Origin of the sequence: Geobacillus sp. LYN3, from assembly GCF_003064505.1 — a bacterium.
Lineage (GTDB): Bacteria > Bacillota > Bacilli > Bacillales > Anoxybacillaceae > Parageobacillus_B > Parageobacillus_B toebii.
Window position 1 is genome coordinate 48,538 of sequence record NZ_QCWL01000001.1, and the last position, 42,509, is coordinate 91,046.

At 42.1% G+C, this 42,509-nt stretch carries 45 protein-coding genes, 1 tRNA gene, 1 other RNA gene, 1 pseudogene and 1 riboswitch; of the genes and pseudogenes, 9 read left to right on the forward strand and 39 right to left on the reverse strand.

Annotated elements, in window-relative coordinates:
- Positions 1-170 precede the first annotated feature (170 nt).
- Positions 171-274, reverse strand: a riboswitch (SAM riboswitch).
- A gap of 92 nt (positions 275-366) precedes the next feature.
- The 9 genes and pseudogenes from DCC82_RS00280 to DCC82_RS00320 form a co-directional block, all read right to left on the reverse strand.
- Entirely contained in the window at positions 367-714 is a 348-nt protein-coding gene (locus tag DCC82_RS00280; protein WP_171698814.1) for an SCP2 sterol-binding domain-containing protein, read from the reverse strand.
- A gap of 222 nt (positions 715-936) precedes the next feature.
- Positions 937-1,248 carry a thioredoxin family protein gene (locus tag DCC82_RS00285; RefSeq protein ID WP_015864998.1) on the reverse strand — a complete coding sequence of 104 codons (312 nt, stop codon included), beginning with the start codon at positions 1,246-1,248 and terminating at the stop codon, positions 937-939.
- An 8-nt stretch (positions 1,249-1,256) separates the two neighbouring features.
- The gene (locus DCC82_RS00290) at positions 1,257-1,607 is read right to left on the reverse strand and encodes a toprim domain-containing protein (protein WP_062678344.1); all 351 of its coding nucleotides are present in this window, start codon (positions 1,605-1,607) and stop codon (positions 1,257-1,259) included.
- Between the two features lie 26 nt (positions 1,608-1,633).
- Positions 1,634-1,834, reverse strand: a pseudogene (locus DCC82_RS00295) (hypothetical protein); the annotation flags it as partial.
- A 158-nt stretch (positions 1,835-1,992) separates the two neighbouring features.
- The gene (gene gcvH, locus DCC82_RS00300) at positions 1,993-2,376 is read right to left on the reverse strand and encodes a glycine cleavage system protein GcvH (protein WP_015865000.1); all 384 of its coding nucleotides are present in this window, start codon (positions 2,374-2,376) and stop codon (positions 1,993-1,995) included.
- Between the two features lie 73 nt (positions 2,377-2,449).
- Positions 2,450-2,812 (reverse strand): arsenate reductase family protein, encoded by a 363-nt coding sequence (locus tag DCC82_RS00305; RefSeq protein ID WP_062678345.1) that lies wholly within the window; start codon positions 2,810-2,812, stop codon positions 2,450-2,452.
- A gap of 56 nt (positions 2,813-2,868) precedes the next feature.
- Positions 2,869-4,653, reverse strand: coding sequence for an acyl-CoA dehydrogenase family protein (locus DCC82_RS00310; RefSeq protein ID WP_097353809.1), 1,785 nt, complete (start codon positions 4,651-4,653; stop codon positions 2,869-2,871).
- A 54-nt stretch (positions 4,654-4,707) separates the two neighbouring features.
- The gene (locus DCC82_RS00315) at positions 4,708-5,880 is read right to left on the reverse strand and encodes an acetyl-CoA C-acetyltransferase (protein ID WP_015865003.1); all 1,173 of its coding nucleotides are present in this window, start codon (positions 5,878-5,880) and stop codon (positions 4,708-4,710) included.
- Between the two features lie 28 nt (positions 5,881-5,908).
- Positions 5,909-8,293 carry a 3-hydroxyacyl-CoA dehydrogenase/enoyl-CoA hydratase family protein gene (locus DCC82_RS00320; protein ID WP_062755791.1) on the reverse strand — a complete coding sequence of 795 codons (2,385 nt, stop codon included), beginning with the start codon at positions 8,291-8,293 and terminating at the stop codon, positions 5,909-5,911.
- Positions 8,294-8,477: 184 nt separating this feature from the next.
- Between DCC82_RS00320 and DCC82_RS00325 the strand changes: the two genes are divergently transcribed.
- A complete protein-coding gene (locus tag DCC82_RS00325) occupies positions 8,478-8,627 on the forward strand; it encodes a YuzL family protein (protein WP_015865005.1) in 150 nt (49 codons plus the stop codon).
- A gap of 183 nt (positions 8,628-8,810) precedes the next feature.
- On the opposite strand, the gene DCC82_RS00330 is transcribed toward DCC82_RS00325, so the two are convergent.
- Positions 8,811-9,728 (reverse strand): proline dehydrogenase family protein, encoded by a 918-nt coding sequence (locus tag DCC82_RS00330; protein ID WP_015865006.1) that lies wholly within the window; start codon positions 9,726-9,728, stop codon positions 8,811-8,813.
- 161 nt (positions 9,729-9,889) lie between these two features.
- Between DCC82_RS00330 and DCC82_RS00335 the strand changes: the two genes are divergently transcribed.
- A complete protein-coding gene (locus DCC82_RS00335; RefSeq protein ID WP_015865007.1) occupies positions 9,890-10,153 on the forward strand; it encodes a hypothetical protein in 264 nt (87 codons plus the stop codon).
- Positions 10,154-10,171: 18 nt separating this feature from the next.
- Positions 10,172-10,504: a spore coat protein gene (locus DCC82_RS00340; RefSeq protein WP_015865008.1), complete on the forward strand. Its 333-nt coding sequence runs from the start codon at positions 10,172-10,174 to the stop codon at positions 10,502-10,504.
- 78 nt (positions 10,505-10,582) lie between these two features.
- Here the strand turns inward: DCC82_RS00340 and DCC82_RS18500 are convergent, their stop codons facing one another.
- From DCC82_RS18500 to DCC82_RS00365, 6 genes are all read right to left on the reverse strand, one after another.
- Positions 10,583-10,672, reverse strand: a complete 90-nt coding sequence (locus DCC82_RS18500) for a DUF2573 family protein (RefSeq protein ID WP_108430412.1) — start codon at positions 10,670-10,672, stop codon at positions 10,583-10,585.
- 45 nt (positions 10,673-10,717) lie between these two features.
- Positions 10,718-10,870, reverse strand: coding sequence for a hypothetical protein (locus DCC82_RS17540; RefSeq protein ID WP_162839691.1), 153 nt, complete (start codon positions 10,868-10,870; stop codon positions 10,718-10,720).
- A gap of 165 nt (positions 10,871-11,035) precedes the next feature.
- On the reverse strand, positions 11,036-11,245 hold the full coding sequence (locus DCC82_RS00350) for a hypothetical protein (protein ID WP_097353810.1): 210 nt from the start codon (positions 11,243-11,245) through the stop codon (positions 11,036-11,038).
- 133 nt (positions 11,246-11,378) lie between these two features.
- A complete protein-coding gene (bioA, locus tag DCC82_RS00355; RefSeq protein WP_062678350.1) occupies positions 11,379-12,746 on the reverse strand; it encodes an adenosylmethionine--8-amino-7-oxononanoate transaminase in 1,368 nt (455 codons plus the stop codon).
- Positions 12,736-13,455, reverse strand: coding sequence for a dethiobiotin synthase (gene bioD / locus DCC82_RS00360; protein WP_097353811.1), 720 nt, complete (start codon positions 13,453-13,455; stop codon positions 12,736-12,738). The genes bioA and bioD overlap by 11 nt, the downstream gene beginning before the upstream one ends.
- Positions 13,455-14,018, reverse strand: coding sequence for a biotin transporter BioY (locus tag DCC82_RS00365; protein ID WP_097353812.1), 564 nt, complete (start codon positions 14,016-14,018; stop codon positions 13,455-13,457). The genes bioD and DCC82_RS00365 overlap by 1 nt, the downstream gene beginning before the upstream one ends.
- Before the next feature lie 559 nt (positions 14,019-14,577).
- Here DCC82_RS00365 and DCC82_RS00370 point away from each other — a divergent pair.
- Positions 14,578-15,144 carry an FAD-dependent oxidoreductase gene (locus DCC82_RS00370; protein WP_108430193.1) on the forward strand — a complete coding sequence of 189 codons (567 nt, stop codon included), beginning with the start codon at positions 14,578-14,580 and terminating at the stop codon, positions 15,142-15,144.
- Positions 15,145-15,655: 511 nt separating this feature from the next.
- Positions 15,656-17,122, forward strand: a complete 1,467-nt coding sequence (gene katA / locus DCC82_RS00375) for a catalase KatA (RefSeq protein ID WP_097353813.1) — start codon at positions 15,656-15,658, stop codon at positions 17,120-17,122.
- Here the strand turns inward: katA and DCC82_RS17335 are convergent.
- Together DCC82_RS17335 and DCC82_RS00380 are read right to left on the reverse strand one after the other, a co-directional pair.
- Positions 17,109-17,315, reverse strand: a complete 207-nt coding sequence (locus DCC82_RS17335; RefSeq protein WP_097353814.1) for a hypothetical protein — start codon at positions 17,313-17,315, stop codon at positions 17,109-17,111. The two genes, katA and DCC82_RS17335, sit on opposite strands and share 14 nt — an antisense overlap.
- Before the next feature lie 100 nt (positions 17,316-17,415).
- Positions 17,416-18,645: a LuxR C-terminal-related transcriptional regulator gene (locus tag DCC82_RS00380; protein ID WP_233252881.1), complete on the reverse strand. Its 1,230-nt coding sequence runs from the start codon at positions 18,643-18,645 to the stop codon at positions 17,416-17,418.
- 262 nt (positions 18,646-18,907) lie between these two features.
- Here DCC82_RS00380 and DCC82_RS00385 point away from each other — a divergent pair, with 262 nt between their 5' ends.
- The 3 genes from DCC82_RS00385 to DCC82_RS00395 all read left to right on the forward strand — a co-directional run bounded on the left by DCC82_RS00385 (position 18,908) and on the right by DCC82_RS00395 (position 20,618).
- Entirely contained in the window at positions 18,908-19,498 is a 591-nt protein-coding gene (locus DCC82_RS00385; RefSeq protein WP_097353816.1) for a DUF6230 family protein, read from the forward strand.
- A gap of 23 nt (positions 19,499-19,521) precedes the next feature.
- A complete protein-coding gene (locus tag DCC82_RS00390; protein WP_097353817.1) occupies positions 19,522-19,950 on the forward strand; it encodes a DUF6114 domain-containing protein in 429 nt (142 codons plus the stop codon).
- 116 nt (positions 19,951-20,066) lie between these two features.
- Complete coding sequence (locus DCC82_RS00395) at positions 20,067-20,618, forward strand: hypothetical protein (protein ID WP_133066509.1); 552 nt, start codon at positions 20,067-20,069, stop codon at positions 20,616-20,618.
- Positions 20,619-20,814: 196 nt separating this feature from the next.
- Here the strand turns inward: DCC82_RS00395 and DCC82_RS00400 are convergent, their stop codons facing one another.
- The 16 genes from DCC82_RS00400 to DCC82_RS00475 all read right to left on the reverse strand — a co-directional run bounded on the left by DCC82_RS00400 (position 20,815) and on the right by DCC82_RS00475 (position 36,842).
- Positions 20,815-21,672 carry a diguanylate cyclase domain-containing protein gene (locus tag DCC82_RS00400; RefSeq protein ID WP_233252882.1) on the reverse strand — a complete coding sequence of 286 codons (858 nt, stop codon included), beginning with the start codon at positions 21,670-21,672 and terminating at the stop codon, positions 20,815-20,817.
- Between the two features lie 209 nt (positions 21,673-21,881).
- Positions 21,882-22,754, reverse strand: coding sequence for an IS982-like element ISGth1 family transposase (locus DCC82_RS00405; RefSeq protein ID WP_097353819.1), 873 nt, complete (start codon positions 22,752-22,754; stop codon positions 21,882-21,884).
- 430 nt (positions 22,755-23,184) lie between these two features.
- Positions 23,185-23,539, reverse strand: a transfer-messenger RNA (tmRNA) gene (gene ssrA / locus DCC82_RS00410).
- Between the two features lie 174 nt (positions 23,540-23,713).
- Positions 23,714-24,181 carry an SsrA-binding protein SmpB gene (smpB, locus tag DCC82_RS00415; RefSeq protein WP_062678964.1) on the reverse strand — a complete coding sequence of 156 codons (468 nt, stop codon included), beginning with the start codon at positions 24,179-24,181 and terminating at the stop codon, positions 23,714-23,716.
- 87 nt (positions 24,182-24,268) lie between these two features.
- Positions 24,269-26,557, reverse strand: a complete 2,289-nt coding sequence (rnr, locus tag DCC82_RS00420; RefSeq protein WP_108430194.1) for a ribonuclease R — start codon at positions 26,555-26,557, stop codon at positions 24,269-24,271.
- 21 nt (positions 26,558-26,578) lie between these two features.
- Positions 26,579-27,319 (reverse strand): alpha/beta hydrolase, encoded by a 741-nt coding sequence (locus DCC82_RS00425; protein ID WP_015865017.1) that lies wholly within the window; start codon positions 27,317-27,319, stop codon positions 26,579-26,581.
- A gap of 82 nt (positions 27,320-27,401) precedes the next feature.
- A complete protein-coding gene (secG, locus tag DCC82_RS00430) occupies positions 27,402-27,635 on the reverse strand; it encodes a preprotein translocase subunit SecG (protein WP_015865018.1) in 234 nt (77 codons plus the stop codon).
- Between the two features lie 193 nt (positions 27,636-27,828).
- A complete protein-coding gene (gene eno / locus DCC82_RS00435; RefSeq protein WP_108430195.1) occupies positions 27,829-29,121 on the reverse strand; it encodes a phosphopyruvate hydratase in 1,293 nt (430 codons plus the stop codon).
- Positions 29,122-29,140: 19 nt separating this feature from the next.
- Positions 29,141-30,679, reverse strand: coding sequence for a 2,3-bisphosphoglycerate-independent phosphoglycerate mutase (gpmI, locus tag DCC82_RS00440; RefSeq protein ID WP_108430196.1), 1,539 nt, complete (start codon positions 30,677-30,679; stop codon positions 29,141-29,143).
- The gene (gene tpiA, locus DCC82_RS00445; RefSeq protein WP_015865021.1) at positions 30,672-31,433 is read right to left on the reverse strand and encodes a triose-phosphate isomerase; all 762 of its coding nucleotides are present in this window, start codon (positions 31,431-31,433) and stop codon (positions 30,672-30,674) included. The genes gpmI and tpiA overlap by 8 nt, the downstream gene beginning before the upstream one ends.
- Before the next feature lie 37 nt (positions 31,434-31,470).
- On the reverse strand, positions 31,471-32,655 hold the full coding sequence (locus DCC82_RS00450) for a phosphoglycerate kinase (RefSeq protein WP_062755709.1): 1,185 nt from the start codon (positions 32,653-32,655) through the stop codon (positions 31,471-31,473).
- Between the two features lie 125 nt (positions 32,656-32,780).
- On the reverse strand, positions 32,781-33,788 hold the full coding sequence (gene gap, locus DCC82_RS00455) for a type I glyceraldehyde-3-phosphate dehydrogenase (protein ID WP_097353828.1): 1,008 nt from the start codon (positions 33,786-33,788) through the stop codon (positions 32,781-32,783).
- A gap of 45 nt (positions 33,789-33,833) precedes the next feature.
- The gene (locus DCC82_RS00460; protein ID WP_108430197.1) at positions 33,834-34,853 is read right to left on the reverse strand and encodes a sugar-binding transcriptional regulator; all 1,020 of its coding nucleotides are present in this window, start codon (positions 34,851-34,853) and stop codon (positions 33,834-33,836) included.
- Positions 34,854-34,975: 122 nt separating this feature from the next.
- The gene (locus DCC82_RS00465) at positions 34,976-35,221 is read right to left on the reverse strand and encodes a glutaredoxin family protein (RefSeq protein WP_108430198.1); all 246 of its coding nucleotides are present in this window, start codon (positions 35,219-35,221) and stop codon (positions 34,976-34,978) included.
- Between the two features lie 6 nt (positions 35,222-35,227).
- Positions 35,228-36,541 carry an RNA polymerase factor sigma-54 gene (gene rpoN, locus DCC82_RS00470; protein ID WP_081189304.1) on the reverse strand — a complete coding sequence of 438 codons (1,314 nt, stop codon included), beginning with the start codon at positions 36,539-36,541 and terminating at the stop codon, positions 35,228-35,230.
- A 229-nt stretch (positions 36,542-36,770) separates the two neighbouring features.
- Positions 36,771-36,842: transfer RNA gene (locus tag DCC82_RS00475), tRNA-Arg, on the reverse strand.
- 236 nt (positions 36,843-37,078) lie between these two features.
- Between DCC82_RS00475 and clpP the strand changes: the two genes are divergently transcribed.
- On the forward strand, positions 37,079-37,669 hold the full coding sequence (gene clpP / locus DCC82_RS00480) for an ATP-dependent Clp endopeptidase proteolytic subunit ClpP (RefSeq protein ID WP_015865027.1): 591 nt from the start codon (positions 37,079-37,081) through the stop codon (positions 37,667-37,669).
- A 48-nt stretch (positions 37,670-37,717) separates the two neighbouring features.
- On the opposite strand, the gene DCC82_RS00485 is transcribed toward clpP, so the two are convergent.
- The 5 genes from DCC82_RS00485 to DCC82_RS00505 are packed head-to-tail and all read right to left on the reverse strand — an operon-like array spanning position 37,718 to position 41,327.
- Complete coding sequence (locus tag DCC82_RS00485; RefSeq protein ID WP_015865028.1) at positions 37,718-37,975, reverse strand: HPr family phosphocarrier protein; 258 nt, start codon at positions 37,973-37,975, stop codon at positions 37,718-37,720.
- Between the two features lie 17 nt (positions 37,976-37,992).
- Positions 37,993-38,955, reverse strand: a complete 963-nt coding sequence (gene whiA / locus DCC82_RS00490) for a DNA-binding protein WhiA (RefSeq protein WP_015865029.1) — start codon at positions 38,953-38,955, stop codon at positions 37,993-37,995.
- A gap of 33 nt (positions 38,956-38,988) precedes the next feature.
- Positions 38,989-39,960 carry a gluconeogenesis factor YvcK family protein gene (locus DCC82_RS00495; protein WP_015865030.1) on the reverse strand — a complete coding sequence of 324 codons (972 nt, stop codon included), beginning with the start codon at positions 39,958-39,960 and terminating at the stop codon, positions 38,989-38,991.
- A complete protein-coding gene (rapZ, locus tag DCC82_RS00500; protein WP_081189303.1) occupies positions 39,957-40,850 on the reverse strand; it encodes an RNase adapter RapZ in 894 nt (297 codons plus the stop codon). Before rapZ ends, DCC82_RS00495 begins: the two co-directional genes overlap by 4 nt.
- Positions 40,851-40,868: 18 nt before the next feature.
- Positions 40,869-41,327, reverse strand: a complete 459-nt coding sequence (locus tag DCC82_RS00505; RefSeq protein WP_108430199.1) for an 8-oxo-dGTP diphosphatase — start codon at positions 41,325-41,327, stop codon at positions 40,869-40,871.
- Between the last annotated feature and the right edge of the window lie 1,182 nt (positions 41,328-42,509).

Sequence of the window (42,509 nt, forward strand, 5' to 3'; positions counted from 1 at the left end):
CCCATCTAACTATATTATACTATATTTTACTGAATCTATCCTATTTTCAGCAAAATATAGTTAAGGCGATTCCTCTCCCACTTACTCCGCTTCGCTTCGTTGAAGTGGGAGTCTTCTCGCCTAATTAAGATAAAACCCCTCTTCTTCTAAGAAGAGAGGGGGATGCACTCTTCTTATCTCTCAGAGCAATTCGCTCTGCTGGAATTAGCATCATGTTGAAACAACCGGTTGCCGGGCTTCATTGGGCCAGTCCCTCCACCTCTCTTGATAAGAATGATATATACCATTTTTTCTGAATAATACTATTATTCCTCCTAATTGTCAATTCATTTTTTTATAAAAATTAAAAATAAAGAAATATGGTATTTAGCAAACATAGCGATACGGTTTTGACAAATGTAACAGAGACTCCAGAAGCAACATATGACGGAAACTTCCAGAAATGTGCACTTCTCGAAGCCGAATTTGTTGTTGTAATTTTAACCTTCCATTTATCAATGATTCCAGTGCCTCTTTCGATCCTCGAATGGTCACTAGCCGACGTTCATCTATCTTTTCCTTTTGACCGATTTTATATTTAGAAATCGCAACAACCGCTGTTTCTGTTTCACATTCAAACTGAACGTATAACTCTTCTTCTGGTAAAATCGGTGATAAATGATTTAATTTTTGAATTCGTTCTGTAAGCTGTCCTACTAATTCACACATATCCATTTTATACCCGCCTCCCCCATTATCCTGTCACTTCATTCATTTCCATAAAAAAAAGGAGAATCCTTTATAAAAATCTCGACAAATCGTCTGGAAAATAGGCAATATTCTCATCATTTCCCAAGAAATATGTCAAACGAAGTCAAATCACCGTTTATTTTAGTTCTTGCGCTGTCACCTTTAAGGGGAGGAGAGAATGAACCACATCTGTTCATTTTTCTAATTCTAAGGCAACATTTCCTTTATTGTTTCGTATAAATACGGTACAGAATGAAACGCGTATAATTTTTTTACAATATTGCCGCGATCAAATAAAAGAAGGCATGGAACGCTTTCAATTTTCCATGCAACCGCACGCTCTGGCATATAATTAATATCGGTCTTGTAAAATGGAATATGCGGAAATAGTTCCTCGACAACCTGGAGCATCCGCTCCGCAAGCTGGCAAGTGCCGCACATCGGTGTATATACATAAAGACAAGCCATATCTTTTTTATGAATAATGTCATCTATTTCTGGTAACTCTACTTTTTTCATTGCTGCTTTCACCTTTTTAATAAATAATCGTAATGGACATCAAAGTTCGCGCGTAATAATACTTGGGCAATATGCCAATTCGGCGCTGCAGCCACTTCACGGTACATTCGGTCAATATATATATGTTCCGCTTCAGGAAATTCACGGCGAAACTGTTTTCGTAATTTTTCCCCCGCTTCATCGGCATCCACTAATATATACACTTCTTTATAATAGAGCTCCTCAATCAGTTCTTCCAGTCTGGCATCACTAATCGTCCCGTTTGTACAAATAATTTCAACCGGTTCATTAATAATGTTTTCAATTTTTTGTTTGTCGGAACGCCCTTCCACAATAATCACTTTTTCGATTTCTATCATTATTATCACCTGATTAGTTGAAAATGTCATTCATTTATTATATGGAAAAACAATACGATGGTTTCCACATGGATAAGGAAAGGAAACGAGACTATAGTCGTTTTTGCAAAATAAAGAAGAAAAGCAACGGCATAGCACCGTTGCTTTCGACCCCAACCAGCCTCACCGTCGCAATCGACATACTGTTGATCTGGTCCAACGGTGACGGTTATTTGCTTATCAATTCGTCTATTTTGTTGCTAACTTGCGACAGAGAAACATGACCTTCATATAAATCATGTTCTATATCCTTTGTTTCCGCTGCCATACGGGCACCCTTTGTAAACCTCTTTATGTATAGGATGCCCATCGTTCGCGTGATCAACCGTGGTGATTGGGTGTATTATTATCCTTCTTTTACCATTTCTTCATATTGCTCTGCTGTTAATAAATTGTCGATCTCGCTCATATCATAAGGCTCGACAACAATCATCCATGCTTTTTCATACGGTGATTCATTCACATATTCTGGATTATCATTTAATTCTTCATTCACTTCTACTACTTTACCGCTAATTGGCGCATAAAGTTCGGAAACAGTTTTCACTGATTCGACGCTGCCGAATGGCTCGTTTGCTGTAATTTCCGCACCTACTTCTGGCAGTTCAACGAAAACGATGTCACCTAACTCCGATTGTGCAAAATCAGTAATACCGATGCGTACTTTATCTCCCTCGACACGCACCCACTCATGTTCTTCAGAATAGCGTAATTCCTTTGGTGTATTCATAATCGCACCCCTTCATAATAGATTATATTCTTTTTAATAATAACCGATTTTGCCAAAAAACTCACTGAACTCGTTACATTTGTTTAAAGAATTTTTCGTATTGCTCTTCGTTAAATCCAACGATGACATGATTTCCATCTGTTAAAATCGGGCGCTTGATCAACATGCCATCGGAAGCAAGAAGCTCAAGAAGCTCCTCTTCCGAAGCAGTATTCACTTTATCTTTTAGCCCTAACTCGCGATATTTCATACCACTTGTGTTAAAAAACTTTTTCAGTGGAAGCCCGCTCTTGCGATAAAGTTCTGTCAATTCCTCTTTTTTCGGCGGGTTTTCGACAATATGTACTTCCTGTACCGTGATACCATGCTCATCGAGCCATTTTTTCGCTTTTCGGCATGTACCGCACTTTGGATACCAATAAAAGGTTAACGACATATTGCACCATCCTTTGCAAATAAAAGTACCAGGATAAAACCTGGTACTTTCCATTATTACACAATATAACGTTCTGCTTCAATGAGCGCCGCTGCCGCTTCACGTTTTTTCGCGATGATATTGATTGGAGTATAGCGCGTCAATTTGCGCAAAGCGGCCAACATCATGCGCAACATATCGCCTTGCTCTACTGCGATAATGGTTTCTTTCGCGTGCGCCTCGATTTCGTTGAACGCTTCCTGGCAGAAAATTTGCGTATAAAGAAGTTTTTGTTTGTTTTTCTCTACTCCGGTGTTTTTAATTGCTTTTTCTGTACGAAGCAGAGCAGATTCCATCGCATAAATATTCGCAACAATATCAGCAATGTTTACTAAAATTTCCTGTTCATTTTCCAATTTCGGACCAAATTTTTGTGCTGCTAATCCCGCCGTCATTAATGCGATTTTTTTCGCGTTGCGTACTAAATATTTTTCTTGTTCAAGTACGCCGTCACCAACTTCTTCCGGCATAAGCATCATTAATTCTTCTTGAAGCTGTTGCGCTTTTTGAAGAAGTGGCAGTTCGCCTTTCATTGCTTTTTTCAAATACATTCCAGGAACTAATAGACGGTTAATTTCATTCGTTCCTTCAAAAATACGGTTAATCCGAGAGTCACGGTAAGCCCGCTCAATTTCGTATTCTTGCATAAATCCATAACCACCGTGAATTTGTACACCTTCGTCAACAATATAATCTAATGTTTCTGTTGCGAAGAATTTGTTTAGCGAACATTCGATGGCATATTCAGCAATCGATTTCGCAATTTCTTTTCCGTCTTTTGCTTTTTCCTCATCAAGAAGACTCATCCGTTCGTCAAATAAACCGACCGTACGATAGACGGAACTTTCTGTTGCGTACAACCGGGATGCCATTGTCGCAAATTTTTCTTGTGTTAATGTAAACTTAGAAATCGGTTGTTTAAATTGTTGACGTTGGTTCGCATATTGAAGCGTAATTTCCAGCGCCCGTTTTGCACCGCCAACCGCACCGACTCCTAGCTTATAACGGCCGATGTTTAAGATGTTGAACGCTATAACATGGCCTTTTCCAACTTCCCCAAGCAAGTTTTCTTTCGGAACAGGCACGTCTTGTAAAATTAATGTACGTGTTGAAGAACTTTTAATTCCCATTTTCTTTTCTTCCGGTCCAGTAGAAACACCAGGGAAGTCACGCTCGACAATGAATGCGGAGAAATGTTCGCCGTCTACTTTTGCGTATACGACAAATACATCCGCAAATCCAGCGTTCGTAATCCATTGTTTTTCACCGTTTAAAATATAATGTGTACCTTCCGCATTTAATCTTGCTGTTGTTTTTGCACCTAATGCGTCTGAACCAGAACCAGGCTCTGTTAACGCATATGCAGCAATTTTTTCACCAGTCGCTAATGCCGGCAAGTATTTTCTTTTTTGTTCTTCTGTTCCGAATAAGACGATAGGAAGCGAGCCGATTCCAACGTGCGCGCCATGAGAAATGGAAAATCCGCCAGCACGCGCCATTTTCTCTGCGATCAGTGCAGAGCTGATTTTATCAAGCCCTAAGCCGCCGTATTCTTCCGGAATATCCGCGCTAAGCAGTCCGAGTTCCCCTGCTTTTCTCAACAATTTCACAGAACGGTCAAATTCATGATTTTCCAAATGCTCCAATTGCGGAAGCACTTCGTTTACGACATAATCTTCCGTTGTTTTTGCAATCATTTTATGTTCGTCGGTAAAATCCTCCGGTGTAAACACACGTTCACAAGGAATGTCTTCAATAAGAAAGCTTCCGCCTTTAATCGCATTTTCTAATGCTTTCGCCATTCGTAACTCCTCCCCTTGATTTTGTATATAATCGGGCGGAAATGATACCGCCCATTAAATTAATTCAAATACTCCTGCTGCGCCCATACCGCCGCCGATACACATCGTGACAATTCCGAACTGCACATTGCGACGGCGCATTTCATAAAGCAGCGACAGCGTCAATTTTGCACCTGTACAACCAAGCGGATGGCCAAGCGCAATCGCTCCTCCGTTTACATTCACTTTTTCCTCATCTAGTCCAAGCTCGCGAATCACTTGGATCGATTGAGACGCAAACGCTTCATTTAGTTCGATTAATCCAATATCGGAAAGTTCTAACCCCGCAAGTTTTAGCGCTTTCGGAACCGCAGCAACCGGACCGATTCCCATCACTTCCGGCGGCACACCGGCAACAGCGAACGAACGGAATTTTCCAAGCGGTTTTAACCCTAGAGATTCTGCTTTTTCACGGTCCATTACCATTACCGCAGCAGCCCCATCGCTCATTTGTGAAGCGTTCCCAGCTGTTACCGTTCCGTTGACTGAAAATGCCGGACGAAGTTTTGCTAAAGTTTCCATATTCGTATCTGGGCGTACCCCTTCGTCCTCTTCGAAAAGTATTGTTTTCTCGACTAGTTTATTATTTTCTACTTTTCGAACGGTTACTTCTACCGGGACAATTTCATCCTTAAATTTGCCTTCCCGAATCGCTTTTGCGGCACGCTGATGGCTTCGTACAGCAAACGCGTCTTGGTCTTCACGGCTTACCCCATACTTCATCGCCACTTGTTCGGCTGTATGTCCCATTGACATATAATACTCTGGAGCTTCTTCTGCCAGTTTCGCATTTGGACGGATCACATGCCCCATCATTGGGACAAGGCTCATCGATTCCACACCGCCAGCAATGACCGTATCCGAATGGCCAAGCATGATTCGCTCCGCAGCGTAAGCAATCGCTTGCAAACCGGACGAGCAATAACGATTAATCGTAATGGCAGGAACCGTGTATGGAAGCCCTGCAAGCGCCCCGATGTTTCTCGCAATGTTTAATCCTTGCTCCGCTTCCGGCATCGCACACCCAATAATAAGGTCATCGATATTTCCTTCATAATTCCCCGCGCGTTTCAACGTTTCCTTTACAACGAGCGCGCCTAAATCATCTGGACGTACATGGGCGAGCGTCCCTTTTTTCGCCTTTCCGACCGGCGTGCGCGCCCCAGCTACAATCACCGCTTCTCTCACAATCTTCCCCCCTGTTTTTTCATATACGCTAGTTGCGCAACGGCTTTCCTTTAACAAGCATATGTTGCATTCTTGCTTGCGATTTCGGTTCGCCAACTAGGCTTAAAAATGCTTCGCGTTCTAAATCAAGCAAATACTGTTCATCCACTTCCGTACCGTATGGAACTTTTCCGCCGGCGATGACATACGCAAGTTTTTTCGCGATTTTTAAATCATGTTCACTAATGTATCCAGAATGATACATCGACTGCGCTCCAAGCAGCATTGCCGCATAACCTGTTTCACCAACCACAGGTACTTTTTTGCGAACCGGCGGGCGATAACCTTGATCGTAAAGAGAAATCACCGCTTGTTTCGCGTCATGAAGCAAATGATCACTATTCATCGTAATGCCATCTTGTTTACTTAAGAAGTTCCATTCGCACGCTTCCGCTGCTGAACTTGATACTTTTGCCATTGCGATCGTTTCAAACACTTTATTCGCCACTTGTTGCAAATCGACATTAACTCCGTTTGGCAGACTGTTTAAATATTTAATATAAAGTTCTTTATTTCCGCCGCCGCCAGGAATGAGGCCGACACCAACTTCCACAAGCCCCATATACGTTTCCGCCGCGGCTTGAATGCGTGATGATGGCAAACAAATTTCCGTTCCGCCACCGAGTGTCATCGCAAACGGTGCAACGACCACTGGTTTCGGGCTATACTTAATATTCATCATCGCTTGCTGGAATTGGCGAACAGCAATCTCAATTTCAAAATAGTTGTCATCTTGTGCTTCCATTAAAATCATCGCAAGATTTGCGCCGACACAGAAGTTTTTCCCTTGGTTTCCGATGACAAGCCCCTTATAGTTTCGTTCTACTTCTTCAAGGGCATAGTTAATCATTTGAACAATATCCGTGCCGATCGCGTTATTTGGCGAGTGAAACTCTAACAACGCTACATCATCGCCAAGGTCAATTAAACTTGCGCCGCTATTTTTCTTAATAACGTCTTTTTGCTCTTTCAAGCGCTTAATATGAATGACTTTCGGGTTTTCTTTAATCGGTTTGTATTCTCCGTGGTCGTAATAGAATGCTTGCCCTTTTTCCGATTTATAGAAAGAGGTGAATCCATCCGCAAGCATATCCGTTACCCACGAAGGAATTTCAAATCCTTCTGCTTGCATTTTACGAACAGATTGCTCAACACCGATTGCGTCCCACATTTCAAACGGACCGAGCTCCCAGCCAAATCCCCATTTCATCGCACGGTCGATAGCGACAATGTCATCAGCAATTTCACCGAGCAATTTCGCAGAATAGAGAAGAACTGGGGCAGTAATGTTCCAAAGGAATGTTCCTGCACGGTCATCCGCATATACAAGCGCTTTCAACTTATTGGCAAGCCCTTTTGCTTGTTTGCTCATTTCTACTGCCGGGGTTGTTAACTTTTTACGCGGCTCATATTCCAACGTTTCATAATTAAGCTCTAAAATATCTTTTCCTTGCTTCAAGAAGAAGCCTTGCCCCGATTTGCTGCCGAGCCAGCCTTTTTCGAGCATTGCTTTCATAAAGTCCGGAACGCGGAATGCCTCTTTTTCTTCTCCTTCTACTTTTTCAAATACATTGTTGGCAACGTGAATAAATGTGTCTAATCCAACTACATCAAGCGTACGGAATGTCGCGCTTTTCGGACGGCCAATCAGCGGCCCGGTAATCGAATCTACTTCTCCGACGCTGTATCCGCCTTTCATCATTTCTCTTACAGTGACTAAAAGTCCGTACGTGCCGATTCGGTTCGCAATGAAGTTTGGCGTATCTTTTGCCATCACAACGCCTTTGCCAAGAACCTCTTCTCCAAATGTTTTCATATATGAAACCACTTCTTGGGCTGTATCTTTTGTCGGGATGATTTCAAGCAGCTTTAAGTAGCGCGGTGGATTGAAGAAATGCGTTCCTAAAAAATGTCTTTTAAAGTCCTCAGAACGACCTTCTGCCATTGCTTCGATGGAAATGCCCGAAGTGTTTGAGCTGACGATCGTTCCCGGTTTTCTTACCTCATCTACCCTTGCAAATACACTTTTCTTAATTTCTAAATTTTCCACGACCACTTCAATAATCCAGTCCACTTCAGCAAGACGATGAAAATCATCTTCAAAGTTTCCTACTTCAATAAGGGCAAGATTGGACTTTGACATAAGCGGCGCTGGCTTTTGTTTCAATAACTTTTGCAACGCTTGATTGACAAGGCGGTTGCGCACTTCTTTATGTTCAAGTGTTAGCCCTTTTGCTTCCTCTTCCTTCGTCAGCTCACGCGGGACGATATCAAGAAGCAACGTCGGTATCCCCACGTTCGCTAAATGCGCCGCAATTCCCGAACCCATCACACCAGATCCGAGCACAGCAGCCCTTTGAATGCGTTTCACCATTCCTTTTCCCCCTCACACGTTGAATGAATAATCATTCATTTTATGCTGAAAAAAATATGCCATTAAAATTGTTGCTATATTAAATATAAAATATGTTAATAATTTTCGCAATATATAAACTTAACAAATTTTGTATTCATAAGAAATTATTTTTTGGTGACGATAATAAAAGGGGGTGAGACTGATGGCAAAACTGAAAAAGAACCCTTCGGAAAGAGCAGTCAGCGCAGCAAGCGTAAAGGGTAACGCTGGTCCAACTGTGGAAACGGACGGCGGAGGAAAAAAGACGAGCCAAAACCAGCAATATAAGCGGCATAATATGCAAGGAGAGTAATTCACTCATAAGTAATATATGATGCAAAATCAAAAATATAAAAGCGATCCGCGTTACTTTCCAAAAGAAAAACGCATCACGGACAAAAACGAGTCTGCGATGCGTTTTCCATTTAGGGTTAAAAAGTTTGCCAGATGACTCTTGCCGACGTGCGGATGACCGATCTTCTCAACGATTTTACCATTATTTACGAAAAATTCCTTTAAGAACGAATGCGACGTTTGCAGGACGTTCCGCAAGGCGGCGCATAAAGTAACCGTACCAGTCCGTTCCGTATGGAACATAAACGCGCATCGTATATCCTTCACGCGCAAGCTGTTCTTGCCGCTCTGGACGAATTCCGTATAACATTTGGAATTCGAACTGGCTATTAGGAATGTTATATTCTTTGACAAGCTGCTTCGTATATTCAATGATGGCGTCGTCATGGGTCGCTACCGCTGTATAGTTTCCATTTAATAAATGCATCTTAATGATTTTTTTAAAGTTTTCATCGACATCTTTTTTATCTGGAAACGCCACTTCCGGTGATTCCTTATATGCCCCTTTGACAAGGCGCAAATTTGGGTGGTAATCTTTTAAATCTTCGATATCGGATACCGTACGGTACAAATACGCTTGCAATACCGTTCCGACATTATCATATTCTTTTTTCAACTGTTTAAAAATATCGAGCGTTTTTTGACAGCGAGAATAATCTTCCATATCAATCGTGACAAAAACGCCGTGCTGTTTCGCTGTATCTAAAATACGCCGCATATTGCGCATCACAAGCTCGTCTGAAATATCAAGCCCCATCGATGTCATTTTTAACGACAATTGTGAATTAAGCTTTTCTCTTCCAATCGCTTCAATCGCCTCGATGCAATGGTTCGCCATCTCGTTCGCTTCTTTTTCATTGTCCACGAATTCTCCTAAATAATCGACCGTAACAGCCAACCCTTTTTTATTTAATTGTTTAATCACTTCGACAGCCTGTGCGATCGTTTCCCCTGCAACAAATCGGGAGGCCCCAAAGCGCAATCCATATTTTTTCGCCAATTTAGTTAATGTCTTATTTTTCGATAAAAACAAAAAAAAGTCGCGCATCAATTGCTCCATCGTTGTACCTCCTTATTCCGCAAACGCATTCGTATTTTTATTGTAGCATGTTTTATTATTATTGAATATCTTTTTTCGACAAAATTCTTCCCTGTGTATAGTTTCCCACAAAATGAACAATCTACAACTGAAACATTCAACTTTGGAAAGGAGCATGATGTATGCAACAACAAATGAACATGCAACAACAAACGGTCATGCCGCAGCCGCCGCAAATGGTTTCAACGAAAGATGCGCTTTATTTTACAGACATGCTGTCTTGGAATTTGCTTGCCATGAAAAAAGCGCACTTTTTTGCATCGCAATGCCAAGATAAAGAAGTGGCACAAGCGCTTGAAAAAGCTGGTCAAATGCATCAACGCCACTATCAAAAAATTTTAAGCCACCTACAAAATCCAAGCCAGCCTAAAATGACAATGCAATAACAATCGGGAGGAATGATCATGAACCAAAACCAAATTCAAAATCCAGAAACGCAAATACCAAAAACACCGCAAATGAATGATCGCGACTTTCTTAACGATATGTTAACAACAGAAAAATATATGACTTCCTCATATAACGTCTTTTTGCATGAAGCAAGCCATCAACAATTATATCAAGATATGATGAATATTTTTACGGAGACACAAAACTGCCAACGTGAGTTATATAACTTAATGTTCAAAAAAGGCTGGTACAAGCTTGAAGCAGCTGACCAGCAAAAATTGCAACAATCGTATCAGCAATTCCAAGGATACACAAATCAATTCCCATATCAAAATACAGTTCAGTAATACTAAACCTTCAGGCAGCGAAAAAGCCATGATTGCACACATCATGGCTTTTTCGCATTCGCTCGCTTCTTCATTCCATTATTTGATTTCCGCAACCAACTGCTTCATTTGCTCCTTCGCCTCCAGATAAAGCTCACTCCAATGTTTGGCGAGACTAGGTGCTGATATGTTTCCCGTTACAAAGCGCCCCGCGTATTGCGAGGACGCTCTTTCTCAATACCAGAATCCACTATACGGATAATAAGGAGGGTATGGATAATACGGTCTTGGACGATAGAAAAGCGGAAATGCTAGCGTACTGCCGAGCAATCCGCCTAGAAAGCCGCCTAAAAACGGACCTCCGAAAAATACTCGTGGATATACCATCGCTATTCCTCCTTCCCAAAAAATAAAACTGGACACCAACATGTTATGTCAATGAAAGGCAAAAGGAGCTGGGAAGCTGCCCACTTTTTCACAAGCTTTTCTTAAAATATGGATTTGAAAAAGTTCAAAGCCTGCCATGTAACCGGCAGGCTCAAACAATGTTTACTACCAATAAGGGAATCCGTATCCGTAACCGCCATAACCGCCATAGAACGGGCCTGTTAGCGCGCTGCCCAGCAGGCCCCCTAAAAAACCGCCAAAGAACGGAGCACCAAAACCAAAGCCCCATCCCCATGGACGCCAGCCAAATCCCCACCATGGACGGCCAAAACCAAAGCCCCATACTCTCGTATCTTGTAAGTTTATATCATTCATGCTCCTCTCTCCTTTGCTGATCGTTTTGTTTCTTCCCTTTCAATATATGTAGGACAAACGCCGAGGGCATGGGCGATTGACCGTTTGGGCAAAAAATAGGCTGCCTAGACGCTCTAGGCAGCAATGAAAACCATTATCGAACGACTTTGGCCATTTCCGCGATCGAATCAAAGAGGATATCGACTGCTGTTTCCATCTGGTCCTCTGTCATTGCTAACACTGGAATAAACGTGATCACCGGACCGAGCGGGCGAATGATCAATCCGCGTTTTCGAGCTTCTAGAATAATACGATGTTCGACCATTTCGGAGCGCGGGAAAATTTGTTTCGTGTTTCGATCTTGAACAATTTCAATTCCTACCATTAATCCTTTTTGACGAATATCCCCAACAATTGGAATTTCATAAAGCTTCTCTAGCTTTTTTGCCAGCCTTTCTGCTTTTTTTCTTACGTTTTCGACAAGATTTCGTTTTTCGATGAGTTCAATATTTTTTAAAGCGACAGCACAAGACAACTGATTGCCTGTATATGTATGACCGTGATAAAATGTCTTGTCTTCGTCGACTTCTCCTAAAAACGCTTCATACACTCGATCCGTTGTTAATGTGGCAGCTAGCGGTAAATAACCACCTGTAATCCCTTTCCCTAAACAAACGATATCTGGCGTTACTTGTTCCTGTTCACAAGCAAACAGCGTGCCCGTTCTTCCAAACCCGACGGCGACCTCATCGCAAATAAGCAGCACCCCATATTTTCGACAAAGTGTTTCAATGCCTTTTAAAAATCCTTTTGGATGTGTAATGATGCCCGCAGCTCCTTGAACGAGCGGCTCTACGATCACGCCGGCGATTTGTTCATGTTCACGCTCTAACACATCTTCAAGCTGTTGCAAACAATATCTGACAATCTCCTCTTCATCGCCATATCCGTCCATGCGATACACATACGGAGAAGGAACTTCAATTCGTTCAAACAACAGCGGCTTAAAAATGCGATGGAATAAATCCATTCCGCCGACACTCACAGCGCCGACCGTATCACCATGATACGCTTCCTTTAAAGAAACAAATTTATTTTTTGCCGCATATTTAACTGGATCAATGTTTTTCCAATATTGATACGCCATTTTTAGCGCAATTTCCACAGCGGCAGCTCCCGTGTCGGAGTAAAACACTTTCGAAAGTCCCGGCCAAAGTTCAATCAACTTTTTCGCCAATAAAATCGAAGGCACATTTGCCGACCCAAGCAATGTCGAGTGCGCGATCGTTTCTATTTGCATGTGCAAAGCTTCATTTAATTCCGGATCATTATGGCCGTGGACGTTTACCCATAATGATGCATATCCGTCCAAATATTTATTCCCATTGACATCAAATAAGTAGCTTCCTTGCCCACGCTCAATAATCAGCGGATGTTCTTGCACGTATGTTTTCATTTGCGTAAACGGATGCCACACATACTCTTTATCCCATTGTTCTAATTGTTCATAACTATATCGCAACAGAAAGCACCTCCTGTAACAATTGCTTTTGCTCGTTATTCTCTAGCCAACGTTCCGCCAACGCCATCATCGTATGCTTCGTCACCTTCGCAAGAGATGGCAGTGTGGCAATGACCGGCAAATCTAACATTTTCTTTATTGTTTCAATATTATTAACATGAATGATGCTTTCGGCATTAAATTGATTAAAAATCAACCCAAGAATACGAATGCCTTGCTGCTGTGCGTAAGATACGGTTGTCACCGTATGATGAATGGCGCCAAGCCCTGCTAAGGAAACGATGATAATTGGAATGTTGTATTCTCTAATCAAATCGTTGGTCATATAAAACTCTTGTTCCTTCTCTATTAACGGGACAGCTAAACCTCCCGCCCCCTCAACAAGAACGATATCGTATTGGCGTTTCCATTGTTCGATTTTTTCCGCTATCAATGCCGGGTCGATAGTCGTGTTGGTTAGCGTTGCTGCCAAATGCGGCGAAACGGCAGGTTCCATATAATATAGCCCTTCTGATTGCGGCAATCCAACGACCTTCTCGTACCAATATTGATCGGCAAACGAAACTCCATCTTCCGCCAATCCTGTTTGAATCGGCTTAAATATTTTTGTATTCAACCCTAATTTTTGAAAAACAAAAGCAAGAAAAGAGGTTGCCACCGTCTTGCCAATCTCTGTTCCTGTTCCGGTTATAAAGATTGCTTTTCCCATTAAGAAACCGCCTCCTGCTTGCGAATGACTAAGTGAATACGCGGCAGTATACGTGCAACAAGCACGGAACAAACCGCGCACAACAATAAATCGCCCGGCACCGGAAGCACAAAGCCAAACCATAACGTTTGTCCAATGGTAAGCGGCTTTTCCACGATCCATTTCATCGCCATATATAACCAGGCGCATCCAAAGCAATAAACAACTAGAAGCGTAGATAAATTCGCTAGAAAAATCGTTACTGCCCTACGAAATTGAAAAATCTGCATCATCCACCCGTTGACATAGGCCCCCAGAACAAAACCGATCAAATAACCAAACGTCGGCTTCAACACATAGCTAGGTCCTCCGCCTTCCGCGAAAACTGGCGCTCCCGCAAGACCGATCAGCACATAAACAAGCTGGCTCAACATCCCAAGCTTCGGCCCTAATAAACATCCCGCTAAATAAACGGAAGCGATTTGCAACGTAAACGGCACATATGGAATCGGAATTTTGATAAACCCGCCAATGGCCGTAAGCGCGGCAAACAGCGCCGCCAGCAACAATGATTTTGTTTTCATTTCTCTCCCTCCAATCCCATATTTTTTCTCTTATTTTGCCTGACAATCTATTAAATGTCAACCAAATTTTGTCTATAGGTTAACATATAAACAGATTTTCCTACAATGGATCAAAAATATAGTGACAGAAATAATTACAAAAAATAAAACGGCTAATCTTAGCCGTCGAAGTGATAAATTCTTTTTTCTGTTCCGTTTATCATTCTGTTGCAGAAATAAAACCATGCTAGAAACCTTGCTGGTCATGTTTATGGTTATTTATTTTCCATTACTTATGCTGAATAATCTTCATCCCACATTGACAAAGAATCGAATGCTTTAACCGACGAATCGGCTGATGGCATTGTTCGCAAATGATTTGTTTACGCATGTTTATGTTCTCCTTTTCATTGCTGTAAAATGATTATAGCTATCATTTATTATATATATTACTTTTAAATAATCAATATTAAATAATAATAATTTTAATTTTAAAAAAACACATTAATTGGATAAAAATAGTGTTGATGTTATAATAAAAAATGAGGAAATATTCCAACAAAAAGGATGGGATGAACCGATGTACGATATCGCCATTATCGGAGCTGGTCCTGCGGGGGCAAGCGCTGCCATTTTTACCGCAAAAGCAGGAAAGAAAACAGTATTAATTAACAATGACAAAAGCATGACAAAGCGTGCCTGGATCGAAAACCATTATGGCGTTATGGAAACTACAGGGCCGGATTTAGTCGAAACCGGGAAAAAACAAGCAGCAAAATTCGGAGCAGAACTTGTCGTTGGCCAAGCCACCAACATCGAAAAAACAGAAAACGGCTTCCGCATTCAAACAGACAACGGTACGTTTGAGGCAAAACACGTTATTTTGGCAACAGGAATAGCAGTCGATCTTGCCGAAAAAATCGGCGTGAAAACAAAGCCAGGAACCGAGCCGCGCATTAAAACAATTATTGATGTAGATGAGAACGGACGCACAAATATCGATGGAATTTGGGCGGCCGGAACAGCAGCTGGCGTCAGCGTACATACCATTATCACCGCTGGCGATGGAGCGAAAGTGGCCATTAACGTCATTAGCGAATTAAACGGTGAACGGTATGTGGATCATGATGTATTAAAAACAAAATAAAAGCTGCCCACAAATGTGGGCAGTTCTTCGTTTATTATCCCTTCTCGATGCTTTTCGATACTTTCCCTAATAACAATAACGGATCTCTCGCTTCGTCTTTCCTCAAATCGTCCGTCACTTCGCTCAATACAGCGTAAATCATACTAATTCTCTTTTATCAGGAGTCATATGCATAAATCAGACGTTTTTTTTAATTAAATGAAGATGCAAAACTCATAACGGATGCATAAATGCACATAAAAATCCGCCACCTTGAAAATCATTCAGCAGCCAAACCAACTACCAAGGGATGGACACTATCATGATTTTCAGTTGGAGCGATAATATTGATAACAGCTTATGCATTTTCGTACATATGGCAACTTAATTATCTGAATAGTTGTTATATTATTTTAAATATGATTTTATTATAAATATATTTTTATAATTATTATAAATAAGTATTGACTTTAATTTGAAAAATGTTATCATTTGTTATGAAGACGAAAATGAAAATAGGGGGAAATAAACGATGTCAGATAAAAAAAAGCTCACAACTAGTTGGGGAGCACCTGTTGGCGATAACCAAAACTCGATAACGGCTGGTAATCCCGGACCGACATTAATCCAAGACGTACATCTTCTTGAAAAACTGGCACATTTCAATAGAGAACGCGTTCCAGAACGTGTCGTACATGCGAAAGGCGCAGGTGCGCATGGTTATTTCGAAGTAACGAACGATATGTCGAAGTATACAAAAGCAAAAGTGTTTAATGGTGTTGGAAAACGCACACCTGTGTTCGTCCGCTTCTCTACTGTCGCCGGTGAATTGGGATCTGCGGATACCGTCCGCGACCCGCGCGGTTTTGCGGTGAAGTTTTACACAGAAGAGGGGAACTACGATATTGTAGGCAACAACACACCAATTTTCTTTATTCGTGATGCGATTAAATTCCCGGATTTTATCCATACACAAAAACGCGATCCGCGCACACATTTGAAAAATCCAACAGCAATCTGGGATTTCTGGTCTTTATCTCCGGAATCTTTGCACCAAGTCACTTATTTGTTTGGGGATCGTGGCATTCCGCTCACTTACCGTCATATGAACGGATACGGAAGCCATACATTCAAATGGGTGAATGAAGACGGCGAAGCGGTATGGGTAAAATACCACTTTAAAACAAACCAAGGCGTGAAAAACATGGATCCAGAACTAGCGGTTAAAATCGCCGGAGAAAATCCGGATTACCATACGGAAGATTTATATAACGCTATCGAAAAAGGCGACTATCCATCTTGGACATTATATGTGCAAATTATGCCGCTAGAAGACGCAAAAACATACCGTTTCAATCCGTTTGATGTCACAAAAGTTTGGTCCCACAAAGATTATCCGTTAATTGAAGTCGGCCGTATGGTATTAAACCGCAATCCGGAAAACTACTTTGCCGAAGTCGAACAAGCGACATTCTCTCCTGGAAACCTTGTTCCTGGCGTTGAGCCGTCACCAGACAAAATGTTGCAAGCCCGTTTGTTCGCTTATGCGGATGCGCACCGTTACCGCGTCGGCGTGAACCATAACTTGCTGCCGATCAACCGCCCGCGCGTGGAAGTAAACAATTATCAACGTGACGGCTTCATGCGCTTTGATAATAACGGAGGCGGTTCGGTCAACTACGAACCAAACAGCTTCGGCGGACCGACAGAAGTGCCAGAACATAAAACGACCCCATTCCCGGTATCCGGCGTAGCCGAAAGCGTGCCATATGATGACGACGACCATTATACACAAGCCGGAGACTTATACCGTCTCATGAGCGAGGACGAAAAAGCGCGCCTTGTGAAAAACATCGTTGAATCAATGAAACAAGTAACAAAAGAAGAAATTAAACTTCGCCAAATCCGTCACTTCTACAAAGCAGCCCCTGACTACGGCCGCCGCGTTGCCGAAGGGCTTGGCTTGAGCGTCCCAGACGATGTGATCACAAAGGCATAGCGGATAGATAAACCAAGGATAGACGCTGACTGACAACGTCTATCCTTTTCATTTTTTCATCCGCCTTCTTTTGTGCCAGATCATCTCTTTTTTCAGAAAGGACAAGACCAACAATGAAATAAACCAGTTTTAGTATTTTTGATAAAAACGAAACGATTTTTAAACGCTGAAAGCCAATTCCAATAATCACCATAAAAAACAGCAGATTAATTCTAGTAAATCTATTTTTGACCTTGTGACTGGCCGTTTGAAAATAAATTTCTCGCCTTTATTTTATTTGGCTGTAAGATTATTCATGAAATAATCCCCATCCGTATCGCTTTGGCCACAGCTTCCGTACGATTTTTGGCTTTTAGTTTTTTCATCATGCTAGAAATATAATCCCTTACCGTGAACTCGCTTAAATAAAGTTGGCAGGCCGCTTCTGACGTTGACGCACCATCGGCTAGCAATTTCAAAATCTCAATTTCCCTTGGCGAAAGAACTTCATCCAACTGTTCATCGGCTTCCGATACCTGCGCTTCGATAAATTTTAGTAACAACTCGCCAGCGCTTTGCCCAAATTTCATTAGCGCAGGAAATAAGCTGCGGTCAACGGTAAAAAAGCGGCCAGGCCCTTGATCGAGCAGCACTCCACCGATAATTTTCCCTTCCGTCGGCACATATACAGGTACAATAATCAGTGATACTAATTGAAATTTTTGGACGTATTGTTTTGGAAATTCCTTATCCGCAAAAGGGACGTAAATCGGCTGGAAATTCTTCATCACATGCACTTGCGATTTTAATTTCACAAGGCTTTCCTTTAAAATAGGGATATTCTCAATTTTCGCGGCGATCGACTGAATTTCTGCTTTATTTAGGTGATGACCGTACAACCCGACGCCAACGCTTTCCTTATTAACGAATTTAAATAAAGCGCACCGCTGAAATGGGAGAAAATGTGCGAATCCGAAACAAATATTTTCAATCGACTCTTGAAACGTTTGCGATCGCAATATCCACTCATCAAATAGGATAACAGCATCTTTCCACAAATCCCGTCCGACATCGGCATAAGCGCTTTCACTTTGTAACTGCCGCATATTGAATGATTGCTCATTCATTTGATACAACAACGTTTCATTTAATTTAAAAAATAAATAGTGAACAGAAGGATGCAATTTCGTTGAATAAGCAATCCTTGATTTTAATACTTTATGTGAGGAATTTTCTAACAAATTCAAGTAAAAGATAAGCGTTTCTGGATCTGGACGTTGCTGAAATGTGTTCCACCACTCCGTTTGAATATCTTGCAGCATTTTATAAATATCTGGTTCTTGTGTGGCTGCGGATGCTAGCCACTTTTGTAAACTGCCGCTTAAAAATTCAAACATAGCAATCGATTTTTTCCGCATTTGTTTTAAATAGCAATATAGGCTCTGCCATTCCTGAGAAAGATCTTCATAATAAATACTTAACAAACTCACTGCACTTTTTAGCAAATAATTTAAGTGATGATTTAACGTTTGGGACAATGCCATTCCCCCTTTTTTATTTAAATATTAAGAATATTTTAAATATTAGTTTCCAATATATAAAATTCACTGTTATATGCCTAATTCCTTTCATTTTCTTGCTTGTTTTGATAATCCGTTATCATTTTTACCAACCAAATTCCCTACAAATGTAGGGGTTAACAAGATTATTTATTTGTCATAAAATTTTAACAAATATAAGGAAGCGTTTACAGAATGATGCCTTAAACGCTTTCTTTATTTAAAAACGAGGGGGAGGAGAATAAGAATGGATTTAGCGTCGAAAACAGTAATTATAGGAGGGCATACGGCCAAGAAACCGTTGATGATTGCACTTTTAAGCGGGTTTCTTTTTTTAGGAATGCTCCTTTCTTTATTTGGCCTAACCGGCATGGCCTATGCTGTTCCACTTAGCGGATTTGGCGAATTTACCGTCAAGTTTGATAAGATGGTTGGCACTGGTTTCAATCTTTACGGCGGAGTTGCCGATGGAGCGGAAAAACAAAATGTTCCTGTGGCTGTGAATGAGCTTCAACATGCGACCATTAATGGTCTTGAAATTTCTAAAGACATTCCATTATTAGGGATTCGAGTTGTTATCACTTCTGATCAGCCAGTAGAAATTGATGGACTTGTTCAAAAAGCAACGCTTATTAATGGCAGCGCTACGTTTACTAACTTAACAATGAAAGAAAACTATGTTGGAAATATTAAAGACCCTGCCGAAAAAGCAGCAAAAGAATTCACACAAAACGCTAATCAAATCGTCATTAAAAATGGAGATTTAAAAACATTGTATTTGTTCCAAAAAACAGTCACTCTTCCTGGAATGAAAGTGTACTTTGAAAAAATAAACTAACTGCAAAGTAAGGATGATCAACATTGAATACACTGGTTTCCAAGTGGCAACAATTTAAAGATTGGCGAAAACGGCGGCCGTTCTGGGGAGCAACATTGTTGCTCCTTTCCGGTCTCATTATATTATGGATACCGATCCAACTTTACGAAGTGGCAATTGTTCCAGGAAGTATTTTGTTTGCTGGTTTCTTTTTCGGAGGCATGGTCCTTCTTATGGCAGTCATGTCGTATGTCATGCCAAAATTATCTACAATCTTTGGAGTTATCGCTATTTTCACCTCGGTATTATCGATTATGGGAGCATTAGGAGGATTTTTAATCGGCACGATTCTTGGCATTATCGGCGGAGCGCTATGCATCGCATGGAAACCTGAATTTACTGCTGTCGATCGTGCATCCGAGGAAAACAGCCAGGTAGCTGATCAGGAAATTGCCACTAGTATAGCCGAATAAAAAATATTATCTTATCACATTATTGTTTCTTACAAACAAATAACAGAGCCGAGATCCGTTTTCGATGGAGCAAGGCTCTGTTTTCCCATTATTCTAATATGAAAAGGGTGGTAGCCTTGTCGAGTAAACATGTGATGATAAGTGGTATAGCCCTTTGCCTTCTTATCTGTAGCATGATGCTATTTCTTCCACATAGTAAAGCGACCGAATCATCGCCAGTTGGGTTTGTGATTGAAGCGGAACAATTAGAAGGCACGATGGAGCTCCCTTCCATCGAAACAGGAGATACTCCCCATCTTCCGAATGTTCCGATGCTCTTATTAAAATTTCAACATGCTTCCGCTACGAAACTAAAAGTCACTAAACTTGTCCATTCACCGGATGGAATGATCAGTATGGAAATGTCATCCGATGATGTTTCCTCCTTTGATCACTTATCGTTAAAAGTAACAAACGTCCAATTTAAAGAAATTTATAAGCCGGAACATGGAAATATCGGTTTTAAACATGTCAAAGTGTTAGCTCATGCAGTAACATGGGAGCAAGCAGGGCTACCGACATTGCATGTAGGTTGGAAACAAGGGGAACCGATAAATATGGAACCTATCCCTGAAAATGTACTTGCCGCATTAAAAGAAAAACTGGAACAACTTTTACAATCCCCGTAAAACGTGCCACAAAATCGAATAAGAGTGGACGATCAATCCTCCTCTCTACGGCTGTACATATCGTTTGATATATGGTGGTTCCATTGGATCGGATGCAGACATTCATATTTGAGGCTTACTCCCATGCCAGGACGCGCATAAAACAAGGATGGGCGTCGCAAAACATCTATCCTTGTTTCTTTATTTTTGTAATTCCCTAACCCGCGGTGGTGCTGGCAATTAAATCGCAAAACCGTTTTACGGGAGTAATAAACCATATTTTATTGGGACAAGGATTGATGAATAATTTCCAATTAGGATTATTTGGTAAAAATCCCTCAATTGCGCGTTGCCGAGCCACTTTTTCCAAAGCATACAGCTGGTTTTCTTTTTCCGCAAATTCCCACAGGCGATTCGGCGTCGCAAAATAACTCGCCTGCGGACCGCGCGCCAACGCTTCATATCCATAGATGTTTCCAGTAGAAAGAGAGACAATCGGTTGATAATGAGCCGTAATTTTGTGCCAAGCAAGTATATCTCGAAATTCCGCCTGCAAGCGTCTGAACTCGGCGTCCGTATTGTTTTTCGCTTCGTGAATCGCTTCTTTGATCGCATCATACAGCAAGTTTTCGGCTGTTCGTCCTGTACTAGAATCCAACACCGCCGTTCCAGTATAAAGTTCAATCGAACCACCAGACAGCCCCATCGACTCGTTTAATTGCTTTCCAAAGATGGTACGGATCTCATGCGCTAGGCGAAGCAAAACCGTTTTCACCCAATTCGCGTCTCCCCGCTCCGTGCGGACAAACAACAATACATCGTCTCCAAACATTCGGTGAGTCAACAATCCAAATGAACCAGACATTTCTGCTTCTATGATCAATTGTTTCCATACTTGGAGCAGCTTTCGGCAAGCCATTTGCCCGTGTTTTTGCTCCATCTCCCTAAAACGTTTTATATCTAAGTAAATGAGTCCTATAGGATACTTGTTTAAATGTTTGGCAATTTTCTCCGTAAGCTTTTCACTATTCAAACTGTCAGCAAGCAGCATGATGGAAGCGAGCTGATCCGCCATCCTTTGGACTCCTTTCGACAAAAAACAACAAACTGCGTATGGTGTTTAACATTATACCAGAGTCCATACCAGTGAATCTTAAATATTTTGTAAATATTTGTCGATTTTTGTGTTAAAGAGTATGGAAAGCTGTCTATCTCCTATCAATGAAACTTATCAGGCATTAAGAACGTATGTATATAAAAAATACCCGTGGTGCTAGTTGAGTTTTAACACTCAACTAGCCCAAGAACAACAAGGGAGTAAGCCAGTAAAATACCATCCAGTGCCGTTTCAAATCCAGAAACCGAGTTCGCTCGAATCTCGGTGATCCGATACGAATCGACTAAAATCGAAAACACAATCACTTTGCGTTTTCGTTTCATCCACTGTTTCCATGCGTCGGATTGGAGAATTCGCTGATTTTTTCGAACGGGCGTCCAAAAAGCGACTCGATGCTCTTCGTACAGCTTCTTTTGTAGTTTTTGGCTGATGTACCCTTTGTCACCTAGGTTATATGGATGTGGAATTTGCGTCATGACGGTTTCAGCGGCCACCCGATCGTGACAAGACGCTTCAGTGACGACATATCCCATCGGAAGCCCTTGGTCGGTGACCTGCAGATGAAGTTTCAACCCATAGAAAGCGATCTTTTTCGAAGCACAATAGCCAATATCCGCAATTCCACGAAACCGTTTGGCGCGATACATTCGGGATGAATGACACAGCTCGATCGGCAAACTGTCCACGACCGCATACGCATGGTGTTGTCCACGCTTGGCCAGCTGGTGCCGCATCCACTTGATCGCAAAGCCAAGCGCCCGGCAGCGACGGTTGTATCGAGAACGTTCAGGGAACAAGTCCTTGGAAAACAAATTCCCGATCACAAACCGGTGCCAAGCCCGTTCGGAAGTGAAGCCTAACAACTTTCCAAGGACATGGACGGCGATGATGACCTCGTCCTTCTGTTTCAACAAATGAAGATTTCGACGTTGAAGATGAATCTGGATACTCGATAGTTGAGCTGATACAAAACACAAAATCGATACATATTGTTTTTGAAGTTTGGCTCGATCTGTTGTAAAATGAAAGTGCTCTTGCATGTGAATTCTCCTTTTAAATGTTTGGTCGCACTTTCATTTTAAGGAGATCCTCATGCAAGGGCTATTTTTATGCTTGTCTGATTTTATCTAGCACCACGGGTTTGGATCTAATTTTTTAAAGAAAAATAATGGTAGTGAACGATCCTTTTATTGACTAAAGTGTCTTGTTTTAGCTATTTTCTGACCCAGTTGCCGGGTTCTGGTACAAGAAATCTATCAAATTTCGACGTACTGATACTGCTACACTAAAAAAGGTGTGTGATCGGTATGGAAAACCCAAGTTTATTCAAATATGTTCATTGATCAAACTTTCAATAAAAAAGGTGCACTTCATATCAAGTGCACCCCAACCATTGACATAGAAACCAATAAAAAACGGACTTGCCATATTGGCAAATCCGTTGATTTATTCTTTAAGCATATGATTATGATATGGAGACGGTGGGAGTCGAACCCACGTCCAGAGATATCGCCACTTAAGCATCTACGAGCGTAGTCGGTATATTTCGGTTTCGCTGCATCTTCCGCCTACCGACAGGCCTCCGAGCAGCTAGCCTGATTGTTCTCTTCCCTCGTCCTCAGGCGGCGGACTCGGGCGTAGCCCACTCGTTATGAGCCCCTGCACCACCACGTGGGCGATGGCGGGAGGAGCTAGCTGCGTTTAATTAGGCAGCTAAAGCGTAGTTTTCTTTGCCAGTTATCTTTAAGTGACGTTTTTTACGAGGACGATCCCCTCGGCTCGCAGCTTAAGCGCGACCTATCCCTGTCGAATCCGTATCGTCCCCGTGATGGAGAAGCGATAACGATAAGCTTAAGCTTTGGATAACTGGCCTTTGCATTATTGATTATAACATAATGCATTTAGTTTTCAATGATGAAGTTTTGGAATCATATTTTTTGCCGTTTGTGTTATTTATTATAACATAATGCACTTAATTTTCAATTGTAAATTTTTGGAATTATATTTTTTGTCGTTCGCGAAAAGCACGTTCGATTTCCCGTTGCGCTTCTCTTCGTTTCATGTCTTCGCGTTTGTCATATTTTTTCTTTCCTTTGCCAACGCCTAACAACACTTTGGCAAAACCGTTTTTAATATATAGCTTTAACGGAACGAGCGTATAGCCTTGTTCTTTTGTGTAACCAATCAGCTTATTAATTTCACGGCGATGAAGAAGAAGCTTTCTTGTCCGCAATGGGTCATGGTTATAACGGTTCCCTTGTTCATACGGACTAATATGCATATTATGAAGAAATACTTCCCCTTTTTCGACCTTCGCAAATGAATCCTTTAAATTAACTTTTCCAGCGCGAATCGATTTAATTTCCGTTCCTTGCAGGACAATCCCCGCTTCATACGTTTCTTCGATAAAATAATCGTGATGCGCTTTTTTGTTTTGGGCAATCAGTTTCCCTTCACCTTTTGGCATACGACGTCCTTCCTCCTCATATCGTGCAACTATGATTTTAACAAAAAACGTGAAGAAGGAAAAGTCTCTTGCTATCGAGACTTTTCCTTATCGTTTTTTCTTTTTCTTCTTTTTTGCTTTTAGCTGTGGAACGTCTTCGTAAAATTTCTTTGATTTTTTCGCTTTTCCATTTTGTTTATTTGTTTTTTTCCGCTTTTTCCCTTCAATAACGACAGGTGCACTTTTTGCCTCTTTAGGACGGCGGCCTTTCATGCCGACAATTTCAAAGTCGACGATCCGCTCATCTTTGTTCACATTAATGACACGCACGGTAATCTCATCGCCGATGCGGTACACTTTTCCGGTTCGCTCACCGATCATGGCGTAATGCCGTTCATCATAGCGATAATAGTCGTCCGTTAAGTAGCTGACATGAACAAGCCCTTCGATCGTGTTCGGGAGTTCGACAAAAAGGCCGAAGTTCGTAACCGAGCTAATAATTCCGTCAAACTCCATGCCGATTTTATCTTCCATAAACTCTGTTTTCTTCAAATCATCCGTTTCCCGCTCGGCTTCCACAGCGCGGCGCTCCATATCGGATGCGTGTTCAGCGATGTCTGGAAGCTTTTCGGCCCATTTTTGCTGGGTCTGTTCATCCATTTGCCCGTTAATTAAGTACGTGCGAATGAGACGGTGCACAATTAAGTCTGGATAACGGCGGATCGGAGATGTAAAATGCGTATAAAAATCGGTCGATAATCCGTAGTGTCCAAGACTTTCCGCATCGTAACGAGCCTGTTTCATCGAGCGAAGCATCACCGTCGATATGACCATTTCTTCCGGCTCGCCGCGAACCGCTTCTAAAATTTCTTGGAGCGCGCGCGGATGAATTTGGTTTCCTGTCCCTTTGACGACGTAGCCAAAGTTTGTAATAAATTCGAGAAAACGCTGCAGCTTTTCTGGTTTTGGATCTTCGTGAACACGATAAATAAACGGAACGTTTAACCAATGAAAATGTTCAGCGACCGTTTCGTTCGCCACCAGCATAAATTCTTCAATAAGCCGCTCCGCCACCGATCGTTCACGAAGCACGACATCATAAGGTTTTCCATTCTCATCCACAAGCACTTTTGCTTCTTTAAAGTCGAAATCAATCGCACCGCGCTTCATCCGTTTATTGCGCAAAATTTCCGCAAGCTCTGCCATCAATTCAAACATTGGCACAAGCGGTTCGTATTTTTTTCTTAGTTCCTCGTCTTTATCAACGAGAATTTTGTTCACATCCGAATACGTCATCCGCTCTGTCGTACGAATGACGCTTTGGAAAATTTCGTGGCTGACGACTTCGCCGCGTTCGTTAATTTCCATTTCACATGAAAGTGTTAAGCGATCGACTTTCGGATTTAAGGAACAAATGCCGTTAGACAAACGATGCGGAATCATCGGAATGACGCGATCCACCAAATAAACGCTTGTTCCGCGTTCGTATGCTTCGCGGTCAATTGGCGAGCCTTCTTCCACATAATAGCTGACATCGGCAATATGGACGCCAAGCTTGTAATTTCCATTCTCGAGCTTAGTGACCGTTACAGCGTCGTCTAAGTCTTTCGCGTCTTCTCCGTCGATCGTGACAATCATTTGATCGCGCAAATCGCGGCGGCCTTGCAAATCTTTTTCCGAAATCGTATCGGAAATGCTATTGGCGTGTTCGATGACTTCATCTGGAAATTGCAAAGGAAGGCCGTGTTTATGAATAATCGCTAAAATATCAACACCTGGGTCGTTTTTATGTCCGAGAATTTTAATAACTTCTCCTTCGGCGCTCATTCGTCCTTGCGGGTACGATGTCAACCGCACGACCACTTTATGTCCTTCCACAGCACCGTTGGCGGCATGTTTCGGAATAAAAATGTCATTGACAATTTTTTTATCATCCGGAATGACAAATCCGAAATACTTGCTTTCCGTATAAGTTCCGACAACTTCGGTGACACCGCGTTCTAAAATCCGTACAATCGTTCCTTCCCTGCGGGCGCCTGACGATTCGGAATGCACACGCACTAATACGGTATCGCCATGCATCGCGTTTTTCATCTCGGAAGGCGGGATGAAAATATCGTCGAGCGACGGATCTTCCGGCACAACGAAAGCAAACCCTTTTGCGTGTCCGGACACTTTTCCGCGCACTAAGTTCATTTTTTCCGGCACACCGTAGCGATTGCTTCTCGTACGCACAACAAGCCCTTGTTCTTCCATAGCGACAAGCGCCTTCACAAATTCCTTAAACTCGGCCGCATCCGTAATGCCGAACGCTTCTTCCAACTCTTGAACGGTAAGAGGCTTGTACGCCTCGTCCCGCATAAACGTTAAAATTCGATCGACTAATGATTGATCCATCATTTTCCTCCTTTCGATAGGTTACCAATCCAATGACTCTAAAAACTCATAAACATCTTCATGCAACTGTTCTTTTTCTTTATCTAGCGTAATGACATGGCCCGATTCTTCATACCATTTGATTTTTTTCACTGGTGATTCAATACCGTTATAAATAATATTGGCACTATCAGAGTTAATCATTTCATCGTGACGCGCTTGCACGACAAATGTCGGCGCATAAATCAAGTCGATATGGTCACGTACATCCGCAATAAGCTGCTGCAACGCTTTTAACGTTTTCATCGGCGTTTTTTTAAATGCTTCCATTTCTTTTTCAATTTGTTCCGGTGTTTTTCCTTCTCGTTTTTTATATTCGCGCGCATACTTTAGCACACCTTGGTACATTGTTTCTTCGCTTTTAATATACATCGGCGCGCACATTGGAATAATTCCCACTACAGGTACAGTGTAGCCTAATTTAAGGGAAAATACGCCGCCAAGCGATAATCCTGCCACTGCGATTTTTTCGTATCCTTTATTTTTTAAAAATTCATAAGCGTTCATGACATCTTGCCACCAGTCATCCGGTCCGGTATGTACAAGCTCTTCTGGCGGCACCCCATGGCCTTTATAAATCGGCGCATGGCATGTATATCCTTTTGATTCAAGAAAACGGCCTAACATTCTTACATCCGACGAGTTTCCAGTAAAACCATGGAGCAATAAAACCGCACGTTCTCCTGCTTCAAAGAAAAATGGCTTTGGTGGGACGATCTTCATGATGCACAACTCCTTTCTTTTTATGAAAAAACAGAAAAGGCAGCCCGAGTAAATGGTTGGACCGCCCCCATTGTTTTCATCATTAAAGTTGCATATACGTCACCGCAATCGATAATACAAAAAACAACACTGCCAGCACAACCGTAATGCGCTGCAATACCGCGTCCAATCCGCGCGCTTTTTGCTTTCCAAACAGCTGCTCCGCACCGCCTGTAATGGCGCCGGAAAGGCCCGCGCTTCTTCCCGATTGCAACAAAACGATCACGATAAGTCCAATCGAAACAATGACTAACAATGTGACAAGCAATGTATGCATTGCCTAATCCTCCTTTAAAAACACGCACTACAATGCTTTCAGTTTAACATAAACGCGGAGCTTGCACAATAGGAATGAGGAGCATGCATTATTCATTATAGCAAATTTCTTCTAAAACAAAAAAATAATCCATTATTTTATGAAATAAAAAGAACCTAACCGAACGATTCGGTTAGGTTCCCTTGCTTAATCATTATTTTTTCAAGTTATAGAACGATTTAATGCCGTTGTAAATCGCTGTATCGCCAAGCTGATCTTCGATGCGAAGCAATTGATTGTATTTCGCGACGCGGTCGGTGCGGGAAGGTGCCCCTGTTTTAATTTGGCCGGCGTTTGTCGCTACGGCGATGTCAGCGATCGTGCTGTCTTCCGTTTCACCAGAACGGTGGGAAACAACGGCAGTATATCCAGCGCGTTTTGCCATTTCGATCGCATCGAACGTTTCCGTTAATGTACCGATTTGGTTGACTTTAATCAGAATCGAGTTGCCGACGCCTTTTTCAATTCCTTCCGCTAGTTTTTTCGTATTTGTTACGAATAAATCGTCACCGACAAGCTGTACTTTTTTGCCAAGGCGCTCTGTTAATAGTTTGTGGCCTTCCCAGTCGTTTTCATCTAAACCGTCTTCGATCGAAATGATTGGGTATTTCGAAACAAGTTCTTCATACCATGCGACCATTTCTTCGGACGTTCTTACAACGCCTTCGCCTTCAAGGTAGTATTTGCCGTCTTCTTTGTTGTAAAGCTCGGAAGAAGCAACGTCCATCGCAAGCATGACTTCTTCGCCTGGTTTGTAGCCAGCTTTTTCAATCGCTTCAATGATCGTTTGCAGCGCTTCTTCGTTCGATTTTAAGTTTGGCGCGAATCCGCCTTCGTCACCTACCGCAGTGTTGTAGCCTTTTGCTTTTAATACCGCTTTTAAGCTATGGAAAATTTCTGCGCCCATGCGAAGCGCTTCACGGAAGCTTTTCGCGCCAACAGGCATAATCATAAATTCTTGGATGTCTACATTGTTATCCGCATGCGCGCCGCCGTTTAAAATGTTCATCATCGGCACTGGCAATGTTTTTGCGTTAAATCCGCCAAGATATTGGTATAATGGCATATCTAATTCATCTGCTGCTGCGCGCGCTACTGCTAAAGATACGCCTAAAATCGCGTTTGCCCCTAATTTACCTTTATTTTCCGTGCCGTCTAGTTCAATTAACGTTTTGTCAATGCCAACTTGGTCTGTCACTTCAAAACCGATAATCGCTGGTGCGATAATTTCATTGACGTTTTCCACCGCTTTTAATACGCCTTTTCCAAGATAACGGCTTTTATCGCCGTCACGCAATTCCACTGCTTCGTATTCTCCCGTTGATGCACCGCTTGGTACTAATGCGCGGCCAAAACCGCCATCTTCCGTATATACTTCGACTTCTACCGTTGGATTGCCGCGAGAGTCTAATACTTCACGTGCGTATACATCTACAATTGCAGACATGTTCACACTCTCCTTTTAATTATTTTTTTATAATTAATGTTTTTCCTGTCATTTCTTTCGGCTGTGGCAAGCCAAGCAAATCAAGCATGGTTGGCGCTAAATCGCCTAAAATTCCGTCTTTGCGAAGCTCGATGCCTTTTTTCGTTACGATCACTGGAACCGGATTTGTCGTATGTGCGGTTTGCGGTTTGCCATCCGGCGTCAATACTTCATCCGCATTTCCATGGTCTGCGGTAATAATGGCGATGCCGCCTTTTGCAAGAATCGCATCCACAACTTTGCCAAGGCACTCATCCACCGCTTCGATCGCTTTAATCGTCGGTTCTAATTTTCCTGAGTGGCCGACCATGTCCGGGTTCGCATAGTTTAAAATGATCGCGTCGTATTTATCTGCTTCAATTTCTTTTAGGAGCGCATCCGTCACTTCGTAAGCGCTCATTTCTGGTTTTAAGTCATATGTGGCGACTTTTGGCGAGTTGATTAAAATGCGGTCTTCGCCTGGAAACTTCTCTTCCCGTCCGCCGTTCATAAAGAACGTAACGTGCGGATATTTTTCCGTTTCCGCGATGCGAAGCTGGCGCAATCCATGTTGTGATAGGACTTCACCGAGCGTATTATCCAGATTTGTCGGTTTAAACGCGACATAACCTTTTACGGTTTCACTAAAGTGTGTTAGGCATACAAAGAACAAGTTTTTCGGATATTTCGGACCACGGTCGAACTCGCGGAAGTCTTCGTTCGTAAACGTGTTCGAAATTTGAATCGCCCGATCTGGCCGGAAGTTGTAGAAAATGATCGCGTCTTCATCTTTAATCGTCGCCACAGGCGAGCCGTCTTCACGCACGATGACCGATGGAAGCACAAACTCGTCGTAAATGCCATGTTGATAAGAATCTTCAATGCACTCAAGCGGATCGCGATAGGTTGGTCCTTCTCCATACACCATCGCGCGATATGCTTTTTCGACGCGCTCCCACCGTTTGTCGCGGTCCATCGAGTAATAACGGCCGGATAAGGTTGCGATTTCCCCGACGCCATACTCTTTTATTTTTTCTTGTAATTCTTTAATATATTTCGGCGCCGTTTGCGGTCCGACATCGCGGCCATCTAAAAAGCCGTGGATGTAGACGTTTTTTACGCCTTCTTTAGCGGCTAATCTTAATAGCGCATATAGATGGTTAATATGGCTATGAACGCCGCCGTCAGAGAGAAGACCGAAAATGTGCAAATTCGTTCCTTTTTCTTTGACATGATTCATCGCCGCTAAAAACGTTTCGTTGCGGTCAAACTCTCCCTCGCGAATCGCAATGTTTACGCGCGTTAAGCTTTGGTATACAATGCGGCCGGCACCGATATTTAAGTGGCCGACTTCCGAGTTTCCCATTTGTCCTTCTGGAAGCCCGACCGCCTCGCCGCATGCAGTTAATGTAGCGTGCGGATATTCATTCCAATAACGGTCAAAGTTCGGCTTTTTTGCTTGCGCGATCGCATTGCCATATGTTTCTTCGCGAAGCGCAAATCCGTCTAAAATAATTAACGCCACTGGTTTTTTACTCATGTTGTCCAGCCTCCACTAATTGTAAAAATGATTTCGGATCGAGGCTTGCACCGCCGACAAGGGCGCCATCAATATGTTCTTGCGCTAAAAATTCGCGAATGTTTTCCGGTTTTACGCTGCCGCCATACTGAATGCGTACAGCTTCGGCCACTTCCGGCGAAAAGATTTTTGCAATGATTGAGCGGATATGGCCGCACACTTCATTAGCATCTTCAGCGGTCGATGATTTGCCAGTGCCAATCGCCCAAACTGGTTCATAAGCGATGACCACTTGTTTTGCTTGTTCCGCGGTTAAACCGGCAAGCGCTTTTTCTACTTGCGCGCCAACAATGTCATTCGTTTTGCCGCTTTCCCGCTGTTCTAGCGTTTCACCGCAGCAAACAATTGGAATAAGCCCGTGTTTAAAAGCAGCAAGCACTTTTTTATTCACCGTTTCATCCGTTTCCGCAAACATTTCGCGGCGTTCGGAATGACCGATGATCACGTAAGTAACACCAATATCTTTCAACGCAACTGGGCTAATTTCGCCAGTAAACGCTCCTTTGTCTTCAAAATGCATATTTTGCGCGCCAATTTTTAAATCAGATCCTTGCGCACTTTGCACAAGCCGCTCTAAAAATAGGAAAGGTGCGCAAATGACGGAATCGACTTGTTCGGCAGGCGGGACAAGCCGTTTTACTTCTTCAACGAAGTTTACCGCTTCCGTCAATGTTTTATGCATTTTCCAGTTTCCTGCGATAATTCGTTTTCTCATGATTGATTCCTTCCTTTCTATGAACGGAGTTGACGCGTTATTTATCGTTTAACGCCACCACTCCAGGAAGTTGTTTTCCTTCCATAAATTCTAGCGATGCACCGCCACCGGTTGAGATATGATCCATTTTTTCCGCTAAGCCAAATTTTTCTACTGCCGCTGCCGAATCGCCGCCGCCGATGACCGAATATGTATCGACAGCATCCGCTAACGCTTGGGCAACCGCTTTTGTTCCTTCGGCAAAAGCATCCATTTCAAATACTCCCATTGGACCGTTCCAAACAACAAGCTTGGATTTCATAATAACATCGCGATAAAGCTCACGCGTTTTCGGGCCAATATCGAGCGCTTCCCAATCGCTTGGAATCTCATCAATTGCAACGACTTTCGTATTGGCGTCGTTCGCAAACCGATCGGCTACGACAACATCAACCGGCATATAGAAGTTAACGCCTTTTTCTTTCGCTTTTTCCATAAACGATTTTGCCAGTTCAATTTTATCTTCTTCTAGCAGTGATTTGCCGATTTCATGGCCAAGCGCTTTAACAAACGTATACGCAAGACCGCCTCCAATAATGAGGTTGTCTACTTTATTAAGCAAGTTTTCAATAACGCCAATTTTATCTTTTACTTTCGCGCCGCCAATGATCGCCGTAAATGGACGGTCTGGGTTAGAAAGAGCTTTTCCAAGCACTTCAATTTCTTTTTCCATTAAAAATCCAGCAACGGCTGGCAAATAGTGTGCAATTCCTTCTGTAGAAGCATGAGCACGATGGGCAGCGCCAAACGCATCGTTCACATAAATATCGGCCAATTCGGCAAATGCTTTCGCAAGCTCTGGATCGTTTTTCTCTTCACCTGGATAAAAACGAACGTTTTCTAGAAGCAATACATCGCCTTCATTCATTTTCGAAATGGCTTCTTTTACTGCATCGCCGTATGCTTCATCTGTTTTTGTCACATGTTTTCCAAGCAGTTCACTTAAACGCCGTGCAACCGCATTTAAGCGTAATTCTTCGACGACTTTTCCTTTTGGCCGGCCAAGATGGCTCGCTAGGATCACTTTTGCACCTTGTTCCATTAAATAACGAATCGTTGGAAGTGCTGCGCGAATGCGTGTGTCGTCTGTAATCGCACCATTTTCCATCGGCACATTAAAGTCGACACGGCAAAACACTCGTTTTCCTTTCACATCTACGTCCCGAACCGTTTTTTTGTTCATGGCGTTATGCCCCCTTTTTGATCGTGTCATTGTCACAAACGAAGAGGAGTGGGGATAATTCCCCGCTCCCCCTCTTCACCATCTTATTATAGACTTGATTGCCCGATAAAAACAATCACCATCGATTATAAGCCTTTTGATGCAATATATTCTGCAAGATCAACCACACGATGAGAGTAGCCTGTTTCGTTATCGTACCAAGAAACAACTTTTACCATTTTTCCTTCTAGAACCATCGTGGAAAGTGCATCGATTGTCGAAGATGCCGTGCTGCCGTTATAGTCACGAGATACTAGCGGCTCTTCGCTGTAAGCCAGGATGCCTTTCAATTCGCCTTCCGCTGCTTCTTTCAATGCTGCGTTGACTTCTTCAACAGTTACTTCTTTTTCAAGCTCCGCAACAAGGTCGACAACAGACACGTTTGGTGTTGGTACGCGCATTGCCATACCGTTTAGTTTTCCTTTTAGTTCAGGAAGTACAAGGGCAACCGCTTTTGCTGCACCTGTTGTTGTCGGAATAATCGATTCCGCTGCAGCACGCGCACGGCGCAAATCTTTATGAGGCAAGTCTAAAATTTGTTGGTCGTTCGTATAAGCGTGAACTGTTGTCATCATGCCGCGAACAATACCGAATTTTTCATGAAGCACTTTCGCAAATGGCGCTAAGCAGTTCGTTGTACAAGAAGCGTTGGAAATAATGTGATGGTTCGCAGGATCGTATTTGTCTTGGTTTACACCCATCACGATCGTAATATCTTCGTTTTTCGCTGGTGCAGAAATGATTACTTTTTTCGCGCCAGCCTCTAAATGTTTTGCCGCGTCTTCACGTTTCGTGAAGCGACCTGTCGATTCAACGACAATGTCCACACCTAATTCGTTCCATGCTAGTTTAGCTGGGTCGCGCTCCGCTTTTACAACGATTTCTTTTCCGTTTACAACGATATTATTGCCATTCACTGATACTTCCGCGTCTAATTTTCCGTGAACAGAATCATATTTCAAAAGATGAGCTAATGTGTTTGCATCCGTTAAGTCATTTACCGCCACTACTTCAATATTCGGATTTTTTAATGCCGCACGAAAAACATTGCGACCAATACGTCCAAAACCGTTAATACCAATTTTTACTGCCATGGATAGTTCCTCCTTTAAAAAATGGTTGCATATATTTAAGGGATGTTACTCCCCTAGTAACGCTCTTGCTGCACCTTCATCGGTAATAAGAATGGAATGAGGCGCTCGTTTCATATACGCCTGAATGGCTTTTGCTTTCGAAGACCCTCCAGCCACCGCAATGACATGTTCGACACGCGGAAGGTCTTCCAACTGAATGCCAACCGTTTTCACTTTATGCACAACTTCTCCTGCTTCATTAAAGTAATAGCCAAACGCTTCGGCAACCGCATGTCGTGCTTTAATTTTCTCCATATCCTCTTTTGAGGTTTTCCGGCGTTCTGCCATTGTGACAGCATCACCGATTCCATGCACGACCATGCGACATGATTTAATGAGTTCCAGCACTTCTTTCACCGTCGGCTCTTCAATTAAAGACTCATACGCCTCGCGGCTTAGATGGTCAGGAACATGAAGAAGCCGATAATTTCCTAACGCTTTTTCCGCCATCCTTGCACAAATTGTATTTGCTTGGTTTTTCACATCCTCACCTAAGCCGCCCCTTGCAGGAACAAATAAAATATTGTTTAGCTTCGTATCGGGAGTCATCATCTCGGCAACAGCGGCAAGGGTTGTTCCTCCAGTCACTGCCACAATATCGCCATTTGTCAATCTTTCTTTCATGCAGGTCACACAAGCTCTTCCCATTTCTTTTTTTACCCAAGGAGAAAGGTCACTATCTCCAGCAACAACGATAACCCCTTCAATATGAAGTTTCTCCATTAATTTTGTTTCTAAATCTTTTAGACCTAATACTTCTCTCATGACATCCTCGAGCGCATGCAACAATTCCTTGCCTTCTTGGGTCAAACTCATGCCAGCGGAACTGATGGTTAGCAAATTTTGCTCTTTCAAAAACTGCACTTCCGAACGAAGCACACGCTCAGTTATTCCTAAACTGCCCGACAGTACTCTCCTCCCGATTGGCTGCATCAGCGAAATGTAGTGCAAAATACGATATCTTTTTTGCATAACTTCAAGAAGGTCGGGCAATAATTTTTTTTGCGCTTCAATTAATGATTGCATTGGTCCCCTTCTCCTTGCAAAATATATGGACATTAATTGTCCCGCTATGACTTATTGTGTCCCACTTGTGTGAAAAAAATTCCCCCTGCACAATTTCATTGTAACAGGAGGAATCATAATGTTCAACCACTTTGCGCCTCGAGTAAACGTTTTCTTATGACATCTTTTTGAACTATGCCAAAAGCTACTTCTTCCCCATCGATTTCGACAACCGGAATCATCAATTGATATTTTTCCAGCAATGCATCATCTTGATAAATATCAATTTCATTGATGTGAAAGGAGAATTCCCGTTGCAGTTCTTGCAACACTTGTTTTGCTTTATCACATAACGGACAGTTTGTTTTCGAGTATAAGTTGATCACCACTTGCTGTCACTTCCCTACATACTGTTTTCGTTTTGCAGAAGATGGAATATGCAGTTGTTCGCGATATTTTGCGACCGTTCTACGCGAGATCACCACACCGTATTGCTCATGTAATAAATCGGCGAGCTTTTGGTCAGAAAGCGGCTGCTGCTTATTTTCCTGTTCAATTAACTGCTTGATAAACATTTTTACTTTTACAGAAGAGGCAGCATCTTCATCCATGTAAACAGAAGAAACAGCGCTTGAAAAAAAGCGGCGAAGTTCCACTGTGCCAAACGGCGCTTGAACATATTTGTTTTTTACCGCGCGGCTGACAGTAGATTCGTGAATGCCAAGCTCTTCCGCAACTTCGCGCATTGTAAGGGGCTTTAAGGCTGCAAAACCAGTTTCAAAACATTGTTTTTGTTTATCGACAATGACATGCATAATGTTCAGCAATGTTTGTTTGCGCTGTTCCAGACTTTTTGCTAACCATAAAAACTGGCGATATTTATCTTTTACAAACGCGTGAACCTGCCCGTCTTGACAGCTGGAAATCTTTTGCTCGTATCCCCGATTCCAGATGAGTTCCGGATGCACATCTTCATTGTAAAAAATGCGCCAATCACCTTCTTCGCTGCGTTGGACAATTATATCGGGAACAATAAAATGCGGTCTCTCTTTTGTATAATGGATGCCAGGACGCGGTTCAAGCGTGCGAATTAAATCCCATACACGCTGCAATGAAGCGATATCCACGCCAAGTTGTTTCGCCAACGTTTTCCAAGCTTTTTCGACAAATAACGAAAAATGGTGCTGTATAATCTGTTCCGCGAATTCATCGCGATATGGTAAGCGCTTTAACTGTAAATATAAACATTCTTGCAAGTTGCGGGCGCCAACGCCAGCCGGCTCTAATGACTGAATGATCTGAAGCGCTTTTTCTGCTTCCTGTTTGGAAATAGCAAATCGTTCTGCAATTTCTTCGATATTTACCCGCAAATACCCATCTTCATCAAGGCAAGCAATCATATAATGCACGATGCGTTCTTCGTGTTCCGAAAGCGAAAGAGCTGGAAGCTGTGCAGTTAAATATGATGAAAGCGTTTCCGAATAAGTGCTCATATTTTCAATCCACTGCTGTTTTTCCTTATCCGATAAGTTGCGGAAGTTTCGCTTTAACCGGTAGTCGCGAATTTCGAGAAAAGGATTTTCCAACGACTGCTCATACAAAAAGGACTGTAATTCCACAGCAGAATATTGCAATAGTTCAATCGCTTGAGTCAATTCCTTTGTAAGCGATAGCTTCAGTCGCTGCTCCTGCAATAATTCGGCCCTCATTGTCAAGCCCCCTTTTTTTTATTGTACAATACTGTCGCCCCGGCGGTATATAAAAAAATAATTGTTAAACCTATTGTTTATAAAACCATTGGCGGTGACTGAACTTTATCCGTCATTCAAAAAGGCAGATTGGTACGCCAACAGTCGATCATCGAGCCAGACTGTTGATTATATTATATTCAAGGCACAAAAAAACCTGCTGCGTTTCGCAGCAGGTTTTCACTTGATACGCCCTCGGCAGGATTCGAACCCACGCTAAGAGAACCGGAATCTCTCGTGCTATCCACTACACTACGAGGGCATTATATTTAGTTGCTATTATCAGTTGCATATTCAATTATATTGAAAACACCTTTATATTGCAAGAGGGAAAATGTGTTTAAAAAATGAAAAAGAGGTTATGATGAAAGAAGGGATGTCCTACGTTTATAGCGAATAATAATAAAGTAAGGCCAATATTTTTTGTTTGACCTTCATTGACCATTTAGGTATGATAGAGGTACATACGATTAAGCGATTGGTAAAGGAGGAAGCTTCATGAATTTAATTCCTACAGTTATTGAGCAAACAAGCCGCGGAGAACGTGCTTATGACATTTATTCTCGTTTATTAAAAGACCGCATTATTATTCTTGGCAGCCCAATTGATGACCAAGTGGCAAACTCGATCGTTTCCCAATTATTATTTTTAGCGGCCGAGGATCCTGAAAAAGATATTTCGCTTTACATCAATAGCCCAGGTGGTTCGATTACTGCTGGCTTGGCAATTTATGATACAATGCAATTTATTAAGCCAGACGTTTCTACAATTTGTATCGGTATGGCTGCTTCGATGGGTGCGTTCTTGCTTGCCGCAGGAGCAAAAGGAAAACGGTTTGCCTTGCCAAACAGCGAAATTATGATTCACCAACCGCTTGGCGGCGCGCAAGGTCAAGCGACAGAAATTGAAATCGCCGCAAAACGGATTCTCTTCTTGCGCGATAAGTTAAATCGCATTCTTGCTGAAAATACTGGCCAACCAGTCGAAGTGATTGAACGCGATACAGACCGCGATAACTTCATGACGGCGCAAAAAGCACAAGAATACGGCATTATCGACCGTGTATTAACACGCATCGATGAAAAATAAAACATGAAAAAACAGGCTGCTTCGCTTGACATAGAAGCAGCCCATTCTTTATTTTTCTTTTTGTACATAGTTTGCCAATTTTTCAATTGCTTCGTTTTCATCCGGACCATCCGCAATCAACTTAATGACAGAACCGGTGCTGATCGCAAGGCTCATTAGCCCCATAATGCTTTTTGCGTTCACTTTCTTTCCGTCTTTTTCTAGATAAATATCGGAAGAAAAGCGATTCGCTTCCTGAACAAACAACGCTGCCGGGCGTGCTTGTAATCCCGTTTTTAATCGCACTTCTACTTGTTTCTCTACCATTCTCCATCTCCCCTTTTTTATAATGACTTATGAAAATCAACAGGCTTACCTGCCCGCAATCGTTCCGCAATCTCATCAATTTTTCGCAGACGGTGATTAATTCCTGATTTACTAATCTTTCCACCGGATACTAACTCGCCTAATTCTTTTAACGTTACGTCTTGATACATCATCCGCAATTCCGCAATTTCCCGCAATTTATCAGGAAGGGCGCTTAATCCGATGGTTTCATCAATATAACGAATGTTTTCTACTTGGCGAAGCGCTGCGCCAATCGTTTTATTTAAGTTTGCTGTTTCGCAATTGACAAGACGGTTTACCGAATTTCTCATATCACGTACAATGCGAATATCTTCAAAGCGCAATAACGCTTGATGTGCCCCAATAATATTTAAAAACTCAGAGATTTTTTCCGCTTCTTTTAAATACGTAATAAACCCTTTTTTTCGTTCCAATGTTTTGGCATTAAGAAAAAAGTGGCTGTTCATTAATTCACATAATGAATTATTATGTTCTTCATAAAGAGAAAAAATTTCTAAATGGTACGATGACGTTTCCGGATTGTTTACAGATCCTCCGGCAAGAAACGCACCGCGCAAATAAGAACGCTTACAGCACTTTTTTTTCACTAATTCTGGTGAAATCACGCGAATTAGTGAAAAATCCTCCTTCAATATTTTTAAATCCTTTAATAGTTCATGAGCGCCGTCAATAATTCGAACGATGTATACATTATTTTTTTTCAGGCGCATTTTTTTTCGAACTAATAGTTCTACTGTTACCGTATACCCTTTTTTTAAAAGAGTATAAATTCTTCGCGCGATCGCGGCATTTTCCGTTTGCACATCCACAAGTATTTGCTGATTGGAAAAAGACAGCAAACCATTCATGCGCAGAAGCGCTGACAATTCTGCTTTTAAACAGCACGGTTTCACTTCCAAATTCGTTAGTTCTTTTTTCGTTTCTGACGCAAACGACATGGTTAGTCACCTCCAACGGTTCATTCATCGTAATCAGGAGGAAGGAGGTGCTGTAATCAGCGAAATAAGTAACGATGCCACTTTTTTCGTATCGTGACGAATGACGTGATCTTCATAGCTGACGATATTATCGCGAATCACTTGAATTCCTAAATCGATGAGCCGATCGCTATCATCCTTCACCGGTTCCGCCAGCTCTTCTGCATAACGTTTTTGAATTTCTTCCGGAATATGACCATTATTCACAACAACGACATCCAAAAATAAACATCCCATATGGTCATGGAGCGCTTTGACATGGTCGCTTACCGTGTAGTGCAGCGTCTCACCCGCTTGGGTCATCACATTACATATATACACTTTTTTTGCTTTTGCTTGACAAACTTCTTGCCCGATTTTCGGCACAAGTAAATTTGGCAAAATACTCGTATATAAACTTCCCGGACCGATGACGATCAAATCCGCAGAACGAATCGCTTCAATCGTTTCTGGAAGCGGTTCAATATTTTCCGGTGTCAAAAATACTTTTTTAATCCTTTTGCCGGAATAAGGAATTTTCGATTCTCCAGAAACAATGACGCCATCTTCCATTTCCGCATGAAGAACGACGCTTTTATTCGCCGCTGGCAATACTTGTCCGTGCACTTTCAACACTTTGCTCATCTCGCGGATGGCTTTGACAAAATCGCCGGTAATGGACGTCAACGCTGCCAAAATTAAATTACCTAACGAATGTCCTGATAGACCGTTGCCGTTTTTAAATCGATGTTGGAACAATTCAACAATAAGCGGCTCGACATCTGACAGCGCTGCCAATACATTACGCACATCTCCCGGTGGCGGAATATCTAATTCATCGCGCAATCTTCCTGAGCTGCCGCCATCATCAGCGACAGTAACGATTGCCGTAATATCAATGGCATACTGCTTCAAGCCGCGCAACAATACAGGGAGCCCTGTTCCGCCGCCGATAATGACAATTTTAGGCTGATGCTTCACACTCATTTATGCTTTTCCTTTCTCCTCTCCATGTCACGGTGGGACACATGGGTTTTATAATCTTTCGAAAAATAACGGGCAATATATTCGGCAATGGCAACCGACCGGTGCTGCCCCCCTGTACAGCCGATGGCGATCACAAGCTGGCTTTTTCCTTCTCGCTTATAATGAGGGAGCATAAAGGCTAATAAATCAATTAGTTTCTCAAGAAATTTCTGCGTTTCGCTCCACTTTAACACGTAGGAGGAAACTTCTTCATCCAACCCTGTTTTCGGCCGCATATGGTCAATATAATGAGGATTTGGCAAAAAGCGGACATCAAAAACTAAATCAGCGTCAATCGGAATGCCGTATTTAAAGCCAAACGACATCACGTTGACGGTAAACGTCTGTTGCGTGTGAGAAGAAAATTGTTGTAAAATTTTTTCCCTTAACTCCCGTGGCTTTAAATCAGACGTATCATAAATAATTTGCGCCCGTCCTTTTAACTCTTCGAGCAATTTGCGCTCTAAACGGATGCCTTCAAGCGGCAATCCATTTGGGGCAAGCGGGTGTGTGCGTCTCGTTTCTTTATATCGCGCCACAAGCGTCGAATCTTTCGCATCTAAAAATAAAATCTGCGGCGTCACCCATGATTGCTCCGTCAGCTCGTCTAGCGCGGTAAACAAACTATCGAAAAAGTCACGGCTCCGCAAATCCATTACTAACGCCACTTTATTCATTTTATTCCCCGATTCTTTCATCAACTCCAAAAATTTTGGGAGCAACGTCGGCGGCAAATTATCGACACAAAAAAAACCTAAGTCTTCAAAACTATGAATAGCGACCGTTTTTCCAGCGCCAGACATTCCTGTAATAATCACCATTTGAATATGGTTGGCCGAACCTGTGCTCATGCCTCTCCCTCCACTCTATTAACTGGGATCTAACCGATAGGAAAGCAGCTCAAAATCTTTCGTATATATAAACGTCCCGTACATAATGTCCGATCCTTTTAGCGCGTAATCTAAAATATGATAATCACCTGGTGCCATCGGAAGCTGATGGATTGTTTCCACCGGATGCCATTCCAACTTTCCTTCTTCACAATATGGAACGTTTTCTCCGTCAAATTGTTCAGCAAAAAAAGTAAACATCATCCATTCAGAAATGATTTGCTCTTGGTCTTTGATGACCATCGTAAAAATTCCTTTGAGCTTTGGGTTTTTTAAGTAAATTCCTGTCTCCTCGCGATATTCGCGAATACACGCTTCGCGGATGGATTCCCCTTGTTCCATCTTTCCTCCCGGGGCAACCCACCAACCCCGTTTCGGTTTTTGCAGTAATAAGACTTTTCCATCTTTTAGTAAAACGCAATTCGTCACGCGTTGCAACACGCTCACCTCAACATCACTACATAACTCCATCCAAAATTCTTAGAATCTCATTTATTTTATTATACTATTTCTTACAGCTCACTACAATGAAGAAGCCTGTCACATCAGCTCTGAGGAGTAAAAATTCTTCGAGATAAATTGAACTTCTAGCCCCCAAATTTTGATAAATATGCGNATCTGGATTTATCAAGATTTAAGGGGGATTTGTGAATGTTAACAAGGAAAGAAAAAAGAGAAAGAGAAAAAAACCAAAATTTTTTCTTCGATTTCGTTAAGATTCAAAATCATTTCTTTAAAGACTTGGTAGATCAACTAAAAAAAGTAAAAGATAAAAGGCATCAAAGCTACATTACCTATGGTCCAGAAACAATCCTTTACACCATTCTTCTTAAAAGTGTATTTGGAATCAAATCAATGAGAAGTATGACCGAATTGTTTAATAAGGATGAATGTATCGAAAATATTCGAGTAGTTTTGGGTTTGAAAGAGCTCAACGAGCTCCCGCATTATGATACAATTAATGACTTTTTAGCAAAGTTGGANTTTTAGCAAAGTTGGAGCCAAAAGAGCTTGAAACCATAAGGATTTATCTAATCAAAAAACTTTTTGAAAAAAGATGCTTAGAATCCTTCCGGATTCTAAATAAATATTGGCCAATTGTTTTCGATGGGACAGGTATCCATACATTTAAGGAAAAACACTGTGAACATTGTTTGAGAAGGGAATACAAGGATAAGGAAACCGGAGAAACAAAAGTGGTATATATGCACCATGTTCTAGAAGCCAAGCTTGTGGTAGGAGATATGGTTCTTAGCATCGCTACAGAATTTATAGAAAATGAGTCAGAAAATGTTCCAAAGCAGGATTGTGAGTTAAAAGCTTTTATGAGGCTAGTCGATAAATTAAAGAAAACATTTAAACGTCTTCCTATTTGTCTTATCGCAGATAGCCTTTATGCTTGTGAACCAGTATTTGAAATTTGTGATAAACACAATTGGAAATATATTTTCCGGTTCAAAGAAGATCGGATTAAAACGGTTTCTCAAGAATTCAGAGCAATCCAATCTTTAGAAACGAATGGTAAAAGCTCAGAATATTTCTGGGTCAATGATATTGCTTATAACGATCGTTTGGTAAATCTTGTGGAAAAAGTAAAAGTAACTAAAAAAAAGAAAAAAC

What these genes read in the sequence shown, in the direction of transcription:
- DCC82_RS00280 (WP_171698814.1), bottom strand. Translation starts at nt 714, where the DNA reads ATGGATATGTGTGAATTAGTAGGACAGCTTACAGAACGAATTCAAAAA.
- DCC82_RS00285 (WP_015864998.1), bottom strand. Translation starts at nt 1,248, where the DNA reads ATGAAAAAAGTAGAGTTACCAGAAATAGATGACATTATTCATAAAAAA.
- DCC82_RS00290 (WP_062678344.1), bottom strand. Translation starts at nt 1,607, where the DNA reads ATGATAGAAATCGAAAAAGTGATTATTGTGGAAGGGCGTTCCGACAAA.
- gcvH (WP_015865000.1), bottom strand. Translation starts at nt 2,376, where the DNA reads ATGAATACACCAAAGGAATTACGCTATTCTGAAGAACATGAGTGGGTG.
- DCC82_RS00305 (WP_062678345.1), bottom strand. Translation starts at nt 2,812, where the DNA reads ATGTCGTTAACCTTTTATTGGTATCCAAAGTGCGGTACATGCCGAAAA.
- DCC82_RS00310 (WP_097353809.1), bottom strand. Translation starts at nt 4,653, where the DNA reads ATGGCGAAAGCATTAGAAAATGCGATTAAAGGCGGAAGCTTTCTTATT.
- DCC82_RS00320 (WP_062755791.1), bottom strand. Translation starts at nt 8,293, where the DNA reads ATGGTGAAACGCATTCAAAGGGCTGCTGTGCTCGGATCTGGTGTGATG.
- DCC82_RS00325 (WP_015865005.1), top strand. Translation starts at nt 8,478, where the DNA reads ATGGCAAAACTGAAAAAGAACCCTTCGGAAAGAGCAGTCAGCGCAGCA.
- DCC82_RS00330 (WP_015865006.1), bottom strand. Translation starts at nt 9,728, where the DNA reads ATGGAGCAATTGATGCGCGACTTTTTTTTGTTTTTATCGAAAAATAAG.
- DCC82_RS00335 (WP_015865007.1), top strand. Translation starts at nt 9,890, where the DNA reads ATGCAACAACAAATGAACATGCAACAACAAACGGTCATGCCGCAGCCG.
- DCC82_RS00340 (WP_015865008.1), top strand. Translation starts at nt 10,172, where the DNA reads ATGAACCAAAACCAAATTCAAAATCCAGAAACGCAAATACCAAAAACA.
- DCC82_RS17540 (WP_162839691.1), bottom strand. Translation starts at nt 10,870, where the DNA reads ATGGTATATCCACGAGTATTTTTCGGAGGTCCGTTTTTAGGCGGCTTT.
- DCC82_RS00350 (WP_097353810.1), bottom strand. Translation starts at nt 11,245, where the DNA reads ATGAATGATATAAACTTACAAGATACGAGAGTATGGGGCTTTGGTTTT.
- bioD (WP_097353811.1), bottom strand. Translation starts at nt 13,455, where the DNA reads ATGGGAAAAGCAATCTTTATAACCGGAACAGGAACAGAGATTGGCAAG.
- DCC82_RS00365 (WP_097353812.1), bottom strand. Translation starts at nt 14,018, where the DNA reads ATGAAAACAAAATCATTGTTGCTGGCGGCGCTGTTTGCCGCGCTTACG.
- DCC82_RS00370 (WP_108430193.1), top strand. Translation starts at nt 14,578, where the DNA reads ATGTACGATATCGCCATTATCGGAGCTGGTCCTGCGGGGGCAAGCGCT.
- katA (WP_097353813.1), top strand. Translation starts at nt 15,656, where the DNA reads ATGTCAGATAAAAAAAAGCTCACAACTAGTTGGGGAGCACCTGTTGGC.
- DCC82_RS17335 (WP_097353814.1), bottom strand. Translation starts at nt 17,315, where the DNA reads ATGGTGATTATTGGAATTGGCTTTCAGCGTTTAAAAATCGTTTCGTTT.
- DCC82_RS00380 (WP_233252881.1), bottom strand. Translation starts at nt 18,645, where the DNA reads ATGGCATTGTCCCAAACGTTAAATCATCACTTAAATTATTTGCTAAAA.
- DCC82_RS00385 (WP_097353816.1), top strand. Translation starts at nt 18,908, where the DNA reads ATGGATTTAGCGTCGAAAACAGTAATTATAGGAGGGCATACGGCCAAG.
- DCC82_RS00400 (WP_233252882.1), bottom strand. Translation starts at nt 21,672, where the DNA reads ATGGCGGATCAGCTCGCTTCCATCATGCTGCTTGCTGACAGTTTGAAT.
- DCC82_RS00405 (WP_097353819.1), bottom strand. Translation starts at nt 22,754, where the DNA reads ATGCAAGAGCACTTTCATTTTACAACAGATCGAGCCAAACTTCAAAAA.
- smpB (WP_062678964.1), bottom strand. Translation starts at nt 24,181, where the DNA reads ATGCCAAAAGGTGAAGGGAAACTGATTGCCCAAAACAAAAAAGCGCAT.
- rnr (WP_108430194.1), bottom strand. Translation starts at nt 26,557, where the DNA reads ATGGATCAATCATTAGTCGATCGAATTTTAACGTTTATGCGGGACGAG.
- DCC82_RS00425 (WP_015865017.1), bottom strand. Translation starts at nt 27,319, where the DNA reads ATGAAGATCGTCCCACCAAAGCCATTTTTCTTTGAAGCAGGAGAACGT.
- secG (WP_015865018.1), bottom strand. Translation starts at nt 27,635, where the DNA reads ATGCATACATTGCTTGTCACATTGTTAGTCATTGTTTCGATTGGACTT.
- eno (WP_108430195.1), bottom strand. Translation starts at nt 29,121, where the DNA reads ATGTCTGCAATTGTAGATGTATACGCACGTGAAGTATTAGACTCTCGC.
- gpmI (WP_108430196.1), bottom strand. Translation starts at nt 30,679, where the DNA reads ATGAGTAAAAAACCAGTGGCGTTAATTATTTTAGACGGATTTGCGCTT.
- tpiA (WP_015865021.1), bottom strand. Translation starts at nt 31,433, where the DNA reads ATGAGAAAACGAATTATCGCAGGAAACTGGAAAATGCATAAAACATTG.
- DCC82_RS00450 (WP_062755709.1), bottom strand. Translation starts at nt 32,655, where the DNA reads ATGAACAAAAAAACGGTTCGGGACGTAGATGTGAAAGGAAAACGAGTG.
- gap (WP_097353828.1), bottom strand. Translation starts at nt 33,788, where the DNA reads ATGGCAGTAAAAATTGGTATTAACGGTTTTGGACGTATTGGTCGCAAT.
- DCC82_RS00460 (WP_108430197.1), bottom strand. Translation starts at nt 34,853, where the DNA reads ATGCAATCATTAATTGAAGCGCAAAAAAAATTATTGCCCGACCTTCTT.
- rpoN (WP_081189304.1), bottom strand. Translation starts at nt 36,541, where the DNA reads ATGAGGGCCGAATTATTGCAGGAGCAGCGACTGAAGCTATCGCTTACA.
- clpP (WP_015865027.1), top strand. Translation starts at nt 37,079, where the DNA reads ATGAATTTAATTCCTACAGTTATTGAGCAAACAAGCCGCGGAGAACGT.
- DCC82_RS00485 (WP_015865028.1), bottom strand. Translation starts at nt 37,975, where the DNA reads ATGGTAGAGAAACAAGTAGAAGTGCGATTAAAAACGGGATTACAAGCA.
- whiA (WP_015865029.1), bottom strand. Translation starts at nt 38,955, where the DNA reads ATGTCGTTTGCGTCAGAAACGAAAAAAGAACTAACGAATTTGGAAGTG.
- DCC82_RS00495 (WP_015865030.1), bottom strand. Translation starts at nt 39,960, where the DNA reads ATGAGTGTGAAGCATCAGCCTAAAATTGTCATTATCGGCGGCGGAACA.
- rapZ (WP_081189303.1), bottom strand. Translation starts at nt 40,850, where the DNA reads ATGAGCACAGGTTCGGCCAACCATATTCAAATGGTGATTATTACAGGA.